The following is a 57,671-nucleotide window of genomic DNA, read 5'->3' on the forward strand; positions in this document are numbered from 1 at the left end:
GATGCCGTCGACAGGACGGTCGAGGTGCGCGATATGTACCGTCTGTACCCTGATTTCAACATCGATGACGAGGCCGAGCACGCCGTGATAGAGGCCGCTGACCGCATTGTGCTCCAATTCCCGATCTACTGGTATTCCAGCCCTGCTCTTCTCAAGCAGTGGGAGGATGAACTGATGCATAAGGGCGAGTGGAACGGCAAGGAGATGCTGGTGGCCGCCACCTTCGGCGCGGACAACTATGGCAGGGATGATTTCGTGAAGTACACGCCCACTGAGTTGCTTCGTCCGTTCCAGGCCACCGCGAGGCTGACGCAGATGAGGTATCTGAAGCCGTTCACGCTCATGGGCGCCAGCAGCATCGGAGATGCCGAACTGAGGGAAAAGGCCAAGAAATACCGCCAGTATGTCGTCGGTCAAGATGTGCCGGCGTTTGGTGATTTCGAGTGACATTCATGCATTGGCTACCAATGCGGTCGGTCATGATTGAATGAAAGTGGGAGATATCATGAAATATGCAAAATTAGGCAACAGTGACATCACGGTCTCGAAACTGGCCGTGGGCTGCATGAGCTTCGGCAAGCCGGGCACCATGCACGACTGGACGCTGCCGTACCCCGAGACCAAGGAGACCGTCAAGCACGCACTCGACCTGGGCATCAACTTCTTCGACACCGCCAACGGCTACTCCAAGGGCACCAGTGAGGAATACATCGGCAAGGCGTTCAAAGAGCTCGGCATCCCACGCGACAAAGTGGTCATCGCCTCGAAGGTCTACTTCAACCCAGGCAGGCTCTCCAGCGAGGCCATCCATCGCGAGATCGACGGCACCTTGAAGCGGCTTGGCACCGACTATCTCGACCTCTACATGATCCATCGCTTCGACTATGAGCATCCCATCGAGGAGACCATGGAGGCGCTGAACGACCTGGTGAAGCAGGGCAAGGTGCGGGCGCTCGGAGCCTCCGCCATGTATGGCTACCAGTTCCAGAACATGCAGCAGGCGGCCAAGGACAACGGATGGGCGCGGTTCGACGCCATGGAGGACCATTACAACCTCATGTACCGCGAGGACGAGCACGAGCTCATCCCCATCTGCAAGCAGGAGAACGTCTCGCTCATGCCCTACAGCCCTCTGGCCGGCGGGCATCTGGCCCACACCGGCTGGACCGTCGACACGAAGCGCAGCGAGACCGACAACGTGCTCAAGGGCAAGTACGACCGCATGGAGGAGCAGGATTTGCGCATTGTCGGGCGCGTACATGACGTGGCCGAGGCCCACAATGTCTCCATGACCGAGATTGCGCTGGCCTGGCAGTGGGCCAAAGGCATCACGGCGCCCATCATCGGCGCCACCAAGGCCAGTCACTTCGACAGCGCAGCAGCGGCGTTGGACGTGAAGCTGTCCGATGAGGAGATCGCCTCGCTGGAGGAGTTCTATCTTCCGCATCCCATCGTCGGCGCTATCGACCACAATCCACCGGAAGGCACCATTCTTCTTGACGAAAAGAAGTGAAATCGGTGTCTGATTCGTTCGGAGGGGCTTTTCACGAAAAATCGTTGAGACTGAAATCAAGAATGGCGGAATTATGCTGTTCTTGAGCATTAGCTTTTCTGATTTCACTTTGCAAGTGCTCACTGAATGAATTGACCATGAAAAATGGTGTGGAAACAGCCTCAAGATTGCTGTTTCCACACTATTTCCTGTTCTTTTCAATTACTCGGCTGCCGATATGTGGGCAACGTCGGTCGGTTTTCTGTGTAAAACGCAGATTACTTGCCGCTGTAGACAGGGAAGCTGCTGTACTTGCCATAGTCAATCGGCTTCATGGCTCTGAGCGTGGCCATGTCTGCCTCGGAGATTTCGAAGTTCACGTCCGCATTGGTGCGCATGTGCTCGGGGTTGCCGGTCTTCGGCAATGCCACCGTGCCCAGCTGCAGATCGTAGCGGATGCATAGCTGCGGCACGCCCACGTTGTACTTCTTCGCCATTGCAGCGATGTCGGCGTTATCCAGAATAGCGCCATGAGCCACGGGGGAGTAACCCTCCACCACGATGCCCTGTTCCTTGCAATAATCCATGAGCTCGGAAGGCGTGTTCGAGACGTGCACGAGCAGCTGGTTGACCATAGGCTTCACTTCACAGTGTGCAAGGATGTTGTCGATGTCCGCCTTCTTGAAGTTGGAGATGCCGATGGCGCGGATTTTGCCGGCCTTATAGGCCTCTTCCAGGGCGCGCCAGGCTTCGCGGTTGCCCTCGTCGTAGTTGCCGCCGCGGAAGTCATCCCAGGGCTCCGGGCTGTGGATGAGCATCAAGTCGATGTAGTCGATGTCGAGCTTGGCCAGCGACTCGTCGATGGCCTTCTTGGCGCTTTCGTAGGTCTTGGCCTCGGCGGCGAGCTTGGTGCCCACGAAGATCTCCTCGCGCTTGAGTCCGCAGCTGCGCACTCCCTCGCCCACACCTCGTTCATTGCCATAGGCCTCAGCGGTGTCGATGAGCCTGTAACCGATCTTCACTGCGTCTCGCACAGCTTGTGCCACCTTGTCATCGTCGATGAACCAGGTGCCTAGCCCGAGCTTGGGAATCCTGACCCCATTGCCCAATGTGTATGTCTCGTTTAGAATATTACCGTTTTCACTCATACGTTTCCCTCAGTTGTAGTGTTTCCGTCGTCTGCATGTAGGTGCAGCGATCTTGTACACCAATATGATAAAACTTCAAGCGCTCTTGAAGTCAAGGTCGTTTTCGGCCAACTTCCAGATAGCTGTTATCGTTGAGTGATTTGTTTGTTTCGGGATGATATGAATTGTGGGGTTTGGCTTCCAGCCGTCTTGAAGTTGTACATTGACGTGACAACTGAATTTAGGAATGAAATTTATGAGTTAAGGAGCACAATGCTGAAACTAAAAATCAACGGAGCAACCTATGAGGCCACGTTGGAAAGTAATTCGTCTGCGCAGGCTTTGGCGAAGTGGATCGGTACCGGGAAACGGACCGTGCACTTGAAGGATTTCGCTGGCATGGAGAAAACGGGTCCCCTTGGTGTCGACCTGCCGACAAATGATCGTCAGACCACAACGAAGGCCGGCGACCTCATCCTCTACCAAGGCAACAAGTTCGTGCTCTATTATGGACGCAATGATTGGAGTTTCACGTGCCTTGGGCACGTCGACAATGTCGATGCCAGCGAGCTGAAGCGTATATTGGGAAGAGGAGACGTTGATGTCACCTTGTCAATGGAATAAGTGAACCAGCCAAATATGGAAATGATACAGAAGAATGATACAAGAATCAGAAGAGACAAACCGGAGGCAATGATGGGTGTGCAGGGCAAGGTAGTCATGGTCACGGGTGCGTCGAGCGGCATAGGCGAGGCCACGGCGCGAATGATGGCGGATCAAGGTGCCGACGTCGTATTGATTGCGCGACGTGCCGACAGGCTTGATTCCATCGCCGAGCAGTACGAACCAGACCGGATGCTGGTGGAGCCGTTCGATGTCGTGCAAGCGGAGGGCTGGGAGCAAGCGGTTGATGAGACCATGAAGGTGTACGGGCGTGTCGACGCATTGTTCAACAATGCCGGAATCATGCCGAATAGTCCGTTGGCCGAGGGAAGGCTCGAGGATTGGAGAGAGGTGCTTGATGTCAACATCATGGGAGTGCTCAACGGTATAGCGGCGGTGCTCCCATTGATGAGAAAACAGGGGTACGGGCACATCCTGACCACCGATTCGACGGCAGGTACGAAGGTGTTTCCCGGATTCGCAGTCTACAGTGCATCGAAATACGCCGTTCGTGCCATCATGGACGGTCTGCGCCAGGAGGAGGCCGCTCACCACATCAAGTCTACGCTGATCACTCCGGGGACGGTCACCACCGATCTGTACAAGACCATTCCCGATAAAAAAACACGTGATGCCGAGGCGGTGTTACATGAGAACGCATACCGCTCGCTGTCTGCCGACGATGTGGCCGCCGAGGTGGTGCACGCCATCGGGGCTCCGGACAACGTGTCCATCAGCGAAATCAACATACGCCCAATCGAGCAGGAGGTCTGAACGGTTTTGGCGGTTGAGATCCCATGGTAAGGAAGGGATTTATGACATTGATACGGCCCAAGGTGACGTTGTTCATCAGTTCGTCTCTCGATGGGCGCATAACCGGCGATTATGGTGCCGCATTGCGTGACAACGGTTATTCGTCACGAGTTTTTCAACGGATCGGTTTCGAACGTGGCAGTGATTCGGCCTATGATTTCCAAGCATGGATCTATGGTGCCAACACGTCCCGTTCGTATTTTGCCAAAGGTGTGCCACAAATCGATGCATCGGCACCAACTGTTGCCGCAGGCGATTACATCGACCCAAATTCCCACGAAACGTATTACGTTGCGTTCGATAGACATGGTGAACTCAACTGGGAATCGGATACAACATCATATGGCGGCCATCAAGCTGGTGTCATTGAGGTGCTTACACCACAGGCATCGAATGGGTACAAGGCCTTTCTGCGTGAACGTGGAATCTCCTATATCATCGCTGGGAAATCTGATATCGACATTCCGGTGGTGCTTACCAAGTTGGCGACGATTTGGCATATGACCAACGTATTGTTGGGCGGTGGAGGCATACTCAACTGGAGTTTTGTTGCTGCCGGATTATGCGATGAGATCGGCATGATTGTGGTGCCGGCCATCGATGGGCGACGCGACACCGCGCGACTGTTCGATTCTGGGTTCGCCGACAATCCCAAACCGGTCGGCTTCACGCTCAAATCCTGCAAGGTGCTGGAGAACAGCACACTGTGGCTACAGTACATTGTGAACAACGCACAGGATTTCCGTCTTGCTGACCAATGCTCAAAAACGTGAATCAGTATAGTCGGAAGCTAGAAATGGTATTCAGGTTCGTCGAGGTATGTTCTCATTGCTGTGACTGTGACATTATGTTTGTGGTTTTGGCGGTCTTGACTTCGAGCATGCTCGAAGCGATATGCTCGTTCTGTTTGAAGATATGAACAACGACAGAAAAGCAAAGGAAAGGTGCAGTTCATGGAACGTAGCGAGGTGGTCATCCACATGTATGTCTCAATCGATGGCAAGATTGACGGGGAGTACGGCAGCGGGCCTTCGGGCCAGTACTACAACGACGAGCTGTTCCGTATGAGCAACGCCGATGCCAACGGGCGCAAAACCATCCAGATGTATGCCGCTCCCGCCAAGCTGTTCCTCGACCGCTACGACGCCACCGGCATCGGTTACGAGGACTGGCTGCCGGACGACATCCAGTCGGAGACTTGGTCCGTCTCGTTCGACCGCAAGGGTGTCTGTGGCTGGACGACCAATTACTTCGATTACAGCGGTCACCGGATGCGTGCCATCGAGGTGGTCACCAAACAGGCGGACAGGCGCTATCTGGCCTTCCTGCGTTCGATGGGCATTCCCTACATCGTTGGCGGCGAGAAGGAGTTCAATCTCGACGAGGTGCTGGTCAAGCTCAAGAGCCGCTTCGGCATTGACACGCTCGCCGTGTGCGGTGGTTCCAGAATCGACGGCGTGTTCCTTGAGTCCCATCTGGTTGACAGGATTTCGCTGGTGCTCGCTCCGCATGTCAACGGGGATCCGCAGGAGAAATCCGCATTCGACACCGCTGGGCAATTCGTGCCGGACACGTTCGCCTTCGAGAGCGCAAAGAAGCTCTCGGACGGTGGCGTGCATCTCGTGTTCAAGAAGGTCAATGACTAAAATTAACTGACGTAGTTGTTAAAAGAGAGTCGCTGCCTGCAACACCTGCTGTCCACAACCTTCGGATGTCGTAGTTGAAGCACTCATCGTAAGCACTCATCGTAAATCTCGGGAGCGTTCATCCTTCGATGACGGTGTACCCGTGGCTGGCGATGACCTCGCGGAGTTTGCTCAGATAGGCTTCGGCGGCCTTCGTCATCTTCACGCGCTCGTTGCCGATCCAGCCGACCAGCATGCTCTCGTCGCTTTCCAACGGCACGGTGACGATCTTCTCGTTGTTGAGGTCGCCGTTGTCGATGCCGGTGCACACCGTGTAACCGTTGAGGCCGATGATGAAGTTGAGGATCGTGGCACGGTCGGTCACGTTGATTTTCTTGGGGGAGTCCTCGGGCCGCACTGCTTCCTCCGCGAAGTAGAAGCTGTCGTCGTCACCCTGTTCGTACTGAATGAATGGGTAGGGCTTGAGGTCGTCCATGGTCACCTTGCTCCGTGTGGCCAGCGGGTTGGTGCGGGCAATGAACACGTGCAGCGGGGCTCGGAAGAGTGGGTGGAACTCCACGCGTTTGGCGCGCAGGAACTTGCCGATGACATCTCGGTTGAAGTCGGAAAGATAGAGAATCCCCACCTCGGAACGCATGTCGGCCACGCGGTCGATGATGTCCCGCGTGCCTGTCTCGCGCAGTGTGAATTCGTATTCGTCGGCCTTGATGGAATGCATCATCTCCACGAATGCCTCCACGGCGAACATGTAATGCTGGGTGGAGACGCTGCACAGCTGCTTGTGCGGCTTGGTGTGCTTGTATCGCTCATCGAGCAGCGCCGCCTGGTCGAGCACTTGGCGTGCGTATGTCAGGAATTCGGCACCGTCTTCGGTGAGGGCGATGCCCTGCGATGAGCGTGTGAATATCTCGATGCCCATCTCATGTTCAAGCTCGTGCACCGACGAGCTCAGCGCCGGCTGCGAGACGTACAGCTCATGCGAAGCCTCGTTCATCGAGCCGCACTCGGCTATCTTGACGATGTATTTCAGTTGCAGAAGAGTCATGCTGCCAAGTCTAGTGCATGATTTCTTCTGGCTCTTTCGGAATTTCGTAGCACGTCACACAAACAGAGGAAACGCATGCAATCGACATATCCGGTGTAAAAATCCCATGCAAATAGGTTTATGTCGATATTCACTGAATGATGAACGTACGTCACGCTTATGACAGGCACCGCACCGCCGAATCCTACAGTGGATGCTAAAGTGCCAGCCCTTGTTTCTTCAAGAACTCACGTGCGCCGGGTTCGCCTTTGAACAGGTGGGCGTGGATGCCCAGGGCGTTCGCGGCGGCGATGTTGTTGGGGTTGTCGTCGATGAATGCGGCATCGTCTGTGTTGATATCCCAGCGGTTCAGAGCTAGGTTGAAAAACGATGCGTCTGGTTTCTGCTGCTTTTCGAATCCTGATACCACGATGCCGTCGAGCATGCGCGAAACCTGTGGAAATTTCTCGCCGACGAAATGATAGGTTTCGTCCGACCAATTGGTGAGCCCCCACACCTTGCAGCCCGTGACCTTCACGTCGAGCACCAGCCGCTCCATGCCGCTCACCATGCCGGTCATACCCTCGTCGTAGTGCTCCACATAGTAGCGAAAGACCTCGGCCATTTCGGCACCGAACTCGCGCCGATAGTCGGGCAGCACGTCGACCAGCTCGGCTCCGGCGTCGAGTCTGTCCTCGTAGTCCCAGAACCCGTAGGCATTGTGTTTGGTGCAAATCTCTTCAAGCGCTTCGGGCGGGCAGTGGCCGGTGAGGCATGCGCGGTAGTCGCCGGTGCGGATGAGCACTCCACCGAAGTCGAAGATGACATTGTGGATGAGCGGCGTTTGAGGTGTCTGTGCCTTGCCTTGGCTGTGGATTGGCTGCAATGTCGTTCCTTCCGTTCGATATGGGTGAATGTACGACTGCTGTTTGTCTGCAATGGCTCAGTGTGGATGAACCTAGGCTGGGAGGGCGGGCGGAACTCCTGAAATGAGGACTCCGATGCCCAGCGCAGCCACAGTCGTGATGACGGCGTATAGCACGGTGAGGCAGTCAAGTACGATTTTCATGCTGATTTCCCTCTTGACAGCAGCTGGTTGATGGCGGCCGGTATGGCATCGATGATATCCGAGGCCACAATGGGATGGCCCATATCATCGTTCTTCCCGGGTTCGTCGGATTCGAAGATCTGCGGCGGCTGCCATCCGCAGGCGCCTGTACCAGAGGCTATCTGGCCTGCCAACCCATGAAGATATGCCGCACAGGCGGCGACTTTGGTGACTTTCTCAGGGTTGTGCTGCAGCATGCCTTCGTTCTGCTGGGCGAGCAGCGCCCCGACAATACCTGCCAGCACGTCCCCGGACCCCGCTGTGGCCAGCCACGCTGGGCCGCTGCTTGAAATGAGATTCGTGCGGACCCCGGTTTTTCTGTCGTCATCGTTGCAATCATTCCCCTGCACAACGGTCACCGCTCCTTTAAGCAGCACCGTGGCTCCAGTCAGTTCGTGTGCCTTCCTGGCCCAGCTTTGGGGGTCGGCTTCCACGCCGTTGCGCGAGATGCTTTCACCACGCCGTTGCAAAAGCTGCGCCAGTTCACCGGCATGGGGGGTCAGCACCACTTGTGGCGGCACGAGTCCGGGCAGAAGGTCAAGGGCTCCGGCATCCACGCAGATAGGAGGCATGTTGCTGGCATCATTTGCGCTACTCGCCATGTCGTAGTGGGCAAGCAATGCCTTGATCGCGGCTCGCTGTGGATCGTCGGGCTGGGCGTGGTTGGCATCGGGGATTCCGGAGCCCACCACCCAGGCTTGGACATGGCCCTTGCCGATCACCGCCTCCGGCAAGGTGCTGACAACGTTTCCGGCTACATCCGCCGGCCCGATGTAACGAATCATGCCGACGTTGGCGTGTGCGGCTGCACGGCTGCTCAGCAGCGCCGCACCTGGGTACCGCGATGAACCGGTGATCAGCCCGACCACGCCGCGGTTGTATTTTCCATCCGTGGTTTTCGGCCTGCGTATGGCTTGCGAGGCCACGTTTTGCACGGATTGTACGACTGGTGCATGGTTTTGTGTGTCGAAACCGAAGTCCACCAGCACCACTTTTCCGCAGATGTATGCCGCTGGAGGCAGCATGGCGCAAGGCTTCATTGCGCCAAACATCATCGTCACGTCGGCCGGGATGTAAGGGCCAGGCAATGTGCCGTCGTCCACGCCTACGCCGGAGGGAGTGTCCACGGCGACGACCAAGGGGGAGTGGCCCGTTGAGTTACCGTTGTCTGCTTTTTCCGCTGTTGCGACGTGTTGAGTGGAATCCGATGTGGGTTGAGCGCCATCAGCGTCATTGTCGGGTGCACCATGCGAAGCGTCGTATCTGCGTCCCAAGGCGCTTGCAATGGTGGCCGCCAAGCCCCGTAATGCGCCTTTGATGCCGATGCCTGTCATGGCATCGAGCACGAGGTCGGCCTCGCGGGCGATATCGAGTGCGGCCTCAAGGCGTTCTCCCGCCTCGCCTGGCCCGAATCCACTGGATGCGCCGGGAATCTGCGAGTCGGCGTTGAGCACCAATAGTTTGCCGCCGGCATGAGTCAGCGCGATGAGTCCTGCCGGGTGCAGCGTCTTGCCGACGGCCACTACCGTCACGGTGGCGCCTGCGCGCGCCAGATGGGCAGCGGCGAAGAGCCCGTCACCGCCGTTGTCTCCTGCACCGGCGAGCAGCACCACGTTTGCATCAGCGACCGATATGCCACGTTGCTCCAAGAGTTCTGCTGCCTCCTGTGCTGTGGCCCGTGCCGCCATGCGCATCAGTGGCACGCCGCGTTCCAGCAACGGCCGTTCCATGGCGCGCACTGTCTGGACGTTGTATGCTGCCAGTTTCAGATCAGTGCGGTCATTCAGCTGTTCCTGTGCATTTCGTTCCATACCAAGCCTCCTGTGGTGCCGATGATGTTTCAAAGTCTGATTCTAGTTCAACCGTCTGAGGCTGTGGCGGAGAATCAGCATAGATTCCCGAGTAGGCACATGTCGATGGCGCTATTTGCCGCGATGCGTGGTATACGATACTGTTTCCGACAAATTATGCCGTTAAGTGGCATGATCTGTCGGGAGAATAGATTATGCCGACAAAAGGTGCCGTTAAACGACATGATTTGTCGGGGGAAATCACAGTGCCGACAAATCATGCCATTATTCGGCACAAGTTGTCGGCACTGTTTGTCAATGCCACGAATCGTGGTGGCTTGGAATTATTCCTCGGCCACCAAATCAAGGTAGTCGTCGTTCCACATGTCCTCGTCACCGTCGGGCATAAGCAGCACCCGCTCGGGGTTCAGCGCCTGGACCGCACCCTCGTCGTGGGTCACGAGCACAATGGCGCCCTCGTATTTGGCGATGGCCTTCAAAATCTCGACGCGTGAGGCGGGGTCCAGGTTGTTGGTGGGCTCATCGAGCAGCAGCACGTTGGCTCGACTTGTCACCAGTGTGGCCAGAGCGAGCCTGGTCTTCTCACCTCCGGAAAGCACCTTCGCCGGTTTCATGGCGTCGTCTCCGGAGAAAAGGAAGCTGCCGAGGATCGATCGTGCGTGGGTGTCGTCAAGTTCCGGCGCCACGTGCTGAAGGTTCTCAAGCACGGTGGAGTCAAGCTCCAACGTATCGTGTTCCTGAGCAAAGTACCCGATCTTGCAGCCGTGCCCATAGACCACTTCGCCGGTGTCGGCAGTCTCCTCGCCGGCGAGGATGCGCAGCGTGGTGGTCTTTCCTGCGCCGTTGTAGCCCAAAATCACCACGCGTGAGCCTTTGTCGATCGCCAGGTTGATGCCGGCGAAGACGATGTTGGAGCCGAATGCCTTGGAGATCTCCTTGGCCATGATTGGCGTGCGGCCGCATGGGGCGGGTTCGGGGAAGCGGATGTCGGCCACCTTCTCCTTGGCCTCGGCCTCACTGGTGTTCGCCAGAAGGCGTTCAGCACGTCGCATCATGTTCTGCGCGGCGACGGCCTTGGTGGCCTTGGCATGCAGCCTGATACCTTGCTTCATAAGCCGGTCGGCCTTCTTCTCGGCCACCTCGCGCTCGCGGCGGCGGCGCTCCTCGTCCACCACACGCTGCTTGAGGTAGGCTTTCCAACCAAGGGAATACATATCGATTTGGGCTGTCTGCGCGTCCAGGTGCCAGACCTTGTTCACCACTTCATCGAGCAGTTCGGTGGAGTGGGAGATTACAAGGAATCCGCCCTCGAAGCGTTTCAGATAGCCGCGCAGCCACTCGATGGAGTCGGCGTCCAAGTGGTTGGTCGGCTCGTCCAGGATCAGGGTGTCCGCGTCCGAGAACAGGATGCGCGCCAGCTCGATGCGTCGCCGCTGACCTCCGGAGAGGGTGCCGAGCTGCTGCTGCATCACGTCCTGCGGCATCCCCAGGCTCGCCGCCATGGTGATGGCCTCGCTCTGCGCCGCGTAGCCGCCCGCTTTGTCGAAGGCCTGCATGGCCTTGTCGTATTTGTCCATTGCCCGCTCCATGACCTTCGGGTCCTCGCTGGTCATGTCCTTCTCGGCCTTACGCATACGTTTGATGATGGCGGCGATGTCGCGTGCGCTCATCATGCGGTCGAGTGCGCTCTGCGTCGGGTCGTCGGCGTGGGTGTCCTGCGGTAGGTAGCCGAGCTTGCCAGTGACGCGCACCTTGCCGCCTGCGGGCAACGTCTCGCCGGTGATGACTTTCGTCAGCGTGGTCTTGCCTGCGCCGTTGCGGCCGACGAGACCTATTTTGTCGCCCTTGGAAACGTGGAAGTCGGTGGGATTGAGCAATGTCCTCGCGCCGATCTGAATTTCCAGCTGCTGCCCCTCGATTGCCATGCCCCTGCCTTTGCTGTCTAACCTGTTTTATCGCTTAGCGCTCGTCGTGTTTCCAGTATTGCTGCCCACTGGTCGCCGAATGAACCTTGAGATACTCAATATACTTGTGTCATCATAGCGACATGGGTGCCAAATCGAACACATGTTCGAACCGTACCGTATACTATAATTCTTGGTTTACGAGACGACAATGCGGAGGCAGCAGTGGCAGGGAACATGGCAGAACCGACGAAAGACACTATGGGGAACGCAGTCGGCTTGCAGAACGTTGGCGGTGTGATGGCCCAAAAATTGGAGGACAGTGACACTTTTCTTTCCAAAGCCATCGATGCCGCTCCGCTGCGTGAGCAACATGGTTCGCTTGTAGCTGACATTTCGAACATCCCCAGCGATTTAAAGATTACCATCCAGGGCGCTCGCGAGCACAATCTCAAGAACGTGAACATTTCCATACCTCGCAGCCGCATGGTCGTGTTCACAGGGTTGTCGGGTTCCGGTAAGTCCTCTCTTGCGTTCGATACGTTGTTCGCGGAGGGCCAGCGTAGGTATGTGGAGTCGCTTTCCGCTTATGCCCGGCAGTTCCTGGGGCAGATGGACAAGCCCGATGTGGACTTCATCGAAGGCTTGAGTCCTGCGGTCTCCATCGATCAGAAGACCACCAATCGCAATCCGCGCTCCACTGTGGGCACCATCACAGAGATCTACGACTACCTGCGCCTGCTGTTCGCCCGTGTGGGAGTGCCTCATTGCCCAGTGTGCGGCGCGTTGGTGAGTGCCCAGACCCCGCAGCAGATGGTCGATACGTTGATGAGGAACGAACCGGGCACCCGATTCCAAGTGCTGGCGCCAGTGGCGCGAGGCCGTAAGGGCGAGTTTGAGGATCTGCTTGACCTGCTGCGGGGCGACGGCTATTCCCGTGCGCTCATCGACGGCAAGATGGTGCAGCTTTCCGATGAAATCAAGCTCACCAAGCAGAAGAAGCACACCATCGAAGTGGTGGTCGACCGCCTCGTCATTAAGGATGGCATGCGTCAGCGCCTTACCGACTCCATCGAGACCGCACTTAAGCTGGCCAAGGGCATTGTGGTCATCGATTATGTGGACAGGGACGAAAAGGACCCGAACCGTCGTCAGCCGTTCAGTGAGAAACGTTCTTGCCCCAACGGTCATCAGCTCGAGCTCGATGAGATCGAGCCCCGTACGTTCTCGTTCAATGCCCCCTATGGTGCCTGCCCAGAGTGCACCGGCATCGGCTATAAGCTTGAGATCGACCCCGAGCTCGTCATTCCGGATCCCAGCAAGTCATTGAACGAGAATGCCATCGAGCCTTGGGGTATGACCAAGGGGACGGGTGAGTATTACCATCATGTGCTCGAAGGTCTGGCCAAGGAGATGGACTTCAGCCTCGACACTCCTTGGGGCAAGCTGCCCAAGAAGATTCAGCAGGCGGTCATGTACGGCCACGACTTCAAGGTTGAGGTCAAGTACCGCAACCGTTGGGGCCGTATGCGTGAATACACCACCGGTTTCGAGGGCGTGGTGCGCACGCTCATGCGCAGGCATGACGAGACCGATTCCGACCAGATGAAGCTCTACTATGAGTCCTATATGCGCGAGGTGCCCTGTCAGGCCTGCCATGGCAAGCGTCTGCGTCCCGAGGTGCTGGCGGTGACCGTCAATGATAAGTCCATCGCCGACGTGTGCGACATGGCTGCCTCCGAAAGCCTCGAATGGATCAATGGCTTGAAGCTGGAAGGTTCCGCATTGAAGATCGCCGGCGAGGTCTTGAAGGAGATTCGCGCCCGTCTCGGCTTCCTCAATGACGTCGGCCTCAACTATCTGACGCTCTCACGCGCCGCCAAGACGCTCTCGGGCGGCGAGGCCCAGCGCATCAGGCTCGCCACGCAGATTGGCTCTGGTCTGGTCGGCGTCATGTACGTGCTTGACGAACCATCCATCGGTCTGCACCAGCGAGACAATGAGCGGCTCATCAAGACCCTGCATCACCTGCGTGACCTCGGTAATACGCTCATCGTGGTGGAGCACGACGAGGACACCATCAGGCGGGCGGACTGGCTGGTCGACATAGGCCCAGGTGCCGGCGAACAGGGCGGCGAGGTGATTTACTCCGGTCCCGCAGGCGGCATTACCCGTGCCAAGCGTTCCATCACCGGCGACTACATCGCCGGTCGCAGACAGATTGAGACACCGAAGAAGCGCCGCAGGATCTACAAGACCAAGCAGCTCAAGGTTGTTGGTGCTCGTGAGAACAACCTCAAGAACATCGATGTTTCGATTCCTTTGGGCGTCATGACCTGCATCACCGGCGTCTCTGGATCCGGCAAATCCACCCTCATCAACCAGATCCTCTATCCCTCGCTTGCAGACAAGCTCAACGGTGCCCGCATCGTGCCGGGAAAGCACACCCGCATCGAGGGTGTCGACCAGTGTGACAAGGTGATCCATGTCGACCAGAATCCCATAGGCCGTACCCCGCGCTCCAACCCTGCCACCTACACCGGTGTGTGGGACAAGATTCGTCAGCTGTTCGCCAAGACCCCGGAGGCCCAGGTGCGTGGTTATGGTCCAGGCCGTTTCTCGTTCAACGTCAAGGGTGGGCGTTGTGAGGCGTGCCATGGTGACGGCACCATCAAGATTGAGATGAACTTCCTGCCAGACGTCTATGTGCAGTGTGAGGAGTGCCACGGCCAGCGGTACAACCGTGAGACGCTCGAGGTGAAATACAACGGCAAGTCCGTGGCCGACGTGCTGAACATGCCAATTTCCAAGGCGGCGGAGTTCTTCAAAGCCTATACAGGCATCTCCCGCTACCTGGATACGTTGGTGGATGTCGGCTTGGGTTACATTCGTCTTGGTCAGCCGGCCACGACACTTTCCGGCGGTGAATCCCAGCGTGTCAAGCTCGCCACTGAGCTGCAGCGTCGTTCGACCGGCAAGACGGTCTACATCCTCGACGAGCCGACCACCGGTCTGCACTTCGAAGACGTGCGCAAACTGCTGCAAGTGCTTCAAAGTCTGGTGGACAAAGGCAACACCGTCATTGTCATCGAGCACAACCTCGACGTTGTCAAATCCGCCGACTGGATCATCGACTTGGGGCCCGAGGGTGGCGAAGGCGGTGGCACGATTGTGGCCCAAGGCACGCCGGAGCACGTGGCCAAGGTCCCTGAAAGCTGGACGGGCAAATTCCTCAGGCCAATGTTGGAATAGGCCGATTGCTATCGTGGCTTCGCTGGAAGCACAAAACCGCATGAATGACTGTGCGGGTGTCATGAGATGGTAAGGCGCCAATAAAGATGTCCGCGGGAATGCAGGAGCAAACAGGAAGGGGGAGAATGATGACAGATGGGCATGGGGATGCCGAGCGCTGGCGCAAAACAGGGCACAAGCTGGGGGATACCCGTGACCTGTTCCGGCCTCCTACCAGTGACATCCCTACGGATCCGGGCGTCTATAAATGGCGTGACGGCGAGGGTCGGGTCATTTATGTGGGTAAGGCAAAGAATCTGCGAAGCCGGCTTACGTCATATTTCCAGCCACTGAGCCAACTCCATCCGCGTACTCAGAACATGGTGCTCACCGCCCGCAGTCTCGAGTGGACGGTGGTGGGCACCGAGCTTGAGGCACTCACTCTCGAATATACGTGGATCAAGGAGTTTGACCCGCGCTTCAACGTGGTCTTCAAAGACGATAAGACATACCCTTATCTGGCCATCTCGCTTGGTGAACAAGTTCCCCGCGTGTGGGTGACCCGTAACCGCAAACGGCGTGACACCAGGTATTTCGGCCCCTATGCACAGGTCTGGCCGCTGCGTAAGAGCCTTGATAAACTGCTCAAGAATTTTCCGGTGCGTACGTGCACGAAGAACGTGTTTCATCGTGCCCAGATGACGAATCGTCCATGTCTGTTGGCGTCCATCGGCAAGTGTTCGGCGCCGTGTGTCGACAGAATCGGTGTCAAGGAGCATCGCCATATGGCAGAACAGCTTGTCGGTGTTCTGACGGGCAGAATTGGGAAGTCCTACATAGCCGGTCTCACCCAGGAGATGAAGGAGTCAAGTGACAATATGGAGTTTGAAAAGGCCGCTCGATTGCGCGACCAGATCTCCATGCTCAAAACCGTGGGCGAGCAGAACGCCGTGGTGTTCGACAGCGACGTGGATGCCGACGTGTTCGGCCTGGCTTCCGATGAGCTTGAGGCATCGGTGCATTCCTTCTTCGTGCGGGCCGGTTCCATACGTGGTGAACGCAACTGGAGCGTGGAACGTGTCGAAGACATTGACGATGCGGCGTTGATGAGCGACTTTATCGTGCAGGCCTATTCCGACGTAATGAAGCAGTCGAATGACGAACAGAACCAGGTTCGACGTATCGAGGACAAATACGGCTCTGAAACGAATATCTACGATGATCTGAACGATGGCAACAACCAAGGGAAACGTTCGAATGTGAATGCTTCAGATCGTTCACTAGATGAAGGCGCAGCCAAGTCTACGGTCTTGGTTGCCATCGAGGAGCGTCGTGATGCCATCGCCCATACACAGAGCATGACTGCCACGAACGCTGTTTCGCGTGCCCAGGCTACGCGAGCGCGCAGGGAACGTCGAGAGCAGACGGGTCGCAGCGATTTTCTCGATCCGATTTCCCCGGTTCCGCGAGAGGTGTTGGTGCCGATAGAACCGGACCGGCGTGAGGAACTGGAGGGCTGGCTCACCGGGCTTCGGGGGGCGGCGGTGACCATTCGCGTGCCGGGTCGTGGAGAGAAGCGAGCTCTGATGGACCGCGCCAATGAGAACGCTCAATTGGCGCTTAAGCGAAGTAAGTTGGGCCGTATCCGCGATATTGGCTCGCGAACAGAGGCCATGAACGATGTCGCAAAGGCATTGGGGCTCTCACAGGCACCGCTGCGTATCGAAGGCTACGATATTTCCAACACCATCGGTGGCATCTTCCAGGTGGCATCCATGGTGGTGTTCGAGGACGGCTTGGCCAAGAAATCGGAGTATCGGCGCTTCGCCATCAGAGGCAAGAATGGCAAAGGCGCACTCGACGATTTGAGCGCGGTATATGAAACGATCACACGCAGGTTCAGGCACGGCAACATCGCAGGAGACACCGGCGAGAGCATGGACAATGAGAATCGTGTAAAGCATGCACAGGCCGGCGATAAGGGGCCGGGGGTGGCTCAGGCTGAAGGCCATGAGCCCATTGTCCAGCAAGACACCAATCTGCGCCATTTCGCATACAAACCCAACCTCATCGTGGTCGATGGCGGCAAGCCTCAGGTGGAAGCCGTCATGCGCGCGCTGGATGACTGCGATGTCCATGATGTGGCGGTGTGCGGCCTGGCCAAGCGGCTTGAAGAGGTCTGGGTGCCGGACGACGACTACCCAATCATTCTGAAACGTCAGTCCGAGGGCATGTATCTGCTTCAACGCGTGCGTGATGAGTCCCATCGTTTCGCCGTCACCTATCACCGCCAGACGCGACGCAAGGGCGCCCTTCGTTCCGAACTTGATGCCATTCCTGGTATAGGTGAGGCCTACCAGAAGCGTCTGCTGAGCAAATTCGGTTCCGTCAAGGCCATGCGCGCGGCGAGTGTGGATCAGCTACAGCAGGTCAAGGGAGTCGGTCAGGCCAAGGCTGAGGCCATATTTGCTGCGTTGCACAACACCGATGTCAACAACGCCGGCAGTTCGAAGAGTGGTGACCCTGATGGAGCGAGCGGTGATTAAACCGCCAAATTTCTCAATGGATTCACCTAAGATGTTTTGCAGAGACTGAAGGAGCGTGGATGGCAGCAGTAAATCATCGTTGTGCCGTACTGGGCAAGCCCATTGCGCATTCGCTTTCCCCTGTGTTGCACAATGCAGCATACGCCGCGTTGGGGCTCGATGATTGGCGATATTCACGTGAGGAAGTTGCGCAAGACGATCTTCCTGACTTTTTGGGAGGCCTGGATTCCTCTTGGGCAGGCTTAAGTCTCACAATGCCCCTCAAACGTGGCATACAGCCATATGGAATGCCTTGCGATGATTGGTCCAAAATGCTTGGGGTGTCCAATACCGCCATTATTGATTGGAACAGTGCTTCCTCGAAACCTGCCTTTCGTCTATACAACACCGACGTGGAAGGCATTGTACAGGCATTCAATCACGCGTGGTCAGCTCGCGATGTGTTCGGCGCTGCACCAAACAACGATGCATCTTGGCCTGAGGATCTGCAGAACGATAACGATATAAGCATAGGGGCTGTGGATGCGGCCTATGATGGTGCCCGTGCGGTCATTCTTGGCAACGGCAACACAGGACTTTCCGCGTTGGCGGCGTTGACTCGGATGACTGTTCCGCACAAGGGGCGTGTACGTAGTGTCGTCATTTGTGCGCGGCATTGTCAGCGCAATGAGGCATTTGAACGGTTGCTTGGGCAACTCGGTCATGATGTCACACTGTCTTTCGCTCCGCTGGACGGCGCCGCCATGCAGATACTCCATGCCGATATTGTCGTGAGCACCCTGCCCGCCTATGTGGCTGATGATGTTGCCGGGGCTGTTGCTGCTGCCGGCGAATGCCCCTATGGCCTTGAAGCCTCCACGCTGCTTGATGTGGTCTATGCCCCCCATCCCAGTGCTCTGTTGCGTGCCTGGACGAGTTCGGGGAGGTTGGGCATAGGGGGTGAGGAGATGCTGCTGTACCAAGCCATTGCGCAAGTACGGCTCATGACGGAGCGGTATGTTCACGGCGAAGGTGCCGATTTGGCCGACACCGATGGCGACTCGTCACTTGAACAAACGATGAGACAAGCTCTTCGGGAGAAGATATGAGCAGAAACGATAAGGACAGGCAACCCGTTACACAGCTGGATGGCAGGTCAATCAACGGCGTTGATGGCGGCATTGCCCCCAATGCTGGTGCCGACAATGGGACAGGTGTGGGCGAATTCGAAGTTCTGCTCATCACCGGCATGAGCGGCGCGGGCCGTTCCCGTGCGGCCGACTGTGTGGAGGACATGGGTTGGTATGTGATCGACAATCTACCACCCAAGTTACTTGTGCCGCTTGTGGACATGATGACATCCTCGGGATCCAAGGTGCATCGACTTGCAGCCGTCATCGATGTACGTTCGAGGAGTTATTTCGATGATCTCGCTGCGGTGCTGAGTCATTTGGACGATCTTGCGGTCAAGACGCGCATATTGTTTCTGGACGCCAGCAACGAGGTGCTTGTCAAACGGTATGAATCCGTTCGGCGGCCTCACCCCCTGCAGCACGGCAATAGGCTTATCGACGGCATCAAGGAGGAGCGTGAGCTTCTTGTAGATCTCAAACGCAGGGCCGATACGGTCATCGACACATCCGACTTGAGCATCCACCAGCTTTCCACGAAGCTCTATGATGCCATGCTCGGATCGGGCCCCAAGACGGTGGCTGTACACATTTTCAGTTTTGGTTTCAAATATGGCATGCCATTGGATGCTGATTTCGTGGCGGATGTTCGCTTTCTGCCAAACCCCTATTGGGTCCCGAGCCTGAAGGAACTCAACGGCATGGATGCACCGGTGAGCAAATATGTGCTTTCCAGCCCGGGGGCGACAGACTTCCTGAATGCCTTTGAGAAGGCGGTATGCATTGCGATCCAAGGGTATGCCCAAGAGGACAAGCATTTTGTGACCATTGCCATAGGCTGCACAGGTGGTCAGCATCGCTCGGTGGCGATGAGCGAGGAACTCGCCAGGCGTCTGCGTAAGCGTGGGCTTACGGTGTCTGTTTCAGCCAGAGAGATGCAGAGGCACGCGCGTTAGGTCCATGTGGGGTTCGTTCCACGGACATTATGTGCGCACATAGACAAGTTTGAATGACGATGTAGGGAAGATGATTGGATATATATTGCTTAACCAGTAGAGTGGTTGAAGGTGAGCCGAGGCTGTGTCAAAACTCGTATATGCCGAGCATGATGATGTTTGATAGCGTAATTTTGTCCAAGTCCTTCGGTATCACAGAAAGTCGTTCCGGTATGGGATTTCACTCGTCGACTAGCCGGATTATTGATGCTTTAATGAGAAGAAGGAGGTTGGACTGTGGCTCTTCTCACTGATGTCAAAACGGAGTTGGCGTCGATTGATTCGGATATGGCAACGGCGAAAATTGCACAGGTGGCGGCCATGATACGCTTTGGTGGCGGTTTACGACCAGTCAACAACAAGGCCATTATCCACGCGCAATTCGATTCACTGGAGGCTGTGGAATGGCTGCGCAATGTCATTGTCCGTTACTTCGGTCGTGAGGTCAAGGTCAGCCGGGTTTTCCGTCAGACGCCCAAGGGACGTGTACAACGCTATGACCTTGTGGTGGAACGAGGTGCCACCGCTCTGGCCCTGCAAACCGGACTGCTTGATAGGCGCATGCATATTGTCAATGGTCTGCCCGCTGAAGTGATCAGCGGTAATATCGCTCAGATCAAAGCGGCTTGGCGTGGGGCTTTTCTGGCGCGCGGAACCATCTCGGACCCGGGGCGTGCCAGCTATCTGGAGATTGTGTGCCCGACGCATGAAGCCGCGAAGGCGTTGCAGGGAACCGCGAGGCGTCTCGGCATCACCGCTCAGACTCGTAAGGTGCGTAGTTCCGAGCGTGTGACGTTGCGGGATTCGGATTCCATTGAGCGCATGCTCAACCTCATGGGAGCTCCGAAATCCGCGCGCGAATGGACTGGCAAACGTTCTGAGGGCGAGGCTCGGGGCAAGGCCAATAGGCTTGCAAACTTTGATGATGCCAATATGCGTCGAAGTGCTAAGGCGGCTGCAGAGGCCACGCAGAAGGTCAATCACGCCTTCGAGGTTCTTGGTGACGATATTCCTGAGAATCTTAGGGCGGCGGGTCAACTTCGTTTGGACCATGACGATGCCAGTCTGGAGGAACTGGGCCGTTTGGCCAATCCGCCGATTACGAAGGATGCCATTGCCGGCCGTATAAGACGTTTGCTCCAGCTCTCGATGAAGGTGGAGAAGTCAAGGCTCAGATAGTTACTGGCGCTTGAGACCCCTGTGCATTGGTTCTGCTGATGCCAGGGGTTTCTGTGTGTGGTTGTGCATATGCCGTACCCTAAGTCGGTTGATGGTTTCCAATGCGATGACTAAGTAGCTGAATGTCGTCTGGATATGCTCTTTAAGATCGTTATGGTATACGCTTGTTGTTAGCGTTCACATTTCTTGTTCGTTCCCTTTTGTAAAATGAAGACGATTGTGCTGTATATTGCACACTGGTACGGGTTCCTCTGTTTGAGAACCCGGGTAGCAGGGAAGGAAATACATGAAGACACTCAAGGATTTGGGAGATCTAAAAGGCAAGAAGGTTTTGGTTCGTGCCGATTTTAATGTTCCGCTGAATGGTACCGAAATCACAGATGACGGACGTATTAGGGCGGCTTTGCCAACGCTGAAGGAACTGTGTGCCGACGGTGCCAAGGTCATCGTCATGGCTCATTTGGGCCGTCCGAAGGGCAAGGTCGTTCCTGAGCTTTCGCTCGCGCCCGTTGCAAAGCGCCTTGGCGAGCTCCTTGGCTGCGATGTCACGCTTGCAGAAGACACCTATGGTGCCGATGCGCAGGCAAAAGTGGCCGCAATGAACGATGGCGACGTGGTGCTGCTGCAGAACGTGCGTTACAACCCCGAGGAGACCAGCAAGGACGAGGCCGAGCGTTCGGCCTATGCCAAGAAGATCGCAGCGCTGGCTGACGTCTTCGTCTCCGATGGTTTCGGCGTGGTGCACCGCGCCCAAGGTTCGGATTATGATGTGGCCAAGGTGCTGCCCAGCGCTGCAGGTAAGCTCATCGAAAAGGAAGTCAAGGCACTTTCTCGCGCCACCGAAAATCCTGAGCGTCCATTCACCGTGGTGCTCGGCGGATCGAAGGTCTCCGACAAGCTCGGCGTCATCGAGAACCTGCTTTCCAAGGCCGACCGTCTCGTCATCGGCGGCGGCATGGTCTTCACCTTCCTCAAGGCCGAGGGCTACGAGGTCGGCACCTCATTGCTTGAGGAAGACCAGCTCGACACGGTCAAGGGTTACATCAAGACCGCCAAGGAGCGCGGTGTCGAGCTCGTGTTGCCCACGGACATCGTGGTGAACCCAGGGTTCCCGTCCGAGGGCACTCCGGTTGATCCGAAGGTCGTTCCTGCGGATGCCATTCCTTCCGACATGATGGGCCTCGACATCGGGCCCGAATCCGGCAAGCTCTTCCATGACAAGATCGTCGATTCCAAGACCGTCGTCTGGAACGGGCCCATGGGCGTGTTCGAGGTCAAGGAGTTCCAGGCCGGCACCAAGGCCGTGGCCCAAGGCCTCGTGGATGCCACGAAGGCCGGTGCGTTCACCATCGTCGGCGGCGGCGATTCCGCTTCAGCAGTGCGGCACCTCGGTTTCAAGGACGAGGACTTCTCGCACATCTCGACAGGCGGCGGTGCCTCGCTCGAGTTCCTCGAAGGCAAGACGCTTCCGGGGCTGGCGGTGCTTGAGTAGGTTCCGGCTGAGTGGACTGTGGCAAGTGCGGTCGCAAACGCGCGGTAGACTTATCGCACACCTGGCGGCCTGCATTATAGGTTGCTAACAGACAGTTCGTGGGCATGTCTTTGGGCATGCCCACGTTTGTTGTATCGGGTGTCTATGGCGTGGATTCATGGCGATGGCGTGCGGGCTTTCAAGCTTAGGCTGGGCCGCATGCGGAAAGAAGCGATATGGCGGCTGTACGTACCCCCTTGGTTGTGGGGAACTGGAAGATGAACTTCGATCACCTCGAGGCCACATATGTTGTGCAGAAGCTCGCCTGGCTGCTGCGTGACGTCCACTTCGACTATAAGCGTTGTGAGGTGGCGCTCATGCCGTCCTTCACTTCGTTGCGCAGCGTGCAGGTTCTGGTCGAGGCAGACAAGCTCAATATCAAATACGGTGCCCAGACTGTGTCGGTCACCAATCAGGGGGCGTTCACCGGTGATGTCTCCGCCGATATGCTCGCGAGACTGGGTTGCTCGTACGTCATCATCGGGCATTCCGAACGGCGTAAGTATCATCCCGTGGACGACGCCAACATCGTCGATCAGGTCCGTGCCGTGCTGACTGCAGGCATGAAGCCGATCCTGTGTGTGGGAGAGGGGCTGGAGGAGCGCCGTGAGGGCATTGAGCTTGAGTATGCCGTAGGTCAGGTTCACGATGTGACGCGTGATCTTTCGAACGAGCAGGCGGCGAAGATGGTCATCGCCTACGAGCCTGTCTGGGCCATTGGCACCGGCATGGTGGCCACGGCTGCTTCAGCCCAAGAGGCGGCAAAGGCCATACGTGACGATTTGGGAAAAACCTTCAATGCCGAGGTGGCACAGTCCGTGCGTATTCTCTACGGCGGCTCGGTCACGTCGAAAAACGCCGTGGAGACCATTGACCAAAACGATGTGGATGGTTTCCTCATCGGCGGTGCCTCGCTGGACCCCGACGAGTTTTCCTTGATTTGCCGGCTTGCCGAAAAAACTTCTGAGGGCAAATGATTCGCAGTCGCGATATGTTGCACTCATGGGGTATCATACAATTATTCATAGTACGTATTTGGAGGTTTATCCGTGTCAGCCACAGCTATTCTCGTGATATCACGCGCGCTTAAGATTATTCTCGCCATCCTGAGCTTCTTCCTGATCATGACGATTCTTATGCATCGCGGCAAGGGCGGTGGTCTTTCCGATATGTTCGGCGGAGGCTTGACCAAGAACGCAGGCACCTCCGGTGTGGCTGAGAAGAACCTCAACAGGATCACTGTGGGCATCGCCATTGTGTGGGTCGCCATCATCATTGCTTTGGGACTCATGTATAAGTTTAAGCTTATCTGATTCTGCCTTAGTGACGGCCGCCGAGCTGTAGTGCCGGCTGTGTCGGCTGTTCCGCTGTTGGTTGGATGTTCGGATGGTTCAGGCGAAGCTGCTTCTGACGTAGTTCAGATGCAGCTTCTTTTGTTGAATTTTGGTTCAGTTGTTACGACGCTGGTCGCCGTATCGAGTCGGATTGGATGTGCGGATGTCGGTTGTACCGAAGCCTTATGTCGCCAAGCAAGGTGAGAGTTTGCCAGTGGTCATGCTGCACGGCATGGGCATGGACCATCGGGGCCTTATGATGCTTGATTCGGCATTTCCTGAGGGCATGCAGCGCATCTACATCGACTTGCCCGGCCACGGTCATACTCCAGCGCTTGCCGCCCCCGGCGGTCTGCAGGAGATGGCGCAATGGACCCTCGAAGCCATCGACGAGATCGTGGGTGATCAGCCGTTTGCCTTGGTGGGCAACTCCATGGGTGGGGCGTTCGCGCGATACGTGTTGTCGAAAGATCCGCAGCGTGTCAAAGGTGTAGCCCTGATCGCCTCGGTGGTTGATCCTGTGCGCTCCCACCGCAACGTCGCCCGGCACGTGGTGGCGAACCCCAATCCTGCACTCACCAACAAAGTCGACCAGAGCCAGCTCCTTGAGTTTCTTCAGATGGGGGTCAACCAGTCCTTCGAGTCGTGGCGCCTTTACCAGCGCTACATTCTGCCTGGCACCAAACTTTACGATCAGGATGCCGGCGCTCGTTTGAGCAGCCGATATTGGCTGAGCGAGGTTCCTGAGTCGCGGTTTGGCACCTATGATGGACCCGTGCTCATTGTCTGTGGCAAGCAGGATCAGGTCGTGGGCTATGAAGACCAAAAGAACGTGCTGTTACGGCACTATCCGAACGCGGTCTACAAGGTCATCGATCCGGCAGGCCACAACATCCACGTCGATCAACCCGAAGCGGTGAGGGAGCTGCTGGCAGTATGGGCCCAGCGAGTGCTCGCCAGCTAGGGCCGAACAGAATGGAGGCGGTATGGTGGGTAATGGTACGAGAAAACGCAGGAGCTTGGTCGGGGGCTTCTTTCACGTAGTGCTCTCGATGCTTGCCATTGTGCTCGTTTTGCTGGCTTTGATTGGTGTCGTTGTTCGTAGCTTGCCCGAAGAGATCCAGTCGTTGCCATATTTGCCTGCGGCGGCTGCACTCATGCCGGTGTTTGCATTAGTTGCCGTTGTGGCCCTCATCTGTGCCCTTGCCTCCAAATGTTGGATTGCCGCGCTGCTAGCGTTGCTCTGCGTCTGCGCTCAGGCTTGGTACCAGTACCCGTTCTTTGCCCCCTCTGCCGATCTGCCGGTCGCCGCTGTCCATGCAGTGGGGGAGCGTGTGCCCGATACGACTGACAATTACGCCAGAGTGATGACCGCGAACGTGTACATGGGACAGGCCGATCCGCAGGCCATCGTCGATCTGGTCCGTGACCAGCGCGTGGAGGTGTTGGCGCTGCAAGAGACCACGAGGAGTTTCGTCAAGGCGCTTGAAGGAGCGGGCATCGACGATTACCTGCCGTATTCCCAAGTGTCCTCTGCCGACGGAAAGTATGGCAATGGTCTGTGGAGTGCAACACCGCTTGATTCGCCTTCCGACGATGACGTCCATTCCGCCTCGTCGTTCATGCCGGGCGGCACGGTGAGCTTCGGCGGCGGCAAGACAGATGTGCGCTTCGTCAGTGTGCACACCACTTCACCCAAGTCGGGCAGATGGAGCCGTTGGGAGCGTTCGCTTGGTGATTTGGCGGCCATGCGTTCTCACACGCAGACCCGTTACGTGTTCATGGGGGACTTCAACGCGAGCTATGATCACACGGCGTTCCGCAATTTCCTGGGCGACCGTTTCACTGATGCCGCCCGTCAGTCGGGGCATGGGCTGGTCTTGACTTGGCCTGCGAATATCCATGGTGTTCCCAAATTCGTTGGCATCGACCACGTGGTGCTCGACCGTGGCATGAGCGCCGGCCAAGTGGAATCAAAGCGCATTCCCGGTTCTGACCATGCAGCGTTGCTGGCCACCATTGCCGTGTGAGGCCTGCCAAGGGCATGATCATGGGAATCACGGTATGGGCTCCCATGATCATTGACAAAAATGCCACTTTTTACGGGAGTAAGAAATGGTTCCCCTGAACAGTGCCGTTTTATATCAATAATCAGGGGAATTGAAATAATTTCCTTTGAAAAGGGCCATTTCGCGTTATGAATCGCGGGAATCGAAATGATCTACCGTGAAAGGTGACTGTGTCACTCGAGGTTGGACTGGGTGCCAGCTGTGGCTGCGGTGGATTCCTGTGCGCTTTGTGCTGCCTCCAGCTTTGCGCGCACGTTAGCCAAGAGCGATTGCGCCCGCTTGGCCAAGGCCTCGCCCACTTCCCACTGGCGCATGGACTGGTCTAGGTTCAAGCCTCCGGCCTCCAGCGCCTGCACGGCCTTGATGAGCCTGTCGCGCGCCTCCTCGTAAGGGAGAGCGGCAATCTCCGCGCGTTCCTTGTCTGTGAGGCTTGATGCCGGTGCCTCGGTTTCGGTTTGTTTCTTGTCGTCGCTCATGTTGCTCCTAGATGTTGTTGGTTATGCCATTGTATGGAATATGTGCAGATAAATAAGGATCGGCTTATTCGTCAGGTTCGACCGCGGATACCTCGCTCACCACACTCCCGTGCTTGAGCGTCAGCGTCAGAGTCTCGCCCACATCGGTCTGTGATGCGTCATCAATCACCTGTCCGCCGGCATTCTGTACCACTGCATAGCCACGGTCGAGCGTGGATTGTGGGCTCAGGGCGGTCAAGCTGGCGTGCAGTTTCTCGATTGTCATGTCTGAGTCGTCGATAATCCTGGTCAATCCGAGCCTCATGTGCTGACGGGCCTCGTCCACGAAGCGTTCGTGCGGTTCCAGCATGGTTTCCGGATGGGTCAGGCTAGGCCGACTGGCATATCCCTCAATCAACCGGGTTTCGTTCTCCACCGTGCCTTGCGCGCGCATACGCATTTGGGTGATGGAGTTTTGCACCAACTGCCATTGCTCGCGTACATCGGGCACCACTTTCTTGGCTGCGTCGGTGGGGGTGGAGGCCCGCAGGTCGGCGGCGAGGTCGATGAGCGTCCAATCGTCCTCGTGGCCCACAGCAGAGACGATTGGGGTCACGCAGGCTGCAGTGGCTCTCACCACGCCTTCGTCGGAAAAGCCGATGAGGTCCTCAAAGCTACCTCCGCCACGGGCCACAATGATGACATCCACATCCGGGTCGGCATCGAGCTTACGGATGGCGGCAATCACGTCGCCAGGGCAGTTGGCTCCCTGCACGTGGGCGTGCACCACCTTGAAGGTCACCGCGGGCCATCGCAGGTTCACGTTGGTGATGACGTCTCCTTCGGCTCGTGCCTGCGGGGCGCAGATGAGGCCGATGCACTTGGGAAACTCGGGCAGCTCCACCTTGTTTTCGATGTCGAAGAGCCCCTCACCCTTAAGCTTCTTGCGTAGTTCGTCGATCTGTGCCTTGAGGTCGCCGGCGCCTATACGCCGAATGTCGTCGGCCACGAAGCTCAGCCTGGTCGCCTTCACCCAGATGTCAGGTCTGCCGTGGATTACCACCCTGTCGCCCTGCCTGAATTGTCGGGCCATGGCCACGAAACGGCTGAAGCCCATCACGGAGATTGATATCTCTTCGAAATTGTCGCGTAGGGTGATGTATCCGGAGCTTGATCTGCGCATGTTGATTTCTACGATCTGGCCCTCAATCCAAGTGCTTGGCCATCTGGTGACCGCATTGTGGTATTTCTGGCTCAGAACGCTCACTGGCCAGGGGTTTTCGGCCGTGGTGTCCCGTGCAAGCCGTGGCAGCTGGTCGAGTGGTTTGGGCGCATTCGCAATGCCTGACCCAGATTCGTGCCGGTCAAAGGGTGAGTTCGTGTCAATCATGCCTCTAAGGTTCCTCGGGTGAACGGACAAAACCGTGAGTGCGAAGCCGATTAGGTTGAGTATGGATGATGCCCAATGAATATGGAGTCATGTGGTCTGAAGCAATGATTTGCGACACTCCGATGGTTTTCAGGCGTTCCTCAACGTCGATTTTTTCCGGTCCGAACAGTTGGGATGAAGAACGGCGATATTGCGCCAAAATACTAGATGTAGGGTCTTGCGGCTGTTTGAGTCCCTAAATATCGTGTTTATGGTGCGTTATACAGTGATGTAAGTCATCAAGCTACACGTATGTAGTTTGCACTTGCCAAAGTGGTTTGAGGCAGGAAGCCGAGCAAAGAGGGAGACGGACAAGATGGATGCCACGGTCATGGACAGGACTGCAGTTTCCGATTCGAGGACAAAGACGGTGTTTGTAGAGAAACGCGATGGGCGTGTGGTCGATTTTGACCCGCTGAACATCATCACCGCCGTCAAGTCGGCGTATAAGGATCTCGAAAAGGAGGTCGGCCCCCAGGAAGAGCAGCTCATTCGTAATCTGGCCAATCAGGTTGAGGGCGAGGTCAAAGCCCGTTACAACGGACCGGCGAAGATTGAGGACATCCAGAGTCTGGTGGAGCACGGGCTGGTGGAAGACCACGAGTACGATGTGGCCCGTTGCTACACCAACTATCGCCTCAACAAGGATATCGAACGTGCCAAGGCCACTGACATCAATGAGGCCGTCAACCGCCTGGTCAGTCGGGATCCTCAGATCGTCAAGGAGAACGCCAACAAGGATTCCAACGTCTATGCCACTCAGCGTGACCTATTGGCTGGTGCCGTCTCCAAGGCATCCGCGTTTAGCATGTTGCCCAAGGACGTCTCCAACGCCCACATGAAGGGCGACATCCACTTCCACGACGCGGATTATTCGCCCTTTACCGCCATGACCAACTGCTCACTGCCCGATTTTGGTGACATGCTCAGGAATGGCTTCGAGCTGGGCAACGCCATGATGGACTCGCCAAAGTCCATCGGCACTGCCGCCACGCAGATCACTCAGATCATCAAGGATATCGCCGGTGACCAGTATGGCGGCCAGACGGTCAATCGTGCCGACGAGATGCTCGCCGAGTATGCGAAGAAAGATTATGATAAGCACTTGAGGATGGCACACGCTCTCATTCCGGTCTCCATGTCCGTCGAAGTGGCACAGGATATGGTCGACGGTCTCAAAAAGCAAGAGCCCGATACGCTGCACTTCGAGGGCCGTGAACCGCTGCCGCAGGACGAGCCGTTCCATAAGGATGCCCCACGCCTTGAGCAGATTCGCGAGATCTACGCCAAGATCATGACCCGCAAGGCCATCTACGATGCCATGCAGACCATGGAATACCAGATTAACTCCAACCGCGTCTCAAATGGCCAGACTCCGTTCGTGACCGTCGGCTTCGGTCTGGGCACCGACTGGTTTGCCCGTGAGATTACTCGCGCCATCTTTTTGAACCGTATCCGCGGTCTCGGCAAGGATCGTCATACAGCCATCTTCCCGAAGCTCACCTACACCATCAAGCACGGCATCAACGCCGACCCCGGCGACCCGAACTACGACATGAAGCAGCTTGCGTTGGAGTGCAGCACCAAACGCATGTATCCCGATATCCTCTTCTATGAGAACATCGTGAAGATTACTGGGTCCTTCAAGGCGCCGATGGGCTGCCGTTCCTTCCTGCAGGGCTGGATCAATCCAGACACCGGCAAGGACGAGGAGGAAGGCCGCATGAATCTCGGCGTGGTCACGGTCAACATCCCGCGCATCGCATTGGAGTCCCGCGGCGACAAAGACCGGTTCTGGAAGATCTTTGGGGAGCGTATGAACGTGGCACACGAGGCGCTCCAGTTCCGCATCATGCGTTGCAAGCAGGCAACGCCGGTGAATGCCCCCACGCTGTATCGTTATGGCGCGTTCGGCAGACTCGATGCCACTGACAACGTGGACCAGCTCTTCAACCGTTCGCGTTCCACCGTCTCATTGGGCTACATCGGTCTATATGAGGCCACAAGCGTGTTCTACGGCAAGGATTGGATGACCGACCACAGCTGGGATCCGGAAGGCAAGGAATTCGCACTTTCCATCGTGCGCCGCATGAACGAGCTGTGCAAGGAATGGGAGAAGGCCGAGGGCTATCATTACTCCGTCTATTCCACACCTGCTGAGAGCCTTACGGACAAGTTCAACCGGCTTGACCGTGAGAAGTTTGGTCGTGTGCCAGGCGTCACCGACCATGACTTCTACACCAATTCCTTCCATTACCCGGTCTGGCTTTCGCCCACTCCGATGGAGAAGCTCGACTACGAGAAGGACTTCCCGTACTATGCCGCAGGCGGGTTCATCAACTACTGCGAGTTCCCGTGCCTGCAGTCCAATCCAAAGGCGTTGGAGGCTGTGTGGGACTATGCCTACAACATCGGCATCGGTTACCTCGGCACCAACACGCCGATCGACCACTGCTTCGTCTGCGGCTTCGAAGGCGACTTTGAGCCCACTGAGGAAGGCTATAAGTGCCCGGAATGCGGCAATTCCGACCCTGATAAGTGCAACGTGACCAAGCGCACCTGTGGATACCTGGGCAATCCGGTGCAGCGACCGATGGTCCATGGCCGTCACGAGGAACTCGCGCATCGCGCCAAGCACATGAGCGGCGAGACCGGCCATGTGACCCTGAAGGACGGCAGCACACGCGAGTGGTACGCGGAGACCAAATAGGGTCCGCTGATCCTTTAAACTTGATGCGCTGAGGAGTCCATGATTGCGTTGCAATGGGCTCCTCAGCGCGTATCAACTCCGCAGTTGACCACAAGTGCGTGTTGTTCTGGACACTCAAGGCCATTCGGCCAAGCCTATGCCAGAACAACACACACTTGTGGACAGCTGCTCATGTGTGGGGCAGTTCCGTTCGTCGCAACGCAATCACGAACTCATCAACATTCGCGTAAAGGTGCTTGGTGCTAGCGCATAGATGAAGCGTGAAAATTTGTATTCTATTAGTTTACTGGTGGGAGAAGTTGTCCACAGGTATGTGTTGGGCTGACATAAGACCGGCCGAGCGGCCTTGGAGCGTCCAGTGCAACGCGCATCTGTGGGGAACCTCGAGATTTAATCAACGAGGAAGCATCAATGACCCTTCATGATTTTGCAAAGACGGAGACCGGTCGTGGGCCTTCGATTCCTACGTCGCTGGCCAACAACCCCAAGGCGGGGCAGTGGACGAGCGATGCCATGAGCCACGATATGATCGCCGACTACAAGCGTTTCCTTATGACGGACGGCGAGGGCATCCGCTGCTCGGTGTATGTGTCAGGCTGCCCGTTCCATTGCGAGGAGTGCTTCAACGAGTCCATCTGGGACTTTCAGGCTGGCCATCCCTATACGCAGGATTTCGAGGACACGGTCATCGATGATCTTTCCAACGATTTCGTGCAGGGGGTGACTTTCCTCGGTGGAGAGCCGCTGCTCAACACAGGGGTGCTACTCAGGCTAACCAATCGCATACGCCAGGAATTCGGTCGCACCAAGGACATTTGGAGTTGGACGGGTTACACATGGGAGGAGCTCATGCGTCCGGGGGAGAGTCAAGACAAGCTCGACCTGCTGCATGGGATCGATGTGCTTGTGGATGGTCGATATCTCAAGGATCAACATGACTCTCTGTTGCAATTTCGCGGCTCGAAGAATCAGCGCATCATCGACGTGCGGCAATCGTTTGCCGAGGGTAAGCCGGTGATCTGGGGCAAACTGCACGATCAGGAGCGGTTTATACCGGAGGTCTATGGCAAGGACCGTGCTGCCGGCGAGGGTGCCGCAAGCTGAGCGATCACTGCAATTGGTTGGGTCGTTCACGCAAATTACAGCGTTCGCGTGCCTACACAAAATTGCGGTGTGTGGCTGGTATCAGTGCGGAGAAGCTCGTTGAACGGATAGCCTGTCTGGAGCTGCGTGACCGGCGTCATCAGGGCCGGTAAAATGCCGATGAACATCATAAAACATACAGATTTGCTTAAATTGTCAAGAGATGTATCGCACATTTTCTGTGTCTGTGAGCTGAATCACTGCGTTGTGGTCTATATAAGACGGGTCTGCGGACTATCCTAGCTATATATGATTTTGTACATATCGGCTTTGCGAGAATTCGCTGGACAAACGTCTCAGGCCGATTGCAAAGAGGTGAATGTATGGCTGAAGCGTTGAACGCCATGGCGGCAAACGATAAATCGGCACTCCCGCAGAATCCACCGAAGGCTCCTTTGAGAGTCGGGCTTGACATCGGTTCCACCACAGTCAAGGCAGTGGTGCTTGATGCCGACGATGACCTCAAGGACACAATATTCTCTGACTACCGTCGCCACAATGCCAACGTACGTGCCACGGTGGCGGGGCTGCTGCGCGACATCCAGAGCCAGTTGCAACAACAGGGTGAGGATGGCCGGCCTATACGGCTGGCTATCACCGGTTCCGGAGGTCTGGGGCTCGCCGATGACCTGAGCGTGCCATTTGTACAGGAGGTCATTGCAGAGACCCGTGCCATCGATCAGGTGTACCCCGATGCTGACGTCATCATCGAGCTGGGTGGCGAAGACGCGAAGATTACGTATTTGAAACCCACCCCCGAGCAACGCATGAATGGTTCGTGCGCCGGTGGCACAGGGGCGTTCATCGACCAGATGGCGACGCTTCTCGATACGGATGCCTCCGGCCTCAACGAGATGAGCAAAAACTATAAGATTCTGTATCCAATCGCTTCGCGTTGTGGCGTGTTTGCCAAGTCAGACCTGCAACCACTCATTAATGATGGTGCTGACAAGCCTGATCTTGCAGCCTCCATTTTCACTGCTGTAGCCACGCAGACCATTGGCGGCTTGGCCTCGGGCCGTCCCATCCACGGTAATGTGATTTTTCTGGGCGGTCCGCTCTTCTTCCTTTCCGGATTGCGAGACGCGTTTGCCAGGGCGCTTGACGGTAAAGTCGATAAGTTCATCCTTCCAGAGAACGCCCACCTGTATGTAGCCTATGGTTCGGCGCTCATTGCCGGTGACGACGATTCCGATGAGAGTAAGGCTTTCGCTCCACGCACCTGTGCTGACATTTTGGAAGACCTGGAGTCGCTCAAGAACCGACCGATCAACACGGCCACAATGCCGCCCTTGTTCGAAACCGAGGAGGACCGCAGGGCCTTCAACGAACGACATCACAAAGAGCGCATCAAGGTCAAGACGCTTGAAGGTGCCAAAGGTCCCCATTTCCTAGGTATCGACGCTGGAAGCACCACCATCAAGGCCACACTCGTCAACGACGACCGAGAGATTGTATGGTCGTCCTATGCCACCAATGATGGCAGTCCGTTGGATGCAGCCATTGAAATCGTCAAGAAGATCGAGAAGGAGCTTCCCCCGGAGGCATACATCGCCCGCAGCTGCTCCACCGGCTACGGTGAGGGGCTTATCTCTACCGGTCTGCACCTCGACGAAGGTGTGGTGGAGACCATGGCCCATTATCGTGGTGCCGAAATGGTGAGTCCAGGTGTCACTTCCGTCATCGACATCGGCGGTCAGGACATGAAATATCTGGCCATCTCCGACGGCGTGATCGATTCGATCTCCGTCAATGAGGCGTGTTCCTCAGGCTGTGGCTCCTTCCTGCAGACCTTCGCCCAGTCCATGGGGCTTTCCATCGAGGAATTCACCAAGGCGGCGCTGGCCTCCGACCACCCGGTGGACCTGGGTTCGCGCTGCACTGTGTTCATGAACTCCTCGGTCAAGCAGGCGCAGAAGGAAGGCGCCACCGTGGAGAACATCGCTGCAGGCCTGTGCTACTCCGTGGTGCGCAACGCGCTCTATAAGGTCATCAAGTTGCGCGATGCCGGCCAGCTGGGCGACACGGTGGAGGTGCAGGGCGGTACGTTCCTCAACGACGCGGTGCTCCGTGCCTTCGAGCTGCTCACCGGCCGCGAGGTCACGCGTCCCAACATCGCCGGTCTCATGGGTGCCTACGGGGCGGCCCTGACCGCCAGAATGCACTATGAGGATGCGCATGAGACCGACGAATCGGCACCGCACACCCGCTCGGGCATCATCCTGGGCGATGCGCTCGATAGTCTGTCGATGACGAGCAGCCGCGACGTGTGCAACCGTTGCCAGAACAAGTGCAAACTCACCATCACCACATTCCAGGATGGTTCCCGGTATGTGACGGGCAACCGCTGCGAGCGTGGTGCAGACGCCAAGGCCGAGAGAAGCGACAGGCCGAACCTCTACGATTACAAGTACAAGCGGGTCTTCGCCTACCGCAGGCTCACCGACAAAAAGGCCTACCGCGGCGAGATCGGCATCCCGCGCGTGCTCAACATGTACGAGAACTATCCTTTCTGGTTCACACTGCTCACCAACCTCGGCTTCAAGGTCCGTCTCTCCGGCCGGTCCAGCCATGAGCTCTTCCAGAGCGGCATCGAGTCCATAGCTTCCGACAACATCTGCTACCCGGCCAAGATGGTGCATGGCCATATCAAGTGGCTGCTTTCTCGCGGGATCAAAACCATTTTCTACCCGTGCGTCTCCTATGAGGAGAACCTCGTCGAAGGTGACACGGACAACCATTACAATTGCCCGGTTGTGGCGAACTACCCCGTGGTCATCGAGGCGAACATGCCTGAGCTGCGCCAGGAGGGCGTCCGCTACATGCGCCCTTACTTCAACTTGGCGGATCATGACCTCATGGTCGACCGCATCGTCGAGGAGTTCGCCTGGACGAACGTCACCCGTGAGGAGGCCGAGAAGGCCGTCAAGGCTGCGTACGCTGAAGACAAGATCTTCAAGCACGATGTGCAGCAGGAGGGTCTGCGTGCCCTGGCCTACATGAAGGAGCACAACTGCCGTGGCATTGTGTTGGCCGGCCGCCCCTACCACATCGACCCTGAGATCAACCACGGCATCCCCGAGACCATCTGCTCGCTGGGTATGGTGGTGCTCTCCGAAGACTCCATCTGTGAGCTACAGCCGGGAGAGAATCTTCATCTGAGCGAGTATCTTGCCGAAGGTGAGCAGGACCCACGGGCCAAGGACAAGGGCGGTTTCCGCAAGGTGGGTGACCGGAAGGTCACCAAGATGCCGCTTCGCGTGGCCAACCAGTGGGCCTACCACAGCCGCTTGTATGCTGCGGCGAATTTCGTGGCGAGCTATCCGGGGCTGGAATTGGTACAGCTCAATTCCTTCGGTTGCGGCATCGATGCCATCACCACCGACCAGGTCAGCGAGATTCTTGCAGAGAAAGCCGACGTGTACACGTTGCTCAAGATCGACGAGGTGAGCAATCTCGGAGCGGCAAAGATTCGTCTGCGTTCCCTCAAGGCTGCGGTGGAGGAACGCGAGGCCAACAAGGCCCGCCTTGCCAAGGCAGCTGAAGCTATTGATGCCAAGGGTGGTGCCGGTGACAGCTCAGCTGTGGGTCTCGAATCCGCTGAGAAGGCAACCGAGGCAACCCCGGCACAGGATGAAGCCGTTGCCAAGGCGGCCCAAGAAGAGCAAGCCCAGCGTCAGGAGGAACTTAGTGCTGCCGAGGCCAAGCTCAAGGCTGCCAAGGATGAGCTGGCTCGTGCCCAGGCTGCCGTCGATGCCGCGCAGAGCAGAGCTGACGCCATACAGAAAGACACCATTGAAACTTCTGACACAGCTCAGGGCAATGACGGTGCTGCCGCAGCCAATGTAGCCGATGGCGATTCGGCGGTCGCAGCAAAGACCGGCGAATTCCGCAAGACCGGTTCGGCTGCCCCCACACCTGGTCGTCAGGTGCTGCTCGACACCGTCATGAAGGCCAATCCCAATCTCACTGAGGCGGTTAAAGAAGCCTCCCGTCGCGCCAACGCCAAGGGTGGTGCCAGTGGTTCGCATGCTTCATCATCAAATGGTCAGTCTGCCTCTGATCCGGCTGCCACGGCCCAGACCGTCGATGCCAAGCCCAAAAAGCGCAAGGGTACACTGAGCGCCTACGCCAAGAAGGTGAAGTTCCAGAAGGAGATGCGTCGCGACTACACCATCATCTGCCCGCAGATGAGCCCGGTGCACATGAGTTTGGTTGAGGCTGTGATTCGCTCCGGTGGCTACAAGTTCGACATCCTGAAGACCGCAGACCGGCAGGACGTGGAGACCGGCCTCAAATATGTGAACAACGATGCCTGCTACCCGGCCATCATGGTGGTCGGCCAGTTGGTGGATGCCATCGTCAAGGGCAAGTATGACCCCAACAAGGTGTGCCTGGCCATCTCGCAGACCGGCGGCATGTGTCGAGCCACAAACTATTATGGTCTCATCCGCAAGGCTCTGGTGGACGCCGGCTACCCTCAGGTGCCGGTCATCGCCATCTCCACACAGGGCATCGAAGACAACCCCGGTTTCACCGCCACCCCTCAGCTGCTTTGGCGTGCGTTGAAAGCGCTCGTCATAGGCGATTTGCTTATGAAATGTCACTACCGTGTGCGTCCTTACGAAAAGGTGAAGGGCAGCGCCAACGCGCTCTACGAAATGTGGGACACCATCGTGCGCGAGACCATCGAGCACCACGGCTATTCCAAGACCGCCAAGAAGAAGATCGGCAAAGGCTATCTACCCTACCAGCAGTTGCTCAAGGAAATTGTCAAGAGCTTCGATGCACTGCCGTTGAGGAACATCCCGCGCAAGCCTCGTGTCGGCGTTGTGGGAGAGATTCTGGTGAAATACCATCCGGATGCCAACAATCACTTGGTCGACCAGCTTGAGGAGCAGGGTTGTGAGGCCGTGGTGCCCGGCATCATGGAGTTCATGACCACCGGCCCCTACATCACCGATTGGCGCGAGAAATACCTTGGTACCGGTGGCAGCAAGAACGCATACGCCGTCATGCGCTGGGGGCTCGATCGCATCCTCAATCCCGTGCGCCGTGCCATCGATTTGGCTCATGGTAAGTTCAGTCAGGACACCCCGATGCCTGAGCTGGTCAAGCTGGCCAGCACTGTCACCTCCATCGGTGTCCAGGCCGGTGAGGGCTGGTTGCTTACAGGCGAGATTCTTGAGCTTATCCAGTCTGGCTGTCCCAATGTGGTGTGCGCCCAGCCGTTCGCCTGCCTGCCTAACCATGTGACAGGTCGTGGCATGTTCGGCAAGATTCGTAGGCTTCACCCCGAGGCCAATATCGTCTCCATAGACTATGACCCTGGTGCTTCGCAGGCCAATCAGCTCAACCGCATCAAGCTCATGGTCTCCACTGCCAAGAAGAACCATCAGAAAATTACGTCCGCCGACTGATTGACCGGGGTCTGTTCAGTGAGCGGAGGTTTGATTATCGAGTGAATGCCCGAAGTAACATGAAGTCTTTGTTGCCTCACTTTTGTATGTTGCAAAGCATCAACACTCGGGAGATTCTAAGATTGTCATGTTGTCAGGCAGACTGGAAACAAACGAATTCAAGCGTTGCCTTGCTGGTTTTCATGGTGATATGTGAATTTCGTGTTCAAAAGCTACAATGAATTGGTTGAATACTGCGGTGGAGGCTCTGCAGTAATGATGATGCACTGAATGCTGAGGGTGAAGGGACTGCAATGACTGTGACTGCCGATGAACAAGATGAGGTGCAGCCCGGTGGATTACCCTCTGTATCTCATGCAGGGCAAAACGGTTCCAAGGTCAAGACGGATTCGAAGGATGCCTCGTTTACAGGTTCCCAGCATATAGCCTTTGACACGGAGCCTGATTCTTCCTCAAATTCTGCGCAATCCGTCCAAGAGCCTGTGTCAGGTATGGGTGGTCATCGGTGCAGACCTGCACATGCCAAGTCACATGGCCAGGATGATAGAGAAAGCGGCTGGTCTTTCGCCAGGGACACCTTGCTGTATTTCGTTTTAATGTTCATTGTCCTGTTTCTGCTGTTTGCCACCTATAGAGTTCCCTCTGGCTCGATGATGGATACCATTGAGATCGGTGACCGGATCTTTGTCACCAAACTCACCCCGAATATCATCAAACCCAAGCGTGGGGATGTGGTGGTGTTCAAGGATCCCGCGAACTGGCTTGGTGCCAGAGACAACAGTCCGTTGACCGATACATTGGTCAAACGACTTATCGGTTTGCCCGGTGACACTGTGGAGTGTGAAGGCAAAGGCTATCCGGTTACGGTCAATGGTGTGGCGATAGACGAAAGCTCGTATATCAAACAGGGCGTTAATCCGAGTGATTTTGCGTTTAGCGTCAAGGTGAAGCCGGGGAATGTGTTTGTTTTAGGAGACAACCGTGCGAACTCGGCAGATTCCAGATGGCATGCCAATGATGGGAACGATGGTTTGGTGCCAATGCGCAATATCAGAGGCAAGGCACTGTTCACATTCCTGCCGATTCGCCGTTTCGGAACGATGAAGTCGCATCATGAGGTGTTCGACCGCGTCCCAGCCGCGGCACAATCATGAACAGCGATAATACCGAGCGCGTGGTGAAGCATATTGGATCCAGCTCAAATCTTGTGAAGAGGCAGTCGACTCATATGGTGCCCGATTTGCGTCTCGAACGTGATTTGGCCTCTTGCGGGTTTGATCTCATCGTCGGTTTCGACGAGGTGGGTCGGGGTGCCTTGGCAGGGCCCGTGATGGTGGGCGCATCGGCGATGTGGGCACGCGATGTGGCGTCTGCACAGGTGCCCACGGGCCTTGCCGATTCGAAACTACTCACCCCGCATCAACGTGAGGTGCTGTACAAGCCTCTGCAGGATTGGTGTTCGGCAAGTGCCGTCGGCCGGGCGAGCAACAGGGAGATCGATGAGTGGGGCATCAGCCATGCCCTTGGTGTCGCAGCGTTGCGTGCGCTCGACGATCTGGAGCGTGGGTTTGGCATGGGATGTCATGATGTGGATGTCAATGACGGAGCAAACGGTTCCGGCAGAATTGCGGGTTCCGTAACGATCGGTGCCATTCTCGATGGCCCGAACGACTACATATCGAAGGCATCGGGTACCTTCGACGCTCCTGAAGTGCCGAGGCTGCCGCATGTCACTACACGGGTGAAGGCCGACCAAAGCTGTGCCTTGGTCTCTGCTGCCTCGGTCATTGCCAAGGTGACTCGTGACCGTCTCATGACGTCTCTCGCGCTCAGCGACCCGAAATACGCCCCATACGCGTGGGAACGCAACAAGGGTTATGGATCCGCTGCCCATCGCCGGGCGATACGGGAGTTTGGCCCCAGTGACCTCCATCGGGTCACCTGGCATTTGGTTTGATGCTGGTTGCGTGTAGGATGGGTAAACTTTCTCACGTGTTTGTCGGTCGTATGCGAATTTGCAGGGCGAGGGCAGTATTTCCGGCCGATTGTCAGGATGGATTGCCGTTTGGCGGCGAGTCGAAATGAGCAGGGGAAGCCATATCATATATAGTCGTATGTGTCTTCATTCGCGCATTTCGCGAAAGGTTTGAAATGGCTGGCAAGCGTTTACGTTCTCTCGTTCCACACACAGGATTGCTGATGGCGGCGAAAACTCTGTCATTGTGGACTACGTTTCTTGCCGCCATTGGCTTCATTTTCACGCTTGTGGCCTATCTTGCCGTTCCGCTTTCCCGGATGGACGTAAAGATGGGGCATCCTGCGCTCAAGGTGGTCTCTGCTCACGACGGTCACGGTGGCAAGGTCAGAACCTCGGCTCAACCGCAAACGGCTCCTGTCGTGGCCGGCAGTTTTGCCGTCTTCATCGAATTGCTGGTTGTCGTTGCGATTGTGGGCTATATTGCATACCGATTGTCATGTTATTTTGGCAACAAAATCGATGAGCGTATCGATCTCTATCTTCATGAGCAGTTGTACGGCAAGATGCTTGATCTCGGTGTGGCCGGTTGTGGGCGAGAGCATGAGGGAGAATTCGCCTTCGCTCTGTCGGAAGGCCTGACGCGGGTACGGGTCTTTATGGCGATGTCGATTCCAGAACTGGCCTTTTCTGCCTTGGCATTGCTGACGCTTGGCATCACTGTGGCGGCCCTCGACATTGATGCAATGTGGCCATTGCTGGTCTGCCTTCTGTTGATTGGAGTCGTTGCGTCTGTCTGTACCCGCCACAAAAGCCATGCGATTGTTCCGATAAGCACGATGGTGGTTGGGTTGGTGTTGTGCGCCACATTTTCAGCGGTTGTCCTGATTGTCGTTTCACACTATGCTGCCGGTGTCTTGTCCATTTCCAAGGCTGTAACCGTCGTTCTGCTCAGTGCTTGTCTGCTGATTCCCATGCATCGTCTCTTAGGTGGTGTCGTAGCGGATGAGAGTGGTGTTCATGCCTGTGTTCGCATTGCACGGCTTCTTGACATCACGGCCCCTGTGCGTAGCGATGAGCGTTTACGTTTGGGACTGGATGCTTATTCGTTGTCGTTCGACGGTGTCAGTTCCACTGCCGTCGGTGATGCGAACGGTATCAAGGACTTGAGCTTTACCGCAGAACCCGGCCAATTGACGGTGGTTGCGGGTAGTGAGGGGTCTGGTGTGGAGGTCATCTCCGCATTATTGGCTGGCACAGTCAATGACTATGAAGGATCGATTCAACTCAGGCCGAAGCTTTCCGAAGGCTTGGAAAATATTGAACTGCGGCAGCTGACACTGCCTTCATTGGCCACTGCCGTGGCCATTATCGGCAACGGCAGTCTGTTCTTTGAGGGAACATTGCGCAGCAATTTGGCTGCGGCGGCACCGCAGGCCAGTGTAGACGATATGTGGCTGGCACTCAATCGTGCCCGGATCGATGGCTTTGTCTACACTCAGCCTGAAGGCCTCGACACACCGATTCATCCCGATGGCGGCGGCTTGAGCGAAGGACAGCGGCTGAGGCTCATCTTGGCACGAGCGCTGCTGTGCGATTGTTCGGTGTATGTGTTCGAGCACGCTTTGGATGGCGTGGATTCCCAGAGCGCACAGGCCATCAGCTCTGCGATCCATGAACTGGCACGGACAAAAACGGTTCTTTTGATTACCACAGACTTCCATGACGCTGCTCAAGGTGACAACGTGGTGCTCATGGATGCCGGACAGGCGGCATTCATTGGGACACCGCAAGAATTGGAGACCGGCACCAACGGGAATTCGGATTCCTTGCTTTCTGGGCAGACCTTTGCAACCAAAGCTGAGGCCGGAGCCGGTGCATTGCCGTCTCATGGTTCGGCTTGCGAGATTTCTGAGCGCTCCGACATTCATGAAGCCGAGGCAATCACCCGATCGCATGGGCCCGCAGCCAATATGATTGGGCATTGGCCACAGCAAGCCCCAGGAACCGCGCAAGTGGTGGGTTCGTGTATTAGTCGCGTTGTCGAGCGCCTTGCAGGCATATTCGCGCCTGTCTGCGCCGTTCTGGCACTTGCAGCCGAGGGTGGGCATGGCCTTTGGGGATTGGATGCATTTAGGTCGTGCATCGGCGTTGTGGTGTCCGCATTGCTATGGTTTGCGTTCGGTTGCATTGGGCAATGGCTCGACTCTGGCGTGATTGGGCACTCGAAATCGAATGATTTGAGCCGAATGGTCTCAACGTCCTCATCGCATGACCTGCTCCAGGTCGAAGAGAACCAGCAGACACAGACGCGAAAACCCAGTAGCAGCACGACTGCAGAGGCCATGAACCCGTATTGGCTCAAGGTATCGCAACATCAAACCAACTGCACGGCCATTGTTGCGGCGGCGGTGTGTGCAGTATGCGTGGCTGTTTCGGTCCTTCTTGAACCCTACTATGCGGTGGTTCTGGTTGTGGCTTACATTGTGATTGCAGTGGCTTTGGGGTTGCTCCTGCTACGCAGCATCCGTTCGCTCGCATCCGTCATCGTCTCCGATGAAACAGCGATCGACGAACGGACCGCAAATGATGTCCGTGGACTCAACGAGATGATCAGGTTCGGTCAAAGTTCACAGCGTATGCATATGAACATATCCAGGACGCAAAAACTATGCCTTGAACGTCGACGTCTACGCCGTAAGGGGAGTGTCTGCATGGCCATGAGCATGGTGGCGGCCATTGCTGCGATTTCGGTTTCTGTGATGCTGCTGCTCACCAAGGCGTTGGCACCCGTGCCCGGTGTGACGGCAGTGGTCCTGGCATTGTGCTCATTCGCCCCTACGCTGGACGTCGTACGGTTAGTGCCCTTCGGTGCCGTCACTCAAGCTCGTATCTCCTATAATCACGAGAACGGTCAGTGAATTCCAGGAGAGTGGGGAGTGTGGCGTGAAGGGCAGCGATCGGCATACAACGGGGGATGCAGGTCATCGGGCTTGCAAGCATCATATTCAAAGACATCAGAAGAAGACCCGGATCCCAGTACGATGGGTGCTGACACAGGTTTCAAGGCATCGTGAACGGCACAACGGTGCCCATTTCTCTAGGCATCCAGGGGGTTCGGGTGCTTTGCACTGCAGGGTGAGCATTATGGCTGCTGCTGCTGTTGTGCTTGGCATTCTTCTGGGATTGTTGCTACCCCAGGTAAGCCGTCCTTTTGCACAGATTACCGGAAGATTCATCGCGTCCGGGCCCGCTGCCGAGGTTCTACGGACGCTTCGTGTGGATGATGCTCCAAAGGCTTCATCATACGACCGTGACGCATTCCTATACAACAGTGTCGATACCGATGGCAACGGTTGCACTGTGCGTGACGATGTGCTGCAGCGTGATATGAGTCGTGTGACCCATACGGGCGCAGTTGCATGCCAGGTGAGTTCGGGCAGGCTTCATGACCCATACACCGGCAATGACATTCAGTTCGTGCGTGGGCGGCAGACGAGTGCAGCAGTGCAGATAGACCATGTTGTCGCATTGGAGAACGCTTGGCAGTCTGGGGCCAGAAACTGGGATGCCGCTGAACTTGAGCGGTATGGCAACGATATGTACAACCTGTTGGCGGTGGACGGGCCTTCCAACCAAGAGAAGGGGTCGGCTTCGGCCGCCTATTGGCTCCCGAAGGACCCCAGTTACCGCTGTGCGTATGTGGCTAGGCAAATCGGGGTCAAGGAACAATATGATCTTTCGATGACGACCAAGGAGAAGCAGGCCATCGGCGGTGTGCTCAGGTCATGTCCGTCGCAATCCGTGCCGGAGAGCTGACGGAAAGTGACGTTTCAGCGGTTCAATTCGTCACTTTCTGCCAGCCTTTACACCAGTTTGACCAGAGTTTGTCTTGAATGTTAGTCGTTGGTGCCTATGTGCGTCTGCATGGCGTGGATGGCACGCTGGGTCATATCTCTCGTGGAGCCGGCGCCTTTGCCTTTCACCCCCAGGAACACTGTGGCCACCATGGCGAAGGCGATGACTGCGCTGATGCACAACGACATGCGTACGCCGAAGATGCTTGATGCGATGGCTGCGGTGTGGCTTGTGCCCAGCGACTGTTCACGTAGTGAGGTGAACGTCTCCATAAGAATGACCAGTACAGGCGATCCTATAGCACCGGAGACTTGCCTTATGGTGTTCGTGACAGCCGATCCTGCCGACACGTCCTTTGGATCCAGGCAGTTGAGGGACCATGTGGTGCAAGGCATCAGTACGAATCCCATGCCCACTTGACGAATAAACTGGCAAATGGAAACCCACCAAATAACAGTTCCTCCGCCGATGAAACTCATCATAAGGGTACCGATGAATAGAATGCTTGAACCTATGAGGGCTGTAGGACGCGCACCGAATTTATCGAGCATGCGTCCGCCACCAAATTGGGAGATGCATTGACCCAAGGCTCCGGGAAGCATCACCAATCCAGATATCGTCGCCATATATCCACGATCTGTTTGAATATAGAGTGGCAAGATTACGTTGATGGAACTGAAGGCGAAAAAGCTCAGTGCGGCTACAAGCGTGCCCACCATGAAGTTGCGGTTCCTAAGTACCGTTAAATCAAGCAGTGGCGGCTGGACGTTTTTCAGTTCTTCTGCATATGTGCCCTCGTGCGTTTTACGGCGGCCAAAGTGAAGATTGACCACAGGTTCGTCATCCCAGTTTTCATAAGGTCTGGGAATCGGCTTGTCTTTTCCTTCGATGTTACGTAGTTCGATAAGTTCAGTGCGAGCAGAGTCAAATGCCTTTGCATTTTTGACTTGTCTGACAACGAACCAGACGATTCCAAGGAATCCCACGAGCATCATCAGCCAGACCATTGGACTTGAGAATGGATATGACTCAATATTGGTGAAGCCATAGAGCAGACTACCAAAGCCGATGACCGAAAGGCATACTGAGAAGAAGTCTGCTTTAGCCATCTTGTCTTTTTGGTTGAAATTATGCAGTCCGAATATGGCCAGGAGCAGAGCGATGCAGCCAGCGATGCTCAACGTCAGGAAGATGGAGCGCCACCCAGTGGCATCGGTCTGCCAACCGCCGAACGTAGGACCGATGGCCGGGGCAACGCTCATGGCCATGCCAACAGTGCCCATAGCCAGTCCTCGTTTGGCGAGCGGATAGATTGAGAATACGGTGATTTGCAGCACTGGCCACATCACCCCCGAGCCGATGGCCTCCAGTGTGCGTCCCAAGAGGACAATCGCAAAGATATGGCTTTGCCAGGCCAACAGAGAGCCGATGGTGAAGACACCCATTGAGGTGATGGCTATCTGACGTGTGGAGAACCGGCGTGTCAGATAGGCTGTGAGTGGCACCATGACGCCCTGCACTAGCTGGATGATGGAGGTGAGCCACTGGCCGGTGGTCACGCTGATGTGGAACTCGGAGACAATGGTGGGCAGTGCCGCGCTTAGCTGCAACTGTGTGAAATTGCCCAGAAAGGTAATGAAAGTGAGCACTGCAATGGATATGAACGCAGCATGCGTGAGGTGTCCGTCCACATACGTTTGGCCCTTTTGCAAGGGGGTTGATAAATCGCGTTTGCGGCCTTTCTGAACTGTTTCCTGCACGGCTCAATGACTCCTTTTTCACTGTTTGTGTCTCGTGGTACTTGTTTTCGTACTTGCGTCACAGTTTGGATTTATTGCGTGATTGACGCCGATGAATCAGTTGCGATCGAGCTTCACTCAAAGAATGTGATGAGTACAGACAAAGATACATTATACACACGCATTTGATGTGCGTGTATAAGTGAACACCGGAATTTTTTGCCGCTTTCGGTAGAACGTACAATTGAGCCGCAGGACGCAATCAATCCTGCGGCTCAATGATATATTCCGACCGATGGCCAAACGATGTATTAGTAGTTACCGTTGGCCTGCCAATGACGATAGGCACCCTGAATACCTCCATACCGTTGGCAATAACCCCAGAACCACTTCAATTGGGTCTGGTAATTATCGTGCCAATCGGATCCGGCACTCACCATTTTGCTTCCGGGTAGAGCCTGGGGGAGACCATATGCACCAGATGGATTCATGGCATGAACATTCCAACCTGATTCATGCGAGATGATGAACACCGTTGCCGTGAAGTCCTCTTCGCTGTATCCGTTGGACAGCAGATAGTCATGAGCCCATTGTTGCATCTCACCGACGGGTACTGTAGTGCCGATTCCGCTGTCGGTGACTTCTGAGCCGGAACCTGTGCCGACGAGTATGACTTTATCCACAGGAGCGGTTTTTACGTATGATGTAAACACGTTACTTGAAATGGTCTTTCCACCTGCAAGTGTAACAAGACTGGTGGTTTCCATGACACCCTCGACACCTTCGGTTTGTGTCTTTTCCTGACCTTTCGGCAGCGCTGCCGTTTCCTTGCGGATTGTATTGAAGGCGATTGGTTGATCTGACGTCTTGAGCTTCGAACCTGCACGTGAAATAGTGATTACAGTCGACTCTTTGACTTTTGAACTCAGCGATGGACTAACATCGTCGCCAGGTTCCAAGGTGATGTCTCCCTGCTCAAGCACTGATTTTACCGTGGTGAAGTTTTTGCCCACAACAGTGCGAGACTTGTCATCCACCTTAACGGTCACGTATGTGGTGCCGTGGGTGCCATGCAAGGCCTCGCGTGCATTGCCACGCGACACTCCCAATGCACTGGGGTCGGTGGCTGAGTATGCTGCGATTGATTGGCGCCTAGTCTGTCGGTTCTCATGCGCATTGAACCCTATTACTCCACTGATGAGTAAGACAAACGCCACAAAAGAGGCCAGTATTTTAAGCCATTGGCGCTTACTCAGCGAGCTAAGAGTTTTTACTTCCTTGCGATGGTTTGCCATCCTGCTCCTTGAATTCGTCTACGGTGACCATCATCATAGACTTTTTCTGCTGACCTAGGCAAGTATAGCCATCGGTGCGGAAAACAAATTCAATATATAATAAATTGTCCAAATATGCCTTGAATGCAACAGTCCCAACATGAATGAAGATTTCCAAGGCTCACACGTGTGTTTGATGTCAGATTCCAATTTGACATCAAACACGACGGTTGATGGCGCCTTGTCTAGTTGGCTTGTGCCGCGGCTTTCGCAGCCTTGACATCCAGCTTGCGAGCCTGGGCAATGAGGTCATCAAGGTCAGAGGCACGAAGGGCGCCGGCCTGCTTAAAAACGACCTCTCCTTGTTTGGCGATCAACAAGGTGGGTACGGCTTGTATTTCTGCCGCCTGCGCCAGATCTTGGTTCTGGTCGATGTCGACCTTGCCGAAGACGATGTCTGTGTTCTTTTCGCTGGCCTTTTCATAGATGGGGCCGAATGCCTTGCATGGTCCGCACCAAGTGGCCCAGAAATCCACGAGCACCAGTTCGTTGCCGGTGATGGTCTGTTCAAAATTTGCCGAAGTGAGGGTTTGCGTTGCCATAGTGGCTCCTTTCGCATGTTTGTCTCATAATAACGCTTGATGAGGTCTTTGCATCGGTATTTCGTTACCAGCGTTGATTGTGTGTTGCCGGCGGGTGCCGAATGCAGCGTCGGCGTGAAATATGTGAAACAATGGACTCTTATGAATGTTGAGGATCGATGTTGCATTTGCCAGTGGCGTTTACCCGCCGTTGGGTGGATAATGGGAGCATGCCAGTATTGAATGATGAAGTGCCGGATGACGATGATTTTGATGCCGACCGTCCCAGAGGTGAGTTCGACGGCATTACCCCCGATGATTTTGTGCGTGGGTCGGGCAATGGCAATCCTCCAGGTTGGCTTTCCCCAGAGCGAATCGACGAGGTGCGCCGGGAAGTGCCGATACTCTACGTGGAAGTTGTACCCGTACGTTGTGGCGAATTGGGGCAGGTCCGTGAGGTCGGCTCTCTGGTGCGCGTGCGAGACAATGGTTCGGTGGAGCGAACCATGATTACCGGTCGTGTGCTGTTCCACGAGACATTGCGTGAGGCGATGGCGCGCAACATCGCCAAGGATCTTGGAGACATTGCGCTCCCGAGCATTCCAGTGAGCCTGCAGCCCTGTACCATTGCAGAGTTCTTCCCCACGCCTGGCATCTCTAGGTTCTACGATTCTCGGCAGCATGCAGTGGCATTGTGCTATGTTGTGCCTATTTCAGGCGATTGCCATCCGCAGGATTCTTCATTGGATGTGCAGTGGTGTGCAGTGGAAAGCAAAGAATTCGCTACGTTCCTCGATCAGATGGATGGCGGGCAGGCGGACATCGTGCGTCGGGCCTTGGGCTGGGCAAGCGCCGAAGGGTAACAGGGTAAAAGTGGTGCGTTGGGAAACCCCGATTCGCCATAGACCCATACAGGTCATCAGGATGGCATTGGTGACATTGCTTGGCAAGCCTGCTCGGGGCTTTATATATGTTGGATGTGTGCAATCCCAAGACAGCTGTATGGTTGGGCGCATCATGCTTTGGACTCATATACTGTGCTTGTCTATAATCGAAGTGTCGGTGGCTGTGTGCATAAGCCGGCAGGAAAAGAGGATTGGCACAGATTATGGTGCAGGAGCATACGATGCAGAACAAAACAAACGTCGAACGTGAACAGAACACACAGGGCAAGCCCATTGAGGTGGCCAATCATATCTATCGAGCGGGCAATGGTACGCCGCTGGTACTCATCAATGCCTTTCCCGTGGATCATCGCATGTGGGATGCGTGCGCGTCGCGAATCATCGCTCTCAGTGAGGCCGATGGGATGGAGTCCTTCCCCGTTTGGGAGCCGGATATGCCTGGCTGCGGAGTGAGTCCGGTGCCACAGACCGGTCAGTATGGTCCCGTAGATCCGAATGGGGCGTATCCTCAGGCGCTGGATGCAGTTACTGAAGGCTATGCCCGCATGCTTGAGAACGAAGGCTATGACAAGGCCGTATGGGTCGGGCTTTCGATGGGAGGCTACGTGGCGGCCGATATGCAGCGCTTGCATCCTGAATGTGTGGCGGGCATAGCGTTCTGCGACACCACCGCCGGGCGTGATGCAGATGGCGGAGCCGGAAGGCTCACTGTGGCCGACAAGGCCTTGGAGGGAAGCACTGTGGCTCCCGTACTGCACTTCGCCCAGCCCCAGGATGGTGATTCCAGCGTGAAGAAGTCATCTGCATTCATCAGCACCATGACGCAATGGATCGAAGAGCAGTCACCGGCGGGAGTTGCCTTCCGGCAGCGTATGGCGGCGGGTCGCCCGGACCTGAACGATCAATTAGGCAAGATCGCAGTGCCTGCCCTGACGTTGGGAGGTACGTGTGATCCGGCGAGCAGCCCGGAGCATATGCGCGATATGGCGCAACGTATGACTTCGACCGAGGCCCAGACGGTCATTGTCGAGGATTGCGGCCACTTCAGCGCTGTGGAGCATCCTGAGGAAGTGGCCAAGGCACTGGTCTCCCTCATGGCTCGTGTCCAAGCGTGAGTATGCTGCTTGCCCCTTTGCCTTCCGCGCGTTAGTCTTGTTGCATGAGTGACGATGATACCGATAAAAACGACGGGCGTGATGGCAACGCTGGTGTGGACCTTGCAGTCCCGGGAAACCTGAGGTATTCCGATGAGCACGTTTGGGTGGAAGACCTCGATGGCTTGTTTGCAATAGGCATTACGGAATATGCCACCGAACGGATGGGCGCGTTGGTCTTTGCGGACCTTCCTGAAGTAGGAGCGAGGCTTGAGGCTGGCGATGAGGCTGTGGAGCTCGAATCCGCCAAAGCCGTGCAGCCCATAATCTCTCCGGTGGCTGGCGTGATTCGTCATGTCAACCAGGCTGTGGCAGAGGATCCTGAGATCATCAACAACGATCCGTATGGGGAAGGTTGGGTGCTGAAACTGGAACCTGATGATGACCAGCCCGAACTCTTGGATGCCGATCAATATGCGGAGTTGCTGAGAACCCTGCAATAAGGTGGTGAATATCAGTTGTGTATTGGGTGAAATGGCTGTCATAGGTCCATCTGCGCCATCCCGAAGGCAGGTTCGTCCGCGGTGCAGGGTTTTGTTTCTCCGCCACAGGTTGGCGTGGATCTTCGTATAATTTTGTCTCATGAACACAAACGTCACACATGGGCACACCGACGGTGAGGATTATGGATTGCGGCCTGGCAAGGCTTTCGAAGAGCCTCATGTTCGTGAGGTGCACGGGAAGGTCTTCGTTGACCCGTACGAATGGATGAGGAACAAGGAATCCCCTCGTCTGCGCAGTTATGTGCATGGGCAAAACGAGTATTTCGAGCGTCGAATGGTTCCGCTATCGGGTTTGAAGCAGACGCTGTTTCAAGAACTCAAGACGCGGGTGCAGGAAACCGATATGTCGGTGCCCACACGCATCGACAATTACTGGTATTTTGCGCGTACACGGCAGGGCAGCCAGTATGGCGTGCAATGCCGTATACCGATAGCGGGTCCGGACGACTGGCGGCCTCCTCGCATCAATGTGCTCGACGAGCCTGGGTCGCAGGCGGCCGAGGAGATTGTCTTCGATGCCAATGCCGAGGCACAGGGTCATGATTTCTTCCAGATTGGAGGACTCGACCTGAGCCGCGATGGAAGATTCCTTCTCTACGGTGCCGATACCTCAGGCGATGAACGCTACGACTACCGCATACGGGATTTGAAGACAGGCCAGGACTTGCCCGATGTGATCAATGGCGTGGGTGGGGCTTGCTTCACCCCGGACGGCCGGTGGGTGTTCTATACGAAGCTTGACGAGGCATGGCGTCCCTGTGCCGTCGTACGTCATCGGGTCGGTGCCGACCCTGAGGGGGACGCAGAAGTGTTTCATGAGAGTGATGAACGGTTCTGGGTCGGAGTCGCTTTGAGTTTTGACGAGCGGAATTTGGTAATTTGCACCGGCTCCAAGACCACTAGCGAAGTGTGGCTTTTGCCAGTGGATGATCCAGAGGGGCAGTTTCACATCTTTCTGCCCCGTAAAGAGGGCGTTGAATACGATGTCAGCTTCGCCCGCTTCGAAGAGGCTGGGCCCGATGGCAGCGACATTCCGCTGGCACTGGTCTATCATAACGCGTTCAACCCCAATTTCGAGATCGACGTGGTCGACATGCGCACTCATCAGGCTCCCTTTGCTCTGGGCGAGGGGGTATGCATTGCGCAGGGTTCTCCCTACGGGTGCGAGCGCGGTGACGAAGTCGAGCCCGGGGCACGAGCAAGGCGGGTCAGCGAGCCTTACTACAACTCAGGAAACCCTGGGGTCCTACAAGGGGCAAGAGGGTTGAGTATCGACGGCATCGCCATGCACCGGAATTTTGTACAACTGGGTTATCAGGCAGATGGATTGCCCCATGTGGCAGTGATGGATAAGCAGCGCGCCCTTGCGGATTTTCTTGCCGGCAGGCCGTGGGAGTTCGCCGAGTTGGTGCCTCACAGGGGCTTGGTCGCGACTTGCGATTCCCGTTCTTGCGCCTCTTCAGGCTTCGTCATGTCCAATGCCGAAGCCGCTTCGGTGAAGGCCTTCGATCTGCATGATCCGGATGTCAGGGGCAGTCGACTCTATTCCATAGGAACGGGAGGCAACCCTTCCTATGACGCGCCCAGATTGCGTTATTCCTTCTCGAGCTATGCAACGATTGGCGAATTGCATGAGATTGACGTGCTGAACGGTCACGACGTGTTGCTTAAACAGGCTAAGGTGCTTGGGGGGTTCGATCAGAGTCTCTACCGTGAGCAACGCGTATGGGTTGCCTCGCGCGATGGTGAGCAGGTGCCGGTCTCCTTGGTCTGGCGGCCGGACCGCTGCAAGAATGCGGCTCCCATGTTCATCACCGGCTACGGTGCCTACGAAATCAACAGTGATCCTGGGTTCTCCGTTTCCCGGCTCAGCATGCTCGATCGCGGTGTGCTGTATGCGGTTGCGCATATACGTGGCGGCGGTGAGATGGGCCGGGCGTGGTACGAGCAAGGTCGCAGGCTTCATAAAAAACACACATTCGAGGATTTCATCGACGTCACCCAGGCCCTGCAAAGTGCTGGTCTGGCCGATTCTGGTCGTACCGTGGCTAACGGAGGCTCTGCAGGTGGCCTGCTCATGGGCGCGGTGGCCAACATGGCCCCGGAATGTTATGCGGGAGTAGAGGCTGACGTGCCGTTCGTCGACGCGCTGAACACGATTCTCGATCCATCGTTGCCGCTTACGGTCACGGAGTGGGACGAGTGGGGCGATCCGTTGCACGATGGGAAGGTCTATGACTACATGAAGTCGTACACGCCGTATGAGAATGCGCCGTTCGGTCCATGGCAGTATGTTGAAGGAACTGTTAACCAGGGCGTTGATGGTCTCAATGGCGCTGGGAAGGTGTCTGCTGCACGTTATTTCCCTAGGGTTCTGGCCACCACATCCATGAATGACACCCGTGTGCTTTATGTGGAACCGCTTAAATGGGTGGCGCGTCTTCAGTCGCAAGGTGTGGATGCCATGGTGCGAGTGCAAACCGAGGCGGGGCACGCGGGAGTCTCCGGGCGGTATGAGCAATGGCGTGAAGTGTGTGAGGAGAACGCCTGGTGCTTGGACGCGATGGGGATTGACGAGTGATTTCGAGGTCGTCCTATTTACAGCCATGTCCACAATGCGGACTGAAAATGGTCACTCTGTGTCCATGTCGTTAGGCTCCAGAGCATGGGCACAGAACATACATATGACATAGCGGTTATTCCAGGCGACGGCATTGGCAAGGAGATTGTGCCGGTGGCTCAACAGGTGATGGAAAAGGCCACGCAAGGCGTGGCCGATTTCAGATATGAGGATTTTGATCTCGGCGCAGATCGCTATCTGAGGGATGGCGCGATCCTTCCTGATGAAGAGCTTGACCGCATCAAGAAGAACGATGCCATTCTGCTGGGAGCCATAGGTGACCCTCGGGTGAAGTCGGGAATCCTCGAACGTGGGCTGCTCTTGAAGATGCGTTTCGATCTTGACCAATATGTGAATCTGCGTCCTTCCAAGCTGTATAAGGGCGTGGCTTCGCCTCTTGCGAATCCTGGAGACATCGATTTTGTGGTGGTGCGTGAGGGTACCGAAGGTCTCTATTGCGGCGCCGGCGGTGCGGTGCGTCGTGGCACACCCCAGGAGGTGTCCACTGAGGTCTCCATCAACACCGCCTATGGTGTCGAGCGGTTGGTGCGGTATGCCTTTGATTTGGCGATGAAGCGGCGCAGGCACGTCACACTGGTGCACAAGAAGAACGTGCTTATCAATGCAGGGGATATGTGGCAGCGTATTGTCGAGCGTGTAGGGAAGGAATATCCAGAAGTCACACACGATTACCAGCATGTCGATGCAGCCACCATCTTCTTGGTGACCGATCCATCACGTTTCGATGTCATTGTCACGGATAATCTGTTCGGCGACATCATCACCGATGAGGCCGGTGCGGTTGTGGGAGGCGTGGGTTACTCCGCCTCGGGGTGCATCAATGCCACGAATGAATACCCCTCGATGTTCGAGCCTATTCACGGATCAGCGCCCGACATTGCAGGGCAAGGCGTCGCCAATCCGACCGCAGCCGTGCTCTCGGCAGCGATGCTGTTGCATCATCTGAACTTGGACGAGCCTGCCTCTCGAATCGAAACCGCTGTCCAGGATGACATTGAGGTCAATGCCTCGTCGAACAGAACCACGGATGAGGTGGGCCGCGACATTCTTGCTCGTCTGTGACGACGATGAACGGTTATTATCGACGGATGCTCTCGTAGAAGAAATCGCGTGAAGGGTAGTCGATGTCTTCTGGTGTACTTGGTATATGTATACGAATGATGCTGGTAATCGTCGGGAACAGGGCCCAATTCCCTCAGGTGTGCCGGATTCAGAGCGTCCGTTGCCTCCTATGAACGGAGCTCAACCTGCACAGCCCTACCAGTCCCAGCCATATGGAGTTGATGCGCAGGGCGGTAACGGTCAGATGCAGGGCTCGCAGCAAGGCATGCCTCACCCAGATGCGTATGGACAAGAGACCGGTCAGGACCAATATGCGTATGGCTATCCGAACCAGGGACGCAACCAGGAACAGCCATACAACCCGAATCGGCAGCCGTATAACCAAGGTCAACAACCATATAGTCTCAATCAGCAACCGTACAACCCGAACCAACAACAGTATGGTTATTCGTATCAACCATACAACCAGCCCTATGGTTTTCCTAGGTATCAGCAGTCATACAGTCAGAAGTCCAAATTGGCTGCTGGCGTGCTCGGCATCCTTCTAGGCGGGCTCGGCATCCACAATTTCTATCTGGGAAACACGGTGAAGGCAGTCGCCCAGCTGTTGCTCACTGTTCTGGGGGGTTTGCTGACTTTTGGTATAGCCTCTGTTGCCTCGTATATCTGGGGATTGGTGGAAGGCATCTTGATTTTGTGCTCCCAATATGGTTCGCCGTGGCATCGTGATGCCCAAGGTATGGAATTGCGGGACTGATTGCGTGGCGAATGCAAGACTCCTGGCGGTAAGCTCGTGGGGGTCTGTGTTGACCTTGGATCGGATGGCCAGATAGTCAGTTGTGCCATCGATGGCGATTTCTTCATTGAGGGCAGCGATGCCCGGGCAACATTATTGCTGAGGGATGTTGCACAGGCTTTGGTGCATGGGGCGGACATCTCCCAGGTCATTTCCAGTTATGACGATGTCAAGCTTGTCGGCACTGATGCGCGGTCCATTGAAACTGCGTTTAGGCGGTCATTGGAAACACAAACACATGGTTTCCCCGGCTACTCGCTGCGCAGTGAGGAGCCGGTGGCTCAATGCACCGGGCTCGACCTTAAAATGGGTGATTCCGCTCTGTCGCATCAAAGTGTTGCCGAATCCGTTGAAGATAGTGCTGTTGGTGTGCAATCCGCGGGAGTGAGTGTATGGCATCCGCAGGTCGTTTTCGATGTGGTGAGAAGCCCGGAAGAGCAAATGCGGATCGATGAGGAGTGGGCCAGGCAAGTAGCTCGTGGGTCCAGACCTGCCACCTTGCGTTTTTGGCATTGGTCGTCTCCCGCAATCGTCGTCGGTAGGTATCAGAACGTACATAATGAGGTCAATGAATCGTTGGCTGCTGCAGCCGGGTTCGTTGTGGTTCGTCGCTGCACCGGCGGTGGGGTCATGTTCGTCGAACCCGCAGACGTCATCACCTATTCGTTGTACGTGCCCTCCGATTACCTCAAAACCATGGACGTGTCAGCATCCTACAGGTTTTGCAATCAATGGGTTGTGGACGCGTTGCGCGCCCGGGGTTTTGACATAGGCTTTGGCGGATTGAACGACTTGGTGACGGCAAAAGGGAAAGTCGCAGGTTCGGCACAGCGTCGCTTTGCGCCGACTGGAGAAGGCCCGGGTGCCGTACTGCATCATATGACATTGTCATATGATATCGATCAGGTGCTTATGGGCCGGTTGCTTAATGTATCGCATGAGAAAATGAGTGATAAGGCTGTACAGTCGGCTTCGAAGCGAGTCGATCCGCTTTGCAGACAGACAAGCTTGGGCCGCGATGCTGTGGAGGAGATGCTTCAGGATTATTCGCTCAGAGGGATATGATGCAGAGTACAGTAGAATCAGTTAATTATTGTTGGTGTAGGTGCCATCAGTTATATTTTTGTCGCAACCACTGCAATAGGTTGTGGTTTTTGGAGGCGTGAGTATGGGGGGAACACCCAACCAAATCGAGGAAGAACACAACAAACTACTGGAGACCGCGTTATTCAAGCATGTTCCACCGGACGAGGCTGAAGAGCTTATGCCCTTCATGAGTCACGCCGAATTCCAAAAGGGAGACTACATCTTCCATGAAGGCAGCACTGATAAGCGTATGTACTTGCTGGAAGATGGTAAAGTCAAGCTGATGCATGAATCCGAGGATGACCGAGTGCAGTTGCTGAGCATTCATTCACGTGGCGAGATTTTGGGTGAGATTCCTGTTTTTGACCCGGACGGCGGTTCTCGTACCGCCTCGGCTGTTGCGATGGTCAATGGTACTGCGATAGGGTGGCTTGATCGGGAGGTTCTATTCAATTGGCTTCACAAGCACCCTTTTGCGGCTGTCAACATGCTTCAGGTCATGGCTGCGCGTATGCGCGCGAACAATGAAAGAATATCCGACCTTGTGTTCAAGGACGTGCCCGCTCGTTTGGCAAAGACGCTGCTCGATCTGGCGACTCGTTTCGGCCAGCCCGTGGAAGCCGGGGTCAAGGTTCCTCATGATTTGACCCAAGAGGAGTTGGCCCAGCTTGTAGGCTCCTCTCGCGAGACGGTGAACAAGGCTTTGATGGATTTCTCAGATCGCGGATGGATAGCTCGTGATGGACGTGCCATCATCATCTATCAGCCAGGCATGCTCATTCGTAGATCCCGTCGGTGAATTCAGGCATAATTGAGGTCTGGCCAGCCTGCGAAAGTTGATTGGACATCGTGTTTCAACGTCGTGTTGTTTCCCGGCGGTTAGCGTTTTCAGCATATTCCTAGTGTTTTTTGTTCGAATTCTCGTACACGCTATGAAAGACGGTGCTCTTGGGGAAAACACATGCCAGTAGGCACGATGCTTTAGAATGAGTCTCATGTCTTCCAAGAGAAATCTTACAGTCTGGCGTGTGCTGGCATTATTGCTCGCTTATGTGATGTTATGTGTTGCAGGAGGAGTCGTAGGAAGCGTCTTCTTCTCTCCTGTGGTTTTTGGCATCAATAGTGCGACTCGCGCGATCATGCCTTCTCTGAAGGTTGAGGGGATAGATTTCGACGTGTCCAGCCTTCCCCAAAAGTCACGGATGTTCGCTTCGGATGGGCAAACGGTCATTGCTTCGTTCTATGCGCAAAACCGCACTGTGGTGCCGCTCAAGGACATTTCTGAACCTATGCAGCAGGCGGTCGTGGCTCGTGAGGACAAGCGGTTCTTCAAACACGCTGGAGTCGATGTGCAGGGAGTCATGCGTGCGTTCATTCAGACGTTTATCAAGAAGGGTGATACGCAGGGTGGTTCTTCTTTGACACAGCAGTATGTCAAGAATGTTCTGATGACCAAGGCACATGAGAACAATGACCCCATTTCCGAGTATCACGCCTCGGAGGAGAGCATAGCGCGAAAGATTCGTGAGATGCTTATTGCAGTGCAGATGGAGAAACAGTATTCCAAGGCGGAGATCCTGCAAGGATATCTCAACATCGCACAGTTCGGAAGTAACAATATCTATGGCGTTGAAGCCGCAGCGAGGCGATATTTCAACGTTTCCGCCAAAGATCTCAATATTGGGCAGGCGGCTACCATAGCAGCCATCACGAAGAACCCTTCGAAATATGATCCGTCAATTCCCGAAAACCTGAAAGCCTCGCAGGAACAACGTAATATCGTGCTTTCGCTGATGCAGCAGCAAGGGTACATCACCAATCAGCAGTGCGATGAGGAGAAGGCGAAGCCTATCCAGGACACGCTCAACCTTCAGGACAGCAGCATGCAGGTGGGTTGTCAGGCCGCAGGTGAGGCGGGGTTCTTCTGCGACTACGTGACGAAGCAGATTCTCAATTCAACGGAGTTTGGCAAGACGGAATTGCAGCGGCAGAAGCTGCTCAACGAAGGTGGGCTCGATATCTATACCACCATGGATGTCAAGGCCAACACCATAGCCATGCAGACGGCTCGGAACACCATTCCGCTCAACGACCCCAGCGGTTTTGAGGTGTCGATGGCCGTCATCAGACCGGGAACCGGCGAAGTGCTCGGTTTTGGCAACAACAGAACATACGACGCCACGGATGCGGCGAAGAACGACCCCACCCACACCGCCATTAACTATGCAGTCGATGCCAAAGACGGCGGTGGCGGTGGCTGGCAGATCGGGTCTTCCTGGAAGCCGATCAACCTGGTGGCCTGGATGCAGAAGGGCAGATCGATAACCGAGCCGTTACGCACATCCACGTACTATCCCAACAGTGCCTTCAATTGTGCCAAATATACCGACAACACAGGTGGGTGGCCTGTGACCAACGCCACTGGCGGAACGGTCAGCCCCGAATCGCCGTTGCTTGGTCTTGTGCATTCGCACAACACGGTGCAGGCTGCGATGGAATCGCAGATAGGTCTGTGCTCCATCGTCGATACGGCCAAGACGCTTGGGTACCATAATGCGCCACTTGGCAAGGAGGACGTGTATTCTCCGGGTTTGCCGATACACCCTTCAATGGCCATCGGCGCAGTTCAGGTCTCGCCACTGACCATGGCCAATGTCTATGCGACCATCGCCGCAAACGGTGTGGAATGCACTCCGATCGCCATCAAGAAAGTCATCAGCAAGGAAGGCGAGAACCTTAAGGTGCCGAGCGCCAACTGCCATCAGGCCATACCTGCTGAGATAGCTCAGACCACAGCCTATGCCATGAACCAAGGTGTTGTACGTCCTGATGGTGTGGCCGCGGTCACTCGATTGGATGGCGGGCGTAAGACATTTGCCAAGACAGGAACCAATGAGGACTCGTATATGTCCACAGGAGGATTTGTGCCGCAGGCCTCAGCCTTTGTATCCGTTGGCAATGCCGAGGGCACGGTCAGCTTCAACAACAAGACCATCAACGGGAAGTATCATTCCATTTGGTATGGCGAAGACATTGCGGCACCTGCCTGGCGTGATTTCATGAACAACTATCTGGCACAGGCGAACATACCCCAAGACAACAATTACGGAACCCCCGATCCAAAGTACATGGGTCAGACGGTGGCAAGCCAGCAAAATACACAGTCTCAGCAGTCCCAAAATAGGCAAAGTCAGCAGAATCAGTTGCCACAACAACGCTAGGTCAGGTGGATTTGCTGCGGGATTGGGATAATGCAAACCACGCAATGGTCGAGTTCCCAACAACCTGGAATTGATGGTCCGTCTACTGATGGGTGCCTTTGTCCGGGTGCGTTGCTACGGCGTGTCTGTTTTTGGGC

The 57,671-nt window shown here is 55.9% G+C and carries 41 protein-coding genes and 1 pseudogene (1 of these 42 cut by a window edge); 32 read left to right on the plus strand and 10 right to left on the minus strand.

The features are described from left to right. Together ACSYSS_RS03130 and ACSYSS_RS03135 are read left to right on the plus strand one after the other, a co-directional pair. A protein-coding gene (locus tag ACSYSS_RS03130; RefSeq protein ID WP_491704025.1) for an NAD(P)H-dependent oxidoreductase crosses the window boundary here: on the plus strand, window positions 1-447 show its 3' portion. 66 nt of this gene lie to the left of the window's left edge; 447 of the gene's 513 nt are visible here — the last part of the coding sequence; the start codon falls outside the window, past its left edge; it ends in the stop codon at window positions 445-447. A 58-nt stretch (window positions 448-505) separates the two neighbouring features. After that, window positions 506-1,513, plus strand: a complete 1,008-nt coding sequence (locus tag ACSYSS_RS03135; RefSeq protein WP_491704026.1) for an aldo/keto reductase — start codon at window positions 506-508, stop codon at window positions 1,511-1,513. A gap of 257 nt (window positions 1,514-1,770) precedes the next feature. Here ACSYSS_RS03135 and ACSYSS_RS03140 read toward each other — a convergent pair whose 3' ends face one another. Beyond that, window positions 1,771-2,640 carry an aldo/keto reductase gene (locus ACSYSS_RS03140; protein ID WP_491704027.1) on the minus strand — a complete coding sequence of 290 codons (870 nt, stop codon included), beginning with the start codon at window positions 2,638-2,640 and terminating at the stop codon, window positions 1,771-1,773. A gap of 252 nt (window positions 2,641-2,892) precedes the next feature. Between ACSYSS_RS03140 and ACSYSS_RS03145 the strand changes: the two genes are divergently transcribed. From ACSYSS_RS03145 to ACSYSS_RS03160, 4 genes are all read left to right on the plus strand, one after another. Continuing rightward, window positions 2,893-3,243 (plus strand): cyclophilin-like fold protein, encoded by a 351-nt coding sequence (locus tag ACSYSS_RS03145; protein ID WP_491704028.1) that lies wholly within the window; start codon window positions 2,893-2,895, stop codon window positions 3,241-3,243. A 15-nt stretch (window positions 3,244-3,258) separates the two neighbouring features. Next, window positions 3,259-4,056 (plus strand): SDR family oxidoreductase, encoded by a 798-nt coding sequence (locus ACSYSS_RS03150; RefSeq protein ID WP_491704029.1) that lies wholly within the window; start codon window positions 3,259-3,261, stop codon window positions 4,054-4,056. Between the two features lie 41 nt (window positions 4,057-4,097). Continuing rightward, window positions 4,098-4,868, plus strand: a complete 771-nt coding sequence (locus ACSYSS_RS03155; protein WP_491704030.1) for a dihydrofolate reductase family protein — start codon at window positions 4,098-4,100, stop codon at window positions 4,866-4,868. A gap of 180 nt (window positions 4,869-5,048) precedes the next feature. After that, window positions 5,049-5,741 (plus strand): dihydrofolate reductase family protein, encoded by a 693-nt coding sequence (locus ACSYSS_RS03160; protein WP_491704031.1) that lies wholly within the window; start codon window positions 5,049-5,051, stop codon window positions 5,739-5,741. 118 nt (window positions 5,742-5,859) lie between these two features. On the opposite strand, the gene ACSYSS_RS03165 is transcribed toward ACSYSS_RS03160, so the two are convergent. The 4 genes from ACSYSS_RS03165 to ACSYSS_RS03180 form a co-directional block, all read right to left on the minus strand. Beyond that, window positions 5,860-6,786: a LysR family transcriptional regulator gene (locus ACSYSS_RS03165; protein ID WP_491704032.1), complete on the minus strand. Its 927-nt coding sequence runs from the start codon at window positions 6,784-6,786 to the stop codon at window positions 5,860-5,862. Between the two features lie 196 nt (window positions 6,787-6,982). Then, complete coding sequence (locus ACSYSS_RS03170; RefSeq protein WP_491704033.1) at window positions 6,983-7,651, minus strand: HAD-IA family hydrolase; 669 nt, start codon at window positions 7,649-7,651, stop codon at window positions 6,983-6,985. A gap of 179 nt (window positions 7,652-7,830) precedes the next feature. Beyond that, window positions 7,831-9,684, minus strand: coding sequence for a bifunctional ADP-dependent NAD(P)H-hydrate dehydratase/NAD(P)H-hydrate epimerase (locus tag ACSYSS_RS03175; protein ID WP_491704034.1), 1,854 nt, complete (start codon window positions 9,682-9,684; stop codon window positions 7,831-7,833). Window positions 9,685-10,007: 323 nt separating this feature from the next. Continuing rightward, window positions 10,008-11,609: an ABC-F family ATP-binding cassette domain-containing protein gene (locus ACSYSS_RS03180; RefSeq protein WP_491704035.1), complete on the minus strand. Its 1,602-nt coding sequence runs from the start codon at window positions 11,607-11,609 to the stop codon at window positions 10,008-10,010. A gap of 240 nt (window positions 11,610-11,849) precedes the next feature. Here ACSYSS_RS03180 and uvrA point away from each other — a divergent pair, with 240 nt between their 5' ends. From uvrA to ACSYSS_RS03230, 10 genes and pseudogenes are all read left to right on the plus strand, one after another. Beyond that, a complete protein-coding gene (gene uvrA / locus ACSYSS_RS03185) occupies window positions 11,850-14,840 on the plus strand; it encodes an excinuclease ABC subunit UvrA (protein ID WP_491704197.1) in 2,991 nt (996 codons plus the stop codon). 125 nt (window positions 14,841-14,965) lie between these two features. After that, window positions 14,966-17,365 carry an excinuclease ABC subunit UvrC gene (gene uvrC / locus ACSYSS_RS03190; RefSeq protein WP_491704036.1) on the plus strand — a complete coding sequence of 800 codons (2,400 nt, stop codon included), beginning with the start codon at window positions 14,966-14,968 and terminating at the stop codon, window positions 17,363-17,365. Window positions 17,366-17,424: 59 nt separating this feature from the next. Further along, window positions 17,425-18,453, plus strand: coding sequence for a shikimate dehydrogenase family protein (locus tag ACSYSS_RS03195; RefSeq protein WP_491704037.1), 1,029 nt, complete (start codon window positions 17,425-17,427; stop codon window positions 18,451-18,453). Window positions 18,454-18,524: 71 nt separating this feature from the next. Then, on the plus strand, window positions 18,525-19,430 hold the full coding sequence (gene rapZ, locus ACSYSS_RS03200; RefSeq protein WP_491704198.1) for an RNase adapter RapZ: 906 nt from the start codon (window positions 18,525-18,527) through the stop codon (window positions 19,428-19,430). A 276-nt stretch (window positions 19,431-19,706) separates the two neighbouring features. After that, complete coding sequence (gene whiA, locus ACSYSS_RS03205; protein ID WP_491704038.1) at window positions 19,707-20,648, plus strand: DNA-binding protein WhiA; 942 nt, start codon at window positions 19,707-19,709, stop codon at window positions 20,646-20,648. Window positions 20,649-20,934: 286 nt separating this feature from the next. Continuing rightward, on the plus strand, window positions 20,935-22,140 hold the full coding sequence (locus ACSYSS_RS03210; RefSeq protein WP_491704039.1) for a phosphoglycerate kinase: 1,206 nt from the start codon (window positions 20,935-20,937) through the stop codon (window positions 22,138-22,140). A 215-nt stretch (window positions 22,141-22,355) separates the two neighbouring features. Further along, a complete protein-coding gene (gene tpiA / locus ACSYSS_RS03215; protein ID WP_491704040.1) occupies window positions 22,356-23,156 on the plus strand; it encodes a triose-phosphate isomerase in 801 nt (266 codons plus the stop codon). Window positions 23,157-23,303: 147 nt separating this feature from the next. Continuing rightward, window positions 23,304-23,492: a preprotein translocase subunit SecG gene (secG, locus tag ACSYSS_RS03220; RefSeq protein ID WP_491704199.1), complete on the plus strand. Its 189-nt coding sequence runs from the start codon at window positions 23,304-23,306 to the stop codon at window positions 23,490-23,492. 184 nt (window positions 23,493-23,676) lie between these two features. Continuing rightward, on the plus strand, window positions 23,677-24,477 hold the full coding sequence (locus ACSYSS_RS03225; RefSeq protein WP_491704041.1) for an alpha/beta fold hydrolase: 801 nt from the start codon (window positions 23,677-23,679) through the stop codon (window positions 24,475-24,477). Window positions 24,478-24,898: 421 nt separating this feature from the next. Continuing rightward, window positions 24,899-25,453, plus strand: a pseudogene (locus ACSYSS_RS03230) (endonuclease/exonuclease/phosphatase family protein); the annotation flags it as partial. A gap of 302 nt (window positions 25,454-25,755) precedes the next feature. Here the strand turns inward: ACSYSS_RS03230 and ACSYSS_RS03235 are convergent. Together ACSYSS_RS03235 and xseA are read right to left on the minus strand one after the other, a co-directional pair. After that, window positions 25,756-26,058: an exodeoxyribonuclease VII small subunit gene (locus tag ACSYSS_RS03235; RefSeq protein WP_491704042.1), complete on the minus strand. Its 303-nt coding sequence runs from the start codon at window positions 26,056-26,058 to the stop codon at window positions 25,756-25,758. Between the two features lie 64 nt (window positions 26,059-26,122). Next, complete coding sequence (xseA, locus tag ACSYSS_RS03240) at window positions 26,123-27,427, minus strand: exodeoxyribonuclease VII large subunit (protein ID WP_491704043.1); 1,305 nt, start codon at window positions 27,425-27,427, stop codon at window positions 26,123-26,125. Window positions 27,428-27,782: 355 nt separating this feature from the next. On the opposite strand from xseA, the gene nrdD reads away from it, so the two are divergent. From nrdD to ACSYSS_RS03275, 7 genes are all read left to right on the plus strand, one after another. Beyond that, window positions 27,783-30,176, plus strand: a complete 2,394-nt coding sequence (nrdD, locus tag ACSYSS_RS03245; RefSeq protein ID WP_491704200.1) for an anaerobic ribonucleoside-triphosphate reductase — start codon at window positions 27,783-27,785, stop codon at window positions 30,174-30,176. Between the two features lie 411 nt (window positions 30,177-30,587). Continuing rightward, the gene (gene nrdG, locus ACSYSS_RS03250; RefSeq protein ID WP_491704044.1) at window positions 30,588-31,280 is read left to right on the plus strand and encodes an anaerobic ribonucleoside-triphosphate reductase activating protein; all 693 of its coding nucleotides are present in this window, start codon (window positions 30,588-30,590) and stop codon (window positions 31,278-31,280) included. Between the two features lie 383 nt (window positions 31,281-31,663). Next, entirely contained in the window at window positions 31,664-36,739 is a 5,076-nt protein-coding gene (locus ACSYSS_RS03255; protein WP_491704201.1) for an acyl-CoA dehydratase activase-related protein, read from the plus strand. 293 nt (window positions 36,740-37,032) lie between these two features. Further along, window positions 37,033-37,893, plus strand: coding sequence for a signal peptidase I (gene lepB / locus ACSYSS_RS03260; protein WP_491704045.1), 861 nt, complete (start codon window positions 37,033-37,035; stop codon window positions 37,891-37,893). Window positions 37,894-37,967: 74 nt separating this feature from the next. After that, the gene (rnhB, locus tag ACSYSS_RS03265; protein ID WP_491704202.1) at window positions 37,968-38,696 is read left to right on the plus strand and encodes a ribonuclease HII; all 729 of its coding nucleotides are present in this window, start codon (window positions 37,968-37,970) and stop codon (window positions 38,694-38,696) included. Between the two features lie 242 nt (window positions 38,697-38,938). Continuing rightward, window positions 38,939-41,635 carry an ATP-binding cassette domain-containing protein gene (locus tag ACSYSS_RS03270; protein WP_491704046.1) on the plus strand — a complete coding sequence of 899 codons (2,697 nt, stop codon included), beginning with the start codon at window positions 38,939-38,941 and terminating at the stop codon, window positions 41,633-41,635. A gap of 226 nt (window positions 41,636-41,861) precedes the next feature. Next, complete coding sequence (locus ACSYSS_RS03275; protein ID WP_491704047.1) at window positions 41,862-42,533, plus strand: HNH endonuclease family protein; 672 nt, start codon at window positions 41,862-41,864, stop codon at window positions 42,531-42,533. A gap of 80 nt (window positions 42,534-42,613) precedes the next feature. On the opposite strand, the gene ACSYSS_RS03280 is transcribed toward ACSYSS_RS03275, so the two are convergent. From ACSYSS_RS03280 to trxA, 3 genes are all read right to left on the minus strand, one after another. Continuing rightward, the gene (locus tag ACSYSS_RS03280) at window positions 42,614-44,332 is read right to left on the minus strand and encodes an MDR family MFS transporter (protein WP_491704048.1); all 1,719 of its coding nucleotides are present in this window, start codon (window positions 44,330-44,332) and stop codon (window positions 42,614-42,616) included. Between the two features lie 290 nt (window positions 44,333-44,622). Next, window positions 44,623-45,606, minus strand: coding sequence for a resuscitation-promoting factor (locus ACSYSS_RS03285; protein WP_491704049.1), 984 nt, complete (start codon window positions 45,604-45,606; stop codon window positions 44,623-44,625). A gap of 224 nt (window positions 45,607-45,830) precedes the next feature. After that, on the minus strand, window positions 45,831-46,187 hold the full coding sequence (trxA, locus tag ACSYSS_RS03290; RefSeq protein ID WP_491704050.1) for a thioredoxin: 357 nt from the start codon (window positions 46,185-46,187) through the stop codon (window positions 45,831-45,833). Window positions 46,188-46,396: 209 nt separating this feature from the next. On the opposite strand from trxA, the gene ACSYSS_RS03295 reads away from it, so the two are divergent. The 9 genes from ACSYSS_RS03295 to ACSYSS_RS03335 all read left to right on the plus strand — a co-directional run bounded on the left by ACSYSS_RS03295 (window position 46,397) and on the right by ACSYSS_RS03335 (window position 57,534). Then, window positions 46,397-47,029 carry a DUF4916 domain-containing protein gene (locus ACSYSS_RS03295; RefSeq protein ID WP_491704051.1) on the plus strand — a complete coding sequence of 211 codons (633 nt, stop codon included), beginning with the start codon at window positions 46,397-46,399 and terminating at the stop codon, window positions 47,027-47,029. Window positions 47,030-47,292: 263 nt separating this feature from the next. Further along, window positions 47,293-48,186, plus strand: coding sequence for an alpha/beta fold hydrolase (locus ACSYSS_RS03300; protein ID WP_491704052.1), 894 nt, complete (start codon window positions 47,293-47,295; stop codon window positions 48,184-48,186). Between the two features lie 44 nt (window positions 48,187-48,230). Next, window positions 48,231-48,668, plus strand: a complete 438-nt coding sequence (gene gcvH, locus ACSYSS_RS03305) for a glycine cleavage system protein GcvH (RefSeq protein WP_491704053.1) — start codon at window positions 48,231-48,233, stop codon at window positions 48,666-48,668. A 139-nt stretch (window positions 48,669-48,807) separates the two neighbouring features. Then, window positions 48,808-51,309 (plus strand): S9 family peptidase, encoded by a 2,502-nt coding sequence (locus ACSYSS_RS03310; RefSeq protein ID WP_491704054.1) that lies wholly within the window; start codon window positions 48,808-48,810, stop codon window positions 51,307-51,309. Window positions 51,310-51,393: 84 nt separating this feature from the next. Next, entirely contained in the window at window positions 51,394-52,431 is a 1,038-nt protein-coding gene (locus ACSYSS_RS03315; protein WP_491704055.1) for a 3-isopropylmalate dehydrogenase, read from the plus strand. Between the two features lie 85 nt (window positions 52,432-52,516). Next, complete coding sequence (locus ACSYSS_RS03320; protein ID WP_491704056.1) at window positions 52,517-53,188, plus strand: NINE protein; 672 nt, start codon at window positions 52,517-52,519, stop codon at window positions 53,186-53,188. After that, entirely contained in the window at window positions 53,189-54,292 is a 1,104-nt protein-coding gene (locus ACSYSS_RS03325; protein WP_491704057.1) for a lipoate--protein ligase family protein, read from the plus strand. Window positions 54,293-54,395: 103 nt separating this feature from the next. Beyond that, window positions 54,396-55,112, plus strand: a complete 717-nt coding sequence (locus ACSYSS_RS03330; protein ID WP_491704058.1) for a Crp/Fnr family transcriptional regulator — start codon at window positions 54,396-54,398, stop codon at window positions 55,110-55,112. Between the two features lie 196 nt (window positions 55,113-55,308). Next, window positions 55,309-57,534 carry a transglycosylase domain-containing protein gene (locus ACSYSS_RS03335; RefSeq protein WP_491704059.1) on the plus strand — a complete coding sequence of 742 codons (2,226 nt, stop codon included), beginning with the start codon at window positions 55,309-55,311 and terminating at the stop codon, window positions 57,532-57,534. The last annotated feature ends 137 nt before the right edge of the window (window positions 57,535-57,671 follow it).

It is taken from the genome of Bifidobacterium sp. ESL1118, assembly GCF_058505595.1.

Coding starts and splice junctions, on each gene's coding strand:
- ACSYSS_RS03135 (WP_491704026.1), top strand. CDS start 506: ATGAAATATGCAAAATTAGGCAACAGTGACATCACGGTCTCGAAACTG.
- ACSYSS_RS03140 (WP_491704027.1), bottom strand. CDS start 2,640: ATGAGTGAAAACGGTAATATTCTAAACGAGACATACACATTGGGCAAT.
- ACSYSS_RS03145 (WP_491704028.1), top strand. CDS start 2,893: ATGCTGAAACTAAAAATCAACGGAGCAACCTATGAGGCCACGTTGGAA.
- ACSYSS_RS03150 (WP_491704029.1), top strand. CDS start 3,259: ATGGAAATGATACAGAAGAATGATACAAGAATCAGAAGAGACAAACCG.
- ACSYSS_RS03155 (WP_491704030.1), top strand. CDS start 4,098: ATGACATTGATACGGCCCAAGGTGACGTTGTTCATCAGTTCGTCTCTC.
- ACSYSS_RS03160 (WP_491704031.1), top strand. CDS start 5,049: ATGGAACGTAGCGAGGTGGTCATCCACATGTATGTCTCAATCGATGGC.
- ACSYSS_RS03165 (WP_491704032.1), bottom strand. CDS start 6,786: ATGACTCTTCTGCAACTGAAATACATCGTCAAGATAGCCGAGTGCGGC.
- ACSYSS_RS03175 (WP_491704034.1), bottom strand. CDS start 9,684: ATGGAACGAAATGCACAGGAACAGCTGAATGACCGCACTGATCTGAAA.
- ACSYSS_RS03180 (WP_491704035.1), bottom strand. CDS start 11,609: ATGGCAATCGAGGGGCAGCAGCTGGAAATTCAGATCGGCGCGAGGACA.
- uvrA (WP_491704197.1), top strand. CDS start 11,850: ATGGGGAACGCAGTCGGCTTGCAGAACGTTGGCGGTGTGATGGCCCAA.
- uvrC (WP_491704036.1), top strand. CDS start 14,966: ATGATGACAGATGGGCATGGGGATGCCGAGCGCTGGCGCAAAACAGGG.
- ACSYSS_RS03195 (WP_491704037.1), top strand. CDS start 17,425: ATGGCAGCAGTAAATCATCGTTGTGCCGTACTGGGCAAGCCCATTGCG.
- ACSYSS_RS03210 (WP_491704039.1), top strand. CDS start 20,935: ATGAAGACACTCAAGGATTTGGGAGATCTAAAAGGCAAGAAGGTTTTG.
- tpiA (WP_491704040.1), top strand. CDS start 22,356: ATGGCGGCTGTACGTACCCCCTTGGTTGTGGGGAACTGGAAGATGAAC.
- secG (WP_491704199.1), top strand. CDS start 23,304: ATGACGATTCTTATGCATCGCGGCAAGGGCGGTGGTCTTTCCGATATG.
- ACSYSS_RS03225 (WP_491704041.1), top strand. CDS start 23,677: ATGTCGGTTGTACCGAAGCCTTATGTCGCCAAGCAAGGTGAGAGTTTG.
- ACSYSS_RS03235 (WP_491704042.1), bottom strand. CDS start 26,058: ATGAGCGACGACAAGAAACAAACCGAAACCGAGGCACCGGCATCAAGC.
- xseA (WP_491704043.1), bottom strand. CDS start 27,427: ATGATTGACACGAACTCACCCTTTGACCGGCACGAATCTGGGTCAGGC.
- nrdD (WP_491704200.1), top strand. CDS start 27,783: ATGGATGCCACGGTCATGGACAGGACTGCAGTTTCCGATTCGAGGACA.
- nrdG (WP_491704044.1), top strand. CDS start 30,588: ATGACCCTTCATGATTTTGCAAAGACGGAGACCGGTCGTGGGCCTTCG.
- ACSYSS_RS03255 (WP_491704201.1), top strand. CDS start 31,664: ATGGCGGCAAACGATAAATCGGCACTCCCGCAGAATCCACCGAAGGCT.
- lepB (WP_491704045.1), top strand. CDS start 37,033: ATGACTGTGACTGCCGATGAACAAGATGAGGTGCAGCCCGGTGGATTA.
- rnhB (WP_491704202.1), top strand. CDS start 37,968: ATGGTGCCCGATTTGCGTCTCGAACGTGATTTGGCCTCTTGCGGGTTT.
- ACSYSS_RS03270 (WP_491704046.1), top strand. CDS start 38,939: ATGGCGGCGAAAACTCTGTCATTGTGGACTACGTTTCTTGCCGCCATT.
- ACSYSS_RS03275 (WP_491704047.1), top strand. CDS start 41,862: ATGGCTGCTGCTGCTGTTGTGCTTGGCATTCTTCTGGGATTGTTGCTA.
- ACSYSS_RS03285 (WP_491704049.1), bottom strand. CDS start 45,606: ATGGCAAACCATCGCAAGGAAGTAAAAACTCTTAGCTCGCTGAGTAAG.
- trxA (WP_491704050.1), bottom strand. CDS start 46,187: ATGGCAACGCAAACCCTCACTTCGGCAAATTTTGAACAGACCATCACC.
- ACSYSS_RS03295 (WP_491704051.1), top strand. CDS start 46,397: ATGCCAGTATTGAATGATGAAGTGCCGGATGACGATGATTTTGATGCC.
- ACSYSS_RS03300 (WP_491704052.1), top strand. CDS start 47,293: ATGCAGAACAAAACAAACGTCGAACGTGAACAGAACACACAGGGCAAG.
- gcvH (WP_491704053.1), top strand. CDS start 48,231: ATGAGTGACGATGATACCGATAAAAACGACGGGCGTGATGGCAACGCT.
- ACSYSS_RS03310 (WP_491704054.1), top strand. CDS start 48,808: ATGAACACAAACGTCACACATGGGCACACCGACGGTGAGGATTATGGA.
- ACSYSS_RS03315 (WP_491704055.1), top strand. CDS start 51,394: ATGGGCACAGAACATACATATGACATAGCGGTTATTCCAGGCGACGGC.
- ACSYSS_RS03320 (WP_491704056.1), top strand. CDS start 52,517: ATGTATACGAATGATGCTGGTAATCGTCGGGAACAGGGCCCAATTCCC.
- ACSYSS_RS03330 (WP_491704058.1), top strand. CDS start 54,396: ATGGGGGGAACACCCAACCAAATCGAGGAAGAACACAACAAACTACTG.
- ACSYSS_RS03335 (WP_491704059.1), top strand. CDS start 55,309: ATGTCTTCCAAGAGAAATCTTACAGTCTGGCGTGTGCTGGCATTATTG.